This window comes from Pseudomonas sp. UBA6699 (assembly GCF_002454615.1).
GTDB classification, from domain to species: Bacteria; Pseudomonadota; Gammaproteobacteria; order Pseudomonadales; family Pseudomonadaceae; genus Aquipseudomonas; species Aquipseudomonas juntendi.
Genome location: NZ_DKJF01000127.1, coordinates 1 through 42756, shown reverse-complemented (window position 1 = coordinate 42756; position 42756 = coordinate 1). Strand labels below are relative to the sequence as shown.

46 protein-coding genes and 3 pseudogenes are annotated in these 42756 nt (G+C 63.6%); 19 read left to right on the top strand and 30 right to left on the bottom strand.

What is annotated here, in order from left to right; translation table 11 throughout:
• Both B3361_RS23375 and fadD2 read right to left on the bottom strand, forming a co-directional pair.
• Window positions 1-1377: AMP-binding protein (locus B3361_RS23375; protein ID WP_286920388.1), on the bottom strand; the 1377-nt coding region annotated here is incomplete at its 3' end.
• A 348-nt stretch (window positions 1378-1725) separates the two neighbouring features.
• Window positions 1726-3414 (bottom strand): long-chain-fatty-acid--CoA ligase FadD2, encoded by a 1689-nt coding sequence (fadD2, locus tag B3361_RS23370; RefSeq protein ID WP_009686765.1) that lies wholly within the window; start codon window positions 3412-3414, stop codon window positions 1726-1728.
• A 219-nt stretch (window positions 3415-3633) separates the two neighbouring features.
• Between fadD2 and B3361_RS23365 the strand changes: the two genes are divergently transcribed.
• Together B3361_RS23365 and B3361_RS23360 are read left to right on the top strand one after the other, a co-directional pair.
• Window positions 3634-4578 carry an alpha/beta hydrolase gene (locus B3361_RS23365; RefSeq protein ID WP_054905140.1) on the top strand — a complete coding sequence of 315 codons (945 nt, stop codon included), beginning with the start codon at window positions 3634-3636 and terminating at the stop codon, window positions 4576-4578.
• Between the two features lie 34 nt (window positions 4579-4612).
• On the top strand, window positions 4613-5083 hold the full coding sequence (locus tag B3361_RS23360) for a MaoC family dehydratase (protein WP_009686767.1): 471 nt from the start codon (window positions 4613-4615) through the stop codon (window positions 5081-5083).
• A gap of 57 nt (window positions 5084-5140) precedes the next feature.
• Here B3361_RS23360 and B3361_RS23355 read toward each other — a convergent pair whose 3' ends face one another.
• On the bottom strand, window positions 5141-5626 hold the full coding sequence (locus B3361_RS23355) for an SRPBCC family protein (RefSeq protein WP_009686768.1): 486 nt from the start codon (window positions 5624-5626) through the stop codon (window positions 5141-5143).
• A 187-nt stretch (window positions 5627-5813) separates the two neighbouring features.
• On the bottom strand, window positions 5814-6071 hold the full coding sequence (locus B3361_RS23350; protein ID WP_009686769.1) for a DUF2790 domain-containing protein: 258 nt from the start codon (window positions 6069-6071) through the stop codon (window positions 5814-5816).
• Window positions 6072-6387: 316 nt separating this feature from the next.
• Between B3361_RS23350 and B3361_RS23345 the strand changes: the two genes are divergently transcribed.
• Entirely contained in the window at window positions 6388-6792 is a 405-nt protein-coding gene (locus B3361_RS23345) for a GNAT family N-acetyltransferase (protein ID WP_166524975.1), read from the top strand.
• On the opposite strand, the gene def is transcribed toward B3361_RS23345, so the two are convergent.
• From def to B3361_RS23330, 3 genes are all read right to left on the bottom strand, one after another.
• On the bottom strand, window positions 6747-7283 hold the full coding sequence (gene def / locus B3361_RS23340) for a peptide deformylase (protein WP_009686771.1): 537 nt from the start codon (window positions 7281-7283) through the stop codon (window positions 6747-6749). The two genes, B3361_RS23345 and def, sit on opposite strands and share 46 nt — an antisense overlap.
• A complete protein-coding gene (locus B3361_RS23335) occupies window positions 7280-8239 on the bottom strand; it encodes a YihY/virulence factor BrkB family protein (RefSeq protein WP_009686772.1) in 960 nt (319 codons plus the stop codon). The genes def and B3361_RS23335 overlap by 4 nt, the downstream gene beginning before the upstream one ends.
• 152 nt (window positions 8240-8391) lie before the next feature.
• Window positions 8392-8571, bottom strand: a complete 180-nt coding sequence (locus B3361_RS23330) for a CsbD family protein (RefSeq protein WP_029885390.1) — start codon at window positions 8569-8571, stop codon at window positions 8392-8394.
• Between the two features lie 140 nt (window positions 8572-8711).
• On the opposite strand from B3361_RS23330, the pseudogene B3361_RS23940 reads away from it, so the two are divergent.
• Both B3361_RS23940 and B3361_RS23315 read left to right on the top strand, forming a co-directional pair.
• Window positions 8712-9652 (top strand): annotated as a pseudogene (locus tag B3361_RS23940) (hypothetical protein).
• 164 nt (window positions 9653-9816) lie between these two features.
• Window positions 9817-10197, top strand: a complete 381-nt coding sequence (locus B3361_RS23315) for a hypothetical protein (RefSeq protein ID WP_054905138.1) — start codon at window positions 9817-9819, stop codon at window positions 10195-10197.
• Here the strand turns inward: B3361_RS23315 and B3361_RS23310 are convergent, their stop codons facing one another.
• Complete coding sequence (locus tag B3361_RS23310; RefSeq protein WP_009686776.1) at window positions 10198-11034, bottom strand: CvfB family protein; 837 nt, start codon at window positions 11032-11034, stop codon at window positions 10198-10200.
• Between the two features lie 130 nt (window positions 11035-11164).
• On the opposite strand from B3361_RS23310, the gene B3361_RS23305 reads away from it, so the two are divergent.
• Entirely contained in the window at window positions 11165-12025 is an 861-nt protein-coding gene (locus tag B3361_RS23305) for a DUF6279 family lipoprotein (RefSeq protein ID WP_009686777.1), read from the top strand.
• A gap of 24 nt (window positions 12026-12049) precedes the next feature.
• On the opposite strand, the gene aceK is transcribed toward B3361_RS23305, so the two are convergent.
• On the bottom strand, window positions 12050-13765 hold the full coding sequence (aceK, locus tag B3361_RS23300) for a bifunctional isocitrate dehydrogenase kinase/phosphatase (RefSeq protein ID WP_009686778.1): 1716 nt from the start codon (window positions 13763-13765) through the stop codon (window positions 12050-12052).
• 144 nt (window positions 13766-13909) lie between these two features.
• Between aceK and B3361_RS23295 the strand changes: the two genes are divergently transcribed.
• Window positions 13910-14785 (top strand): DMT family transporter, encoded by an 876-nt coding sequence (locus B3361_RS23295; protein ID WP_009686779.1) that lies wholly within the window; start codon window positions 13910-13912, stop codon window positions 14783-14785.
• Window positions 14786-14798: 13 nt separating this feature from the next.
• Window positions 14799-15257, top strand: a complete 459-nt coding sequence (locus tag B3361_RS23290; RefSeq protein WP_054905137.1) for a DUF4265 domain-containing protein — start codon at window positions 14799-14801, stop codon at window positions 15255-15257.
• 3 nt (window positions 15258-15260) lie between these two features.
• Here B3361_RS23290 and B3361_RS23285 read toward each other — a convergent pair whose 3' ends face one another.
• The 4 genes from B3361_RS23285 to cysK all read right to left on the bottom strand — a co-directional run bounded on the left by B3361_RS23285 (window position 15261) and on the right by cysK (window position 18629).
• Window positions 15261-16142 carry a DMT family transporter gene (locus B3361_RS23285; RefSeq protein WP_009686781.1) on the bottom strand — a complete coding sequence of 294 codons (882 nt, stop codon included), beginning with the start codon at window positions 16140-16142 and terminating at the stop codon, window positions 15261-15263.
• A 115-nt stretch (window positions 16143-16257) separates the two neighbouring features.
• The gene (locus B3361_RS23280) at window positions 16258-16419 is read right to left on the bottom strand and encodes a hypothetical protein (RefSeq protein WP_009686782.1); all 162 of its coding nucleotides are present in this window, start codon (window positions 16417-16419) and stop codon (window positions 16258-16260) included.
• Between the two features lie 127 nt (window positions 16420-16546).
• Complete coding sequence (locus B3361_RS23275; protein ID WP_009686783.1) at window positions 16547-17482, bottom strand: aspartyl/asparaginyl beta-hydroxylase domain-containing protein; 936 nt, start codon at window positions 17480-17482, stop codon at window positions 16547-16549.
• Window positions 17483-17654: 172 nt separating this feature from the next.
• Window positions 17655-18629 (bottom strand): cysteine synthase A, encoded by a 975-nt coding sequence (gene cysK / locus B3361_RS23270; protein WP_009686784.1) that lies wholly within the window; start codon window positions 18627-18629, stop codon window positions 17655-17657.
• A gap of 133 nt (window positions 18630-18762) precedes the next feature.
• Here cysK and B3361_RS23265 point away from each other — a divergent pair, with 133 nt between their 5' ends.
• From B3361_RS23265 to B3361_RS23255, 3 genes are all read left to right on the top strand, one after another.
• Window positions 18763-19836 carry a DUF748 domain-containing protein gene (locus B3361_RS23265; RefSeq protein ID WP_009686785.1) on the top strand — a complete coding sequence of 358 codons (1074 nt, stop codon included), beginning with the start codon at window positions 18763-18765 and terminating at the stop codon, window positions 19834-19836.
• A gap of 221 nt (window positions 19837-20057) precedes the next feature.
• Complete coding sequence (locus tag B3361_RS23260) at window positions 20058-20903, top strand: AAA family ATPase (RefSeq protein WP_009686786.1); 846 nt, start codon at window positions 20058-20060, stop codon at window positions 20901-20903.
• Window positions 20904-20916: 13 nt separating this feature from the next.
• Entirely contained in the window at window positions 20917-22095 is a 1179-nt protein-coding gene (locus B3361_RS23255; protein ID WP_009686787.1) for a vWA domain-containing protein, read from the top strand.
• 115 nt (window positions 22096-22210) lie between these two features.
• On the opposite strand, the gene B3361_RS23250 is transcribed toward B3361_RS23255, so the two are convergent.
• From B3361_RS23250 to B3361_RS23235, 4 genes are read right to left on the bottom strand one after another with little or no spacing between them, the layout of a single operon-like run.
• Window positions 22211-23128, bottom strand: coding sequence for a biotin-dependent carboxyltransferase family protein (locus tag B3361_RS23250; protein WP_054905136.1), 918 nt, complete (start codon window positions 23126-23128; stop codon window positions 22211-22213).
• A complete protein-coding gene (pxpB, locus tag B3361_RS23245) occupies window positions 23125-23811 on the bottom strand; it encodes a 5-oxoprolinase subunit PxpB (RefSeq protein ID WP_009686789.1) in 687 nt (228 codons plus the stop codon). The genes B3361_RS23250 and pxpB overlap by 4 nt, the downstream gene beginning before the upstream one ends.
• Complete coding sequence (locus B3361_RS23240) at window positions 23811-24587, bottom strand: 5-oxoprolinase subunit PxpA (protein WP_009686790.1); 777 nt, start codon at window positions 24585-24587, stop codon at window positions 23811-23813. Before B3361_RS23240 ends, pxpB begins: the two co-directional genes overlap by 1 nt.
• A 9-nt stretch (window positions 24588-24596) precedes the next feature.
• Window positions 24597-25883, bottom strand: a complete 1287-nt coding sequence (locus B3361_RS23235) for an MFS transporter (protein WP_286920387.1) — start codon at window positions 25881-25883, stop codon at window positions 24597-24599.
• Between the two features lie 128 nt (window positions 25884-26011).
• Here B3361_RS23235 and B3361_RS23230 point away from each other — a divergent pair, with 128 nt between their 5' ends.
• Window positions 26012-26926: a LysR family transcriptional regulator gene (locus B3361_RS23230; protein ID WP_054905134.1), complete on the top strand. Its 915-nt coding sequence runs from the start codon at window positions 26012-26014 to the stop codon at window positions 26924-26926.
• Between the two features lie 43 nt (window positions 26927-26969).
• Here B3361_RS23230 and B3361_RS23225 read toward each other — a convergent pair whose 3' ends face one another.
• The 3 genes from B3361_RS23225 to B3361_RS23215 are packed head-to-tail and all read right to left on the bottom strand — an operon-like array spanning window position 26970 to window position 28786.
• Window positions 26970-27491, bottom strand: a complete 522-nt coding sequence (locus B3361_RS23225; RefSeq protein ID WP_009686793.1) for a DUF2937 family protein — start codon at window positions 27489-27491, stop codon at window positions 26970-26972.
• 9 nt (window positions 27492-27500) lie between these two features.
• A complete protein-coding gene (locus B3361_RS23220) occupies window positions 27501-28274 on the bottom strand; it encodes a class II glutamine amidotransferase (protein WP_009686794.1) in 774 nt (257 codons plus the stop codon).
• Window positions 28275-28288: 14 nt separating this feature from the next.
• Window positions 28289-28786 (bottom strand): hypothetical protein, encoded by a 498-nt coding sequence (locus B3361_RS23215; RefSeq protein WP_009686795.1) that lies wholly within the window; start codon window positions 28784-28786, stop codon window positions 28289-28291.
• Window positions 28787-28908: 122 nt separating this feature from the next.
• On the opposite strand from B3361_RS23215, the gene B3361_RS23210 reads away from it, so the two are divergent.
• Window positions 28909-30951: a S9 family peptidase gene (locus B3361_RS23210; protein ID WP_054905133.1), complete on the top strand. Its 2043-nt coding sequence runs from the start codon at window positions 28909-28911 to the stop codon at window positions 30949-30951.
• 290 nt (window positions 30952-31241) lie between these two features.
• On the opposite strand, the gene B3361_RS23205 is transcribed toward B3361_RS23210, so the two are convergent.
• On the bottom strand, window positions 31242-31520 hold the full coding sequence (locus B3361_RS23205) for a hypothetical protein (RefSeq protein WP_009686797.1): 279 nt from the start codon (window positions 31518-31520) through the stop codon (window positions 31242-31244).
• Between the two features lie 132 nt (window positions 31521-31652).
• Between B3361_RS23205 and B3361_RS23200 the strand changes: the two genes are divergently transcribed.
• Both B3361_RS23200 and B3361_RS23195 read left to right on the top strand, forming a co-directional pair.
• The gene (locus tag B3361_RS23200; protein WP_009686798.1) at window positions 31653-32024 is read left to right on the top strand and encodes a YajD family HNH nuclease; all 372 of its coding nucleotides are present in this window, start codon (window positions 31653-31655) and stop codon (window positions 32022-32024) included.
• 71 nt (window positions 32025-32095) lie between these two features.
• Window positions 32096-32566 carry an RNA methyltransferase gene (locus B3361_RS23195; RefSeq protein ID WP_054905132.1) on the top strand — a complete coding sequence of 157 codons (471 nt, stop codon included), beginning with the start codon at window positions 32096-32098 and terminating at the stop codon, window positions 32564-32566.
• A 19-nt stretch (window positions 32567-32585) separates the two neighbouring features.
• On the opposite strand, the pseudogene B3361_RS23190 reads toward B3361_RS23195, so the two are convergent.
• Both B3361_RS23190 and B3361_RS23185 read right to left on the bottom strand, forming a co-directional pair.
• A pseudogene (locus tag B3361_RS23190) lies at window positions 32586-32780 on the bottom strand (aldehyde dehydrogenase family protein); the annotation flags it as partial.
• Window positions 32765-32992 (bottom strand): annotated as a pseudogene (locus B3361_RS23185) (GntR family transcriptional regulator); the annotation flags it as partial. The pseudogenes B3361_RS23190 and B3361_RS23185, both read right to left, overlap by 16 nt.
• A gap of 200 nt (window positions 32993-33192) precedes the next feature.
• Between B3361_RS23185 and B3361_RS23180 the strand changes: the two are divergent.
• Window positions 33193-33531 (top strand): YgaP-like transmembrane domain, encoded by a 339-nt coding sequence (locus B3361_RS23180; protein ID WP_009686802.1) that lies wholly within the window; start codon window positions 33193-33195, stop codon window positions 33529-33531.
• Window positions 33532-33651: 120 nt separating this feature from the next.
• Here B3361_RS23180 and B3361_RS23175 read toward each other — a convergent pair whose 3' ends face one another.
• Both B3361_RS23175 and B3361_RS23170 read right to left on the bottom strand, forming a co-directional pair.
• On the bottom strand, window positions 33652-34860 hold the full coding sequence (locus B3361_RS23175) for a hypothetical protein (RefSeq protein WP_029886174.1): 1209 nt from the start codon (window positions 34858-34860) through the stop codon (window positions 33652-33654).
• Window positions 34861-34900: 40 nt separating this feature from the next.
• On the bottom strand, window positions 34901-35350 hold the full coding sequence (locus B3361_RS23170) for a YcgN family cysteine cluster protein (protein WP_009686804.1): 450 nt from the start codon (window positions 35348-35350) through the stop codon (window positions 34901-34903).
• A 143-nt stretch (window positions 35351-35493) separates the two neighbouring features.
• Between B3361_RS23170 and B3361_RS23165 the strand changes: the two genes are divergently transcribed.
• The gene (locus B3361_RS23165) at window positions 35494-36087 is read left to right on the top strand and encodes a nitroreductase family protein (protein WP_009686805.1); all 594 of its coding nucleotides are present in this window, start codon (window positions 35494-35496) and stop codon (window positions 36085-36087) included.
• Window positions 36088-36191: 104 nt separating this feature from the next.
• Here the strand turns inward: B3361_RS23165 and B3361_RS23160 are convergent, their stop codons facing one another.
• The 4 genes from B3361_RS23160 to B3361_RS23145 all read right to left on the bottom strand — a co-directional run bounded on the left by B3361_RS23160 (window position 36192) and on the right by B3361_RS23145 (window position 40300).
• Entirely contained in the window at window positions 36192-37124 is a 933-nt protein-coding gene (locus B3361_RS23160) for a D-2-hydroxyacid dehydrogenase (protein WP_054905131.1), read from the bottom strand.
• A gap of 2 nt (window positions 37125-37126) precedes the next feature.
• A complete protein-coding gene (locus B3361_RS23155) occupies window positions 37127-37420 on the bottom strand; it encodes a YcgL domain-containing protein (RefSeq protein WP_009686808.1) in 294 nt (97 codons plus the stop codon).
• Window positions 37417-38550 (bottom strand): ribonuclease D, encoded by a 1134-nt coding sequence (gene rnd / locus B3361_RS23150; protein ID WP_009686809.1) that lies wholly within the window; start codon window positions 38548-38550, stop codon window positions 37417-37419. The genes B3361_RS23155 and rnd overlap by 4 nt, the downstream gene beginning before the upstream one ends.
• 112 nt (window positions 38551-38662) lie before the next feature.
• Window positions 38663-40300, bottom strand: coding sequence for a phosphoethanolamine transferase (locus B3361_RS23145; protein WP_009686810.1), 1638 nt, complete (start codon window positions 40298-40300; stop codon window positions 38663-38665).
• A gap of 252 nt (window positions 40301-40552) precedes the next feature.
• Here B3361_RS23145 and B3361_RS23140 point away from each other — a divergent pair, with 252 nt between their 5' ends.
• On the top strand, window positions 40553-40789 hold the full coding sequence (locus B3361_RS23140; RefSeq protein WP_054905130.1) for a YdcH family protein: 237 nt from the start codon (window positions 40553-40555) through the stop codon (window positions 40787-40789).
• A gap of 126 nt (window positions 40790-40915) precedes the next feature.
• On the opposite strand, the gene B3361_RS23135 is transcribed toward B3361_RS23140, so the two are convergent.
• The gene (locus B3361_RS23135; RefSeq protein WP_029886179.1) at window positions 40916-42097 is read right to left on the bottom strand and encodes a trans-sulfuration enzyme family protein; all 1182 of its coding nucleotides are present in this window, start codon (window positions 42095-42097) and stop codon (window positions 40916-40918) included.
• Between the two features lie 92 nt (window positions 42098-42189).
• Between B3361_RS23135 and B3361_RS23130 the strand changes: the two genes are divergently transcribed.
• Window positions 42190-42651: an Lrp/AsnC family transcriptional regulator gene (locus tag B3361_RS23130; RefSeq protein ID WP_009686813.1), complete on the top strand. Its 462-nt coding sequence runs from the start codon at window positions 42190-42192 to the stop codon at window positions 42649-42651.
• Window positions 42652-42756 lie beyond the last annotated feature (105 nt).

Genomic DNA, 42756 nt, shown 5'->3' with positions numbered 1-42756 from the left:
GATCATGTCCTTCTTGCGGTCGACGATACGCATGTAGCCGTCTGGCTGGATCAAGGCGATGTCGCCGGTCTTGAGCCAACCCTGGTTGTCGAGGATCTCGGCAGTGGCCTCTTCACGCTGCCAATAGCCCTTCATGACCTGCGGGCCCTTGATGCACAGTTCGCCAACTTCGCCCAACGGCAACTCGTTACCAGCCTCGTCGATTACCTTGCACAGGGTCGACGGCACCGGAATACCAATGGTGCCGACCTGGTTCGCTTCGGCAGGGTTGACCGTGGCCACCGGGCTGGTTTCCGTCATGCCGTAGCCCTCGCAGATGGCGCAACCGGTCACCGCCTTCCAGCGCTCGGCCACGCTCAACTGCAGGGCCATGCCGCCCGACAAGGTGATTTTCAGCGCCGAGAAGTCCAGGGCACGGAACCCATCGTTGTTGCACAGGGCAACGAACAGGGTGTTCAGGCCGACAAAGCCGGTGAACTTCCACTTGCCCAGTTCCTTGACCATCGCCGGCAGGTCACGCGGGTTGCTGATCAACACGTTGTGGTTGCCGATCAGCATCATCGCCATGCAATGGAAGGTGAACGCGTAGATGTGGTACAGCGGCAGCGGGGTGATGAGAATTTCACAGCCTTCGTGCAGGTTCGAGCCCATCAGCGCCCGGCACTGCAGCATGTTGGCCACCAGGTTGCGGTGGGTCAGCATGGCACCCTTGGCCACGCCGGTGGTGCCGCCGGTGTACTGCAGCACCGCCACATCGTTGGCCTGCGGGTTGGCCTCGGTTACCGGCTGGCCCTTGCCCAGTGCCAGCGCAGCGTTGAAACGCACGGCCTGCGGCAGGTGGTAGGCCGGCACCATCTTCTTCACGTACTTGATCACGCTGTTGATCAGCAAGCGCTTGACCGGCGGCAACAGGTCGGCCACCTCGGTGACGATGACGTGCCGGACCTGGGTCTTGGGCACCACTTTCTCAGCCAGGTGGGCCATGTTGGCCAGGCACACCAAGGCCTTGGCGCCAGAGTCGTTGAACTGGTGTTCCATTTCCCGCGCGGTGTACAGCGGGTTGGTGTTGACCACGATCAGCCCGGCGCGTATGGCACCGAACACCGCGACCGGGTATTGCAGGACATTGGGCAGTTGCACGGCAATGCGATCACCCGGCTTGAGGTCGGTATGCTGCTGCAACCAGGCGGCAAATGCCCCCGACAGCGCATACAACTCGCCATAAGTGATAGTCTTGCCCAGGTTGCTAAAGGCCGGTTTGTCGGCAAAGCGTTGGCAGGATTGCTTGAGTACTGCCTGGATATTGGGGAATTCGTCAGGATTGATTTCCGCCGTAATCCCGGCTGGGTACTTATCCTTCCAAAAATGTTCGATCATGGAAGCCCACTCCTTCAGCAACAGCGAAGTTCGATTCACGCGTCGATGCGCTTATTATTGATATGAGATGACGGTTCGTTGCAAACCGGATCATCTGAAAGCGGGCCGAGAGTAACAGCTTTGCCTGGGGTCGCCTAGAGGCCAAAACGGGCCTTACGGTCACAAAAATGACTCAATGAACGTTTTAGGTCATTTTTAGAGTATTTAGCTTAAAGTGGCAAGCTACAAGCTTCAAGCAGCAAGATAGAGCATGCCAAAGGCTCTGATTCAACGCTTACAGCTTGTAGCTTGTAGCTTGTAGCTTGTAGCTTGTAGCTTGTAGCTTGCAGCTTGCAGCTTGCAGCTGACTCAAGCGATATCCCGCAGCTCCCGGCGCAGAATCTTGCCCACCGGCGTCATCGGCAGGGACTCGCGCAGCACGATGTGCTTGGGCACCTTGTAACCGGTGAAGTTGGCCTTGCAGTAGGCCTTGAGCTCATCCACGCTCAGCCCCCCCTCGCGCGGCACCACGAACAGCTTCACCGCCTCGCCGGAACGCTCGTCGGGCACACCGATGGCCGCACAGTTGGCGACCTGCGGGTGGCCCATCACCACGTCTTCGATCTCATTGGGGTACACGTTGAAACCCGAGACGATGATCATGTCCTTCTTGCGGTCGACGATCCGCGTGAAGCCGTCCACGTCGATCACGGCGATATCACCGGTTTTGAACCAACCGTCCGCATCCAGGGCCTGGGCGGTGGCCTCAGGTTGCTGCCAGTAGCCCTTCATCACCTGCGGCCCCTTGATGCACAACTCGCCACGCTCGCCCAACGGCAGCTCGTTGCCGTCATCATCGATGACCTTGAAGGCGGTACCGGCCACCGGGATGCCCACCGTACCCAGCCGGGCCAACTGGCCGTAGGGGTTGGTGCTGGCCACCGGCGAGGTTTCGGTCAGGCCATAGCCTTCGACAATGCGGCAGCCGGTAAGCGCCTCCCAGCGTTCGGCAGTGGCCTTGACCAGCGCCGTGCCACCGGAGTTGGTGACTTTCAGTGCCGAGAAATCCAGCCGGCGAAAACCCGGGTGATCCATCAGCGCCACGAACAGGGTGTTGAGCCCGAGCAATGCAGAGAAACGCCACTTGCCCAGCTCCTTGATGAAGCCGGGAATATCCCGCGGGTTGGTGATCAGCACGTTGTGGTTGCCGGTGACCATCATGCACATGCAGTTCGCGGTGAACGCGTAGATGTGGTACAGCGGCAGCGGCGCGATCATGACCTCCTGGCCATCCTTGAGCAGCTTCTGCCCGTCCGGGCCGTGCTGCGAAAAGCACGCCAGCACCTGCAGCATGTTGGCCACCAGGTTGCCGTGAGTAAGCATGGCGCCTTTGGCCAGCCCGGTGGTGCCGCCGGTGTACTGCAGCACGGCGATGTCGTCCAGGCTCTGCGGCACCGGTTGCGGCGACAGGCCGCGCCCCTGGCGCAGCACCTGCTTGAACGGGAGTGCCTGGGGCAAGTGGTAGGCCGGCACCATCTTTTTCAGCTTGTCGACCACCGTGTTGATCAACCAGCCCTTGGCAGTGGGCAGCAGGTCGCCCATTTTCGCTTCGATCAGGTACTCGATGCCGGTGTCGGGCAACACGGCCTGCACCCGCTTGCCGAACATGTTCAGGTAGACCAACGCCCGCGCCCCGCTGTCATTGAACTGGTGGCGCATCTCGCGCTCGGTGTACAGCGGGTTGGTATTGACCACGATCAGCCCGGCACGCATGGCCCCGAACACGGCGATCGGGTACTGCAGCACGTTGGGCATCTGCACCGCGATACGGTCGCCCGGCTGCAGGTCGGTGTGCTGCTGCAACCAGGCGGCAAACGCGGCTGAATGTCGCTCCAGTTGCGCATAGGTCAGGGTCACGCCCAGGTTGCTGAATGCCGGGCGGTCGGCAAAGCGCTTGCAAGAGCGCTCGAACACCTCGACCACCGAGGCATAGGCATTGATGTCGATGGTGGAAGGCACGCCCGCCGGGCGCTTGTCATTCCAGAAGTCGGCTTGCATTTATTATTGTTCCTCTGCCTGGACCTGCACTGCGTCCTTGGATCCTTGACCTGGTCGCCAACCGGCAAACAGGCGTTGCTTCGACGTTAGCAGGTAAGCCCGGGGTGGCCTATACGCCAAGTGCCGCCATTAACATTGTGAATCTTATTTGTGCCCTTCCTGCAATCGGGCCGGTTGTGCATACACTGTTCCGGTACCCCATGCGCACAAGGAGCCGCCATGCCCCACGACGCCTTCTGGCTGCCCGTCAGCGAGCACTGCCGCCTGTACGTGCACCAATGGCTGCCAGCCTCGCCAGTGAAAGCCGTAGTCCTGCTGGCCCATGGCATGGCCGAGCATGCCGGGCGCTACCAGCGCCTGGGCCTGGCCCTGGCCGCGGCTGGCTTTGCCGTGTTCGCCGCTGACCAGCGTGGCCACGGACGTAGCGCCGAGCACGGCAGCCTGGGCCTGTTCAGCCGCCATCATGGCTGGAATGCCGTGGTCGACGACCTCGGCCGGCTGGCCCAGTACATTGGCCAACACTACCCGGGCACCCCGCTGTTCCTGTTCGGCCACAGCATGGGCAGCTACATCGCCCAGGCTTACCTGCTGCACCACAGTGCCAGCCTGCACGGGGCGATCCTGAGCGGTTCCAACTACCAGCCTGCCGCGCTGTACCGCATGGCCCGGCTGGTGGCGCGGCTGGAGGCCTGGCGCCAGGGGCCGCTGGGCAAGAGTGCGGTGATCGAATGGCTCTCCTTCGGCGCGTTCAACAAGGCCTTCAAGCCCAACCGCACGGCATTTGACTGGCTCAGCCGCGACCCGGCCGAGGTCGACCGCTACGTCAACGACCCGCTGTGCGGCTTTCGGTGCAGCAACCAGCTGTGGCTGGACCTGCTGCAAGGCTTGGCGCAGATCAGCCAGCCGGGTAACCTCGCACAGATCGATCCGAACCTGCCGATACTGATAATGGGTGGGGAATGTGATCCGGTCAGTGCCGGCAAGCGTCTCACCCATCTGGCCGACGCCCTGCGCGCCACCGGCAATCGACATGTACAGCTACGCGTCTATCCTGAAGCGCGGCATGAAGTACTCAACGAAACCAACCGTAACGAGGTCACTGCCGACATTGTCGGCTGGCTTGAACAGGCACTGGCCATTGATCGGCCTGTGCGCAGTGAATGACAGCCACCCTCGCCTACCGCTCAAGGAAACCCCGATGTCCCAGGTCACCAACACGCCTTACGAAGCCCTCGAAGTAGGCCAGAAGGCGCAATACCAGAAGTCCGTCGAAGAGCGCGACATCCAGCTGTTCGCGGCGATGTCCGGTGACCACAACCCGGTGCACCTGGACGCCGAGTTTGCGGCCAAGAGCATGTTCCGCGAACGCATTGCCCACGGCATGTTCAGCGGCGCGTTGATCAGTGCGGCAGTGGCCTGCACCCTGCCAGGCCCTGGCACCATCTACCTGGGCCAGCAGATGAGCTTCCAGAAGCCGGTGAAGATTGGCGACACGCTCACCGTACGCCTGGAAATTCTGGAAAAACTGCCCAAGTTCAAAGTGCGCATCGCGACCAATGTGTACAACCAGAACGATGAGCTGGTGGTGCAGGGCGAAGCGGAAATCCTGGCGCCACGCAAGCAGCAGACCGTGGAACTGGTATCGCCACCGAATTTCGTTGCCAGCTGAGCATAGCGCTGGCACTACCGGCCCTGCGGCGGGCGAATGCCCGCCCCCAGGCAACCATCAGTCTGGCATCCGCTGGGTGACCAACTCCACCAGGCGGTCCAGGCTTTCACCCCAGCCCTGGTAGAACCCCATGTCCTCGTGGGCCTTGCAATCGGCAGCATTCCAGTGCCAGGCCCGGGCGGTATAACGGGTTTTGCCCCGTTCCTCGTCCAGGCTGATCACGGCGGTCATGAACGCCTTGTTCGACGGTACCCAGCCGGGGCCAAACGCATCGGTGAACACCAGGCGCCGCGGCGCCGCGATCTCCAGGAACACGCCCTGGGTGGGGTACTCGCTGCCATCCGGCGCCCGCATCAAGGTGCGGAACAGGCCGCCGGGCCACAATTGCATCTCGCATTCCGGGGTGCTCATGCCATGCGGCCCCCACCATTGCCTTAGCCACTCGGGCTCGGTCCAGGCGCGGAACACTTTGGCCGGTGGGGCGTCGATCAGGCGACTGATCAACAACTCATGTTGCGCTTGCGCAGCAGGGGCAAGGCTCATCGGGTGTTGTCTCCGTGGCAGTCAGGGTGGCAGTTCACACAGCAAGGCTGTGCGAATTCCCCACGTCCACGATAGACCAGGCCCGCCCCACGAGGGTGGCCCGCCGAGCAGCGGCTCAGTGCGTTTGGCGATAACGGCCCACGGCGTTCGAGCGCCGCGCGGGGGCGCTCGAACCTCCTGTAGCCGGTCAACCCTGCTGGCAGCCCTCGCCCATGGCACGGTACTGGATGGTATGCACCTGGCCGTGATGGTCTTCATAGGTCATGGTGGCAGGCACCACTTCGCAAACATTGGGAATGGTCGACAGGTCGATTACCCGCTTGATATCCAGGTTCATCGAGTAGTCGTACTGCTGGGCCACTGGCTGGGTGGAGACGGGCTTGGCCTCATCGGCGAGGGCGAACGAGGACATACCGACCAATGCAAGAATCAGTAATGGTTTCATGGTGTTTTGCCTTTTGAGCATTCAAGCTGATCGATTGACTTCTAATGCCGTTTCCGGCGCGGAGAAGTTGCCATCTACGGTGGAGATGGCACGAAGTACCGATCCCGCTTCGTACTGCAGGGGGGATGCCTGAAATTCTACGCCTGGCCGTTAATAGTTGAACCCCGAACTCGGATATTCAGTCTTGCCGAATTTGCAACAATCTGCGACAAAATACCCGCAAAGCATTACGCCAGAGCCTCTGCTCTGTACTCAGGGGAAATTCGCCATTTCTGAACAATTAACCTGCTCGACACTTGCAGATACAGAACGCCGGCTGCTGGACCACTTTTACCGGCAACAAGGCTCGCGCATGCGCGCGGCAAGCGATGCGCAGTTGTGGGTAGCCAGGGGGCCGGGGATCATTGCCGGGCTGAGCCTGGCCAGGGTAACCGGGGGCTTCTGGCTGACCGGCCTGTTCGTCGACCCGCAACGGCGCCAGCAAGGGATAGCCGGCAAACTGGTGAAGGCGGCGCTGGCCCAGGCTGACGGGCCAACCTGGCTGTTTTGCCACCCCGACCTGCTGCCGTTCTATCAACGCCTGGGTTTCGAACTGGCGCAGTGCCTGCCAGACACCCTGCATGGCCGCTTGCAACGCTACCAGCGCAGCAAACGCCTGGTGGCCCTGCAGCAGGGTCAGTCGTCGCCTGCTTCCAGCCCTGGGAACAGCACGTCGGTGTAGCCGAACTTGGTAAAGTCCTGGATCCGCGATGGATACAAACGCCCGATCAGGTGGTCGCACTCATGCTGCACCACCCGCGCGTGGAAGCCTTCGGCAAAGCGGCGGATCGCATTGCCCTGTGGGTCGATGCCCTCATAGCAAATGTGCTTGAAGCGTGGTACCACGCCGCGCAAGCCGGGCACCGAAAGGCAGCCTTCCCAACCGTCTTCCAGTTCAGTGGAGGTCGGGGTGATGACCGGGTTCAGCAGGATGGTCTGCGGCACCGCTTCGGCGTCCGGGTAACGCTCGCTGCGTTCGAAGCCGAAAATCACCAGTTGCAGTTCGATGCCCACCTGCGGCGCGGCCAGGCCCACGCCGCCGACATGGCGCATGGTTTCAAACATGTCGTCGATCAGTTGCTGCAGCTCGCCGCTGCCCAGCAGCTGCGCGGGCACTGGCGCGGCGACGCGCAGCAGGCGCTCGTCGCCCATCTTGAGAATGTCACGGATCATCGGGGGTTAGGCTCGGAAGTCTGCGCCTGGCCCGAAGTGGGGTGCTCATGGCCCAGAACACTGATGGTCTGCGCGGGCGCGTGCTCGTCGAAATCCTTTTCACCGGGGTTTTTGCCCTCGGCCGACATGTGCTCGATCACCGCATTCATTTCGGCGCCCAGCAACAGCACGGCAGCCGAGATGTAGAAATACAGCAACAGCACGATGATTGCACCAATGCTGCCGTACATGGCGTTGTAGTCAGCGAAGGTTTTCACGTAGTAGGCAAAGCCCAGCGACGCGATGATCCACACCACCACCGCCAGCACCGAGCCCGGCGTGATGAAGCGGAACTTCTGTTTCACATCAGGCATTACGTAGTAGATCAACGCGACCGCCACCATCAGCAGAAAGACGATCACCGGCCAGCGCAACACCGTCCACAAGGTGACGATGAACTCCTGCATGCCGATCTGGGCGGCGATCCACTCCATGACTTGCGGGCCCAGCACCATCAGCGCGGCGGCTGCCAGCAGCATGCCGGCCAAGCCCACGGTGTAGAAAATGGATAACGGGATGCGCTTCCAAACCGGCCGGCCCTCGGGCACATCATAGGCGGCGTTCATGGCGCTCATCATCAGGCGCACACCGGCCGATGCGGTCCACAAGGCGATCACGATACCAACCGACAACAGCCCGCCCTTGGATTGCTGTAACTGGTCGATTACCGGGTTCACCTGCTCCAGGGCCTGGGGTGGCAATACCAGCTCCGATTGCAGGCGCAACCAGGAGAAAAAGTCGGGCAGGTGCAAAAAGCCGATCAGGGCAATCAGGAACAGCAAGAATGGGAATAGCGAGAACAGCGCCTGGTAGGCCAGCGCCGACGCATAGGTGGACATCTCGTCATCGAGAAATTCCTTGACGGTGCGCGCCAGCACGCGGTGCAAAGGCAGGCCCTGCAGGGCGGAAAAAATCATAGCGTCTCCTTTCGCCGCTTGATCGAATCAACACACAAGTCTAATAGACCGTGCCGATGCTGTGCTGCTCCCAGTCGCGATTGAAGAAATTGGCGGCAAAAGTAACGGCCTCTTCGCACGCGTGCGAAGAGGCCGACACAGGCTTGCTCAGATCACGGTTTTTTTACCGCGTCTTTCACATCGCCCTTCACTTGCTGCGCCTCGCCTTTGAGCTCTTGCGCCTTGCCCTCGGCACGCAGCTTGTCGTTGTCGGTCACCTTGCCGACACCTTGTTTCACGTTGCCCATCGCCTCATTGGCCAGGCCTTTGACTTTGTCTTTAGTACCGCTCATGGCAAAACTCCTGCAAATGGAGACACGTGTACAGTGTCGACAAAAGGTGGACCCAGCACCCAGCGCAAGAGTTTCAACGAATTTTCACCCCGCAAGCCAAGCGGTCAATCTACGGGCGAATACCGCACCATACCCGGCCCATGCGTCTGATGCCCGCACTGCTGGCCTTGCTGCCACTGCTGCCCCTGTCCACCCTGGCCACCGCTGCCGCCAGCCCTGAAACCCTGCGCTGGGCCATTGAAACCAGTAACCGGAACCCCGGCCATTACCGTATCGACATCGCCGCCGTGGGCAAGCCACCTTATGTGATCCGCCCCAGCCACGCGCTGCCGGAAATCAAAGGCCCGGTCAGCATCACCGGGCTGGCCTGGGCACGCGAGGGTCATTACATTGCCATCGACGGCTCCGCCTACATCAAGGACCAGGGTGTTCGCACCTGCCCCGGCGCCCTGCCCGGATCGGGGTCAGCGTCACCGGTGAGGGCAACATCCTCGACGGCAACCTGATCCACGGCAACCGCATCGGCGTCGCCCTGCGCCCGGAGCCTGAGGTGACTACCACGCGCCTCAGCGGGAACCGTATCTGGGCCAACAGCCAGGATATCCGCCGCTGCCAGGCGGGCGGCTCATGCGTACCCGGGCAGCGCACCGGGGCCATCGTGTTTGGCGTGCCAGCCCAGGCACACGCCTTGTATGTGGGCTCACGCGGGATTGGCGCCGACCTGCCGAAGCAGGACCAGGCACTTATCTGCAACGCCAAGGGCGAGCCCAAGCCGTGCCAGCCGCTGCCCAACCACAATCAGCCGGCACCACGGCTGCTGGCGCTGGAAGGCAATGTGCTGCGCGGTGAAGTACAGGGGCCGGCATCGAGCCTGCTGCGCGTTGAGTTCTTCGGCAATGCCCAGGCCGACGCCACCGAGGCCGAGCACTACCTTGGCGAAGTGCAGGTGAACAGTGACGTACAAGGGCAGGCACGGTTTGCCCAGGCGCTGGACGACATCGCCGGGTTGCGCAGCTTCACCGCGACCGTGACCACCGCTGACGGGGCAACCTCCGAGCTGAGCCTGCCGCTTCGTCGCTGACGCACCGCCAGGGCCGGCTGATGGCGGGTGTGGGGCGCAACCCAAGGCAGCGCCCGCGCCCCCCACCTGGCGCGCCCGCAGCAGGCACAACCATCAAACCTTGCCCCGCCCCGTGGCACCCCTCACAATGCAGGCCTTCATAGCGTCAACCCGCAGGAACCTGCATGAAACTCGACAAACCCGCCGCCATCGCCCGGCGCAACCAAGCACTGGCCCGCCCGGTGCTGAACAGCAGCAACACGCTGTTCGCCATTCTGGACAACAAACGCAACCTGTGGTGGTTCGAAGTGCCGGTGGCGCTGCTGGGCAAGGGCCAGGCCGACTGGGTCAACCTGCTGCTGCATACCCCGCAAACCGACAAGCTGCAGCACCTGAAAGTGCCGACCAACTTCCTCAAGGCCCACCTGGAGCAGATGGAAGTGCGCAAGCCTGGCAAGCGCCGCTCGACCATCAGCCTGGCGCTGAGCGCCGACCGCGACTCGCTGCTGCGCGACACCCGCCCAGGTGGCGAGCAGCTGGACTTCCGCAACTTCGTTCAGGCCTGATCAGGCCTTTTCGATCCGGTCGTCATGGATGACGATCAAGCCCTGCTTGAACAAGCCGCCAATGGCTTTCTTGAAGTTGCCCTTGCTGACATTGAACAGCTTGCTGATCAACGCCGGGTCGCTCTTGTCACACACCCCCAGCACCCCGCCTTCGGCCTCCAGGCGCGCCATGATCTGCTCCTGCAGGCTGTCGGCCAGGGCGGCGCCCACCGGCTGCAGGCTGAGGGCGATCTTGCCGTCGTGGCGCAGTTCCTTGATGAAACCCTTCTCGTGCATGCCCGAGCGCAGGAACTTGAACACTTCGTTCTTGTGGATCAAGCCCCAGTGGCGGTTGTTGATGATGGCCTTGAAGCCCATCGGCGTTTCGCCAGCCACCAACAGCTCGACCGGCTGCCCGACCTTGTAATCGGCCGGGGCCACGTCGAGGTAGCGGTCCAGGCGGGAAGTGGCGGTGATGCGGCGGGTGCGCTTGTCGAGGTACACGTGCACCACGCAGTAGTCGCCGATCTTCAACGGCCGCGCCTCTTCCGAGTACGGCATCAACAGGTCCTTGGACAAGCCCCAGTCGAGGAAGATGCCGGCACCGTTGATGTCCTTGACCTTGAGGCTGGCAAACTCACCGACCTGCACCTTGGGCTTCTCGGTGGTCGCAATCAGCTGGTCTTCGCTGTCCAGGTAGATGAACACGTTCAACCAGTCATCGACTTCGGTTTCGGCGTTTTTCGGGATATAGCGCCCAGGCAGCAGGATCTCGCCATCGGCGCCGCCGTCCAGGTACAGACCGAAGTCCACGTGTTTCACGATTTGCAAACTGTTGTAACGCCCAAGCAGAGCCATTTCCGATGATCCTCATAACAAGGCGGCTATTCTACACCTGAAGCCAGCGCGCCGCCCGACCGCTGATGCAGTGGAACCGCCGTGCCCCCCTCGCGTCTACCGTCTGGCCAGCCACTGCAAGGAACAGCCCATGCCTTCACGCCTGTCCAAAGCCCTGCTCATTGCCCTTGGATTCGCCCTGGCCCTTGGCGCCTGCAGCCGCATGGACCTGGCCTACCGCAACCTCGATCGCCTGGTGCCGTGGTCGCTGGGCGACTACCTGGACATGAACGGCACGCAAAAGGCCTTGCTCGACGACCGCCTCAAGCAACACCTGGCCTGGCACTGCAAGACCCAGTTACCGGGCTACCTCGACTGGCTGGAGCGGGTCCGCGCCATGGTCGCCGACAACCAGGTGACCGACCAGGCGCTGCAGCAACGCACCCGCGAAGCGCGCCAGGCGATTGGCCGTGTGGCCGAGGAAATCACCCCTTCGGCGACCGAGTTGTTGCGCGGCATGAGCGACCGCCAGGTGGCCGAAATGCGTGAAGCGTTCCGCGACGACATCGCCGAGCGGCAAAAAGAGTACGTCGATACCCCGCTGGCCGAGCAGGTCAGCGAGCGCAGGGCACGTATGGAAAAACGCCTGACCGCCTGGTTTGGCCCACTGTCCGCGGTGCAGAAGCAACGCGTACAAGCCTGGTCAGCAGCGCTGGGCGACCAGAACCGCGAATGGATCGCCAACCGCGCCCACTGGCAGCAACAGCTGCTGCTGGCGATGAACCAACGCAACGACGCCAGCTTCGAGCCGCGCCTGGCGACCTTGTTGCAACACAAGGAAAGCCTGTGGACGCCGGAATACCGCGCGGCCTTCCAGAACACCGAGCAACAGGCGCGCAGCCTGTTGGTAGACCTGGTGCAGCAAAGTAGCGTGCAGCAGCGGCAGTTGCTGCAAGCGCGGTTGGCCAAGGTGCGCGGCCACTTCAGTGAGCTGAAGTGCCTGAAGGAGTGAGGGGCCTGGCCTGCAACACCGCCCTCAGCGCCCCTTGCGCCGATACGGGAACACGTCGATCACCTTCCCCTCGCCAATGGCCGCCTGCAGGCCCTTCCAGTAATCCGCGTCATACAGCTCGCCGTGCAAGCGGCTGAACAAGCGCCGCTGGCCCATGTCGGCAAACAGAAACGGCGGAAACTCTTCGGGGAACACATCGTGCGGCCCGATCGAATACCACGGCTCGCCCGACAGCTCGTCTTCCGGATACCGCGGTGGCGGTATGTGGCGGAAATTCACCTCGGTCAGAAAGCAGATTTCGTCATAGTCATAGAACACCACCCGCCCATGCCGGGTGACACCAAAGTTCTTCAACAGCATGTCACCAGGAAAAATGTTCGCTGCCGCCAGTTGCTTGATGGCCAGGCCGTAGTCTTCCAGCGCCGCCAGCACCTGGCCTTCGCCCGCGCGCTCCAGGTACAGGTTCAGCGGGGTCATGCGCCGCTCGGTCCAGCAGTGGCGCACCAGCACCGTGTCGCCCTCCAGGGCCACGGTCGAGGGCGCCACTTCGAGCAACTCGGCCAGGCAATCGGGCTCGAACTTGCTGCGTGGGAAACGAAAATCGGCGAACTCCTGGGTATCGGCCATGCGCCCTACCCGGTCCACGCTTTTCACCAACCGGTACTTGTCGATCACCGTAGCGCGGTCAACGGTTTTCGACGGTGAAAAGCGGTCTTTGATGACCTTGAACACGGTGTTGAAACCGGGCAGGGTGAACACGCTCATGACCATGCCGCGCACCCCCGGCGCCATGACGAAGCGGTCGTCGCTGTTGGCCAGGTGGTTGATCAGGGCCCGGTAGAACTCCGACTTGCCTTGCTTGTAGAAACCGATCGACGTGTACAGCTCGGCAATGTGCTTGCCCGGCAGAATGCGCTTGAGAAAATGCACGAACTCGGCCGGCACCGGCACATCGGCCATGAAGTAGGAGCGGGTGAACGAGAAGATGATCGACACCTCGGCTTCGTCGGTGATCACCCCGTCCACCTCGATGCCATGGCCCTCGCGGTGCAGCAAGGGAATCACCAAGGGCCATTGCTCATCGCGGTTGTACAGGCGGCCGACCAGGTAGGCACCTTTGTTGCGGTACAGCACGGGCACGAACAGCTCCACCGCAAGCTCCGGGTCCTTGCAAACCCAGTCGGGCAGGCATTCGCGCACCTGCGCTTCCAGCCGTGCCAGGTCACCCTCCAGGTCACCGTAGGCGACATCGAACGGGTAGTCGGCGAAGATCGCCTGCAGCATTCCCTTAAGGCTACCGCCCAGCGCATAGGTACGGGTTTGCGCGGCGCGCTCGCGCCCGCGCAGCGACGGCCGGGTGGTGTGGATGAACATGCAACCATCGCTGATCTGGTCGTGGCTGAACAGGCTGCAGAACAGCGAGTTGTACCAGGTCTCGGCCAACTCATCGTCCAGCCGGGGGTCGATCTGCTGAATGTAGGCGTGTTTGGCCAGCGGCCACTGCGCCACGTCCAGCAACACCGGCGCGGGGAAGGCCTGGCGCAGCCAGCCGTTGACCTCGGCGACTTTTTCTTCATACAGGCTGATGCGCGCAGCCGCGGCCTGCTGGATTTCCTGCCAGCGCGCCTGTTCGAAGCGCTGGCGGGCGCCGAGGGTAATGCGCTGGAAGTGGTCACGGTAATCGTCGAAGCCCGCCAGGATGGTGCGGGCGATTTCGACAGCGGGCCAGGGTTGGGGCATGCCGGGCACCTCATGGGTGAATGAGTTACACAGCTTAGTCGGCCTGACGCAAATGCGGGCCAGGTTCACTGCGCAAGAAAGCACAAGTATCGCCCCGCCCCCTCGCGTACACTCGCGCCCCTGCCCTGCCCTCCGGAGACCGTTGTGAGCCCGATTGCCCTAACCCGCCTGCTGACCCTTGCTGCCGTCTGGGGGGCGAGTTTCCTGTTCATGCGCATCATCGCCCCCGAGCTGGGCACTGTGCCGACCGCGTTCTTTCGCGTCTCGATCGCCTGCCTGGGCCTGGTCGCCATCGTCGCCGCCAGCCGCGTGCGCTGGGACTTCCAGGGCAAGCTCGGGGCCTGCCTGGTACTGGGCATGATCAACTCCGGCATCCCGGCAACCTTCTATTCCGTAGCTGCCCAGGTGCTGCCAGCCGGTTACTCGGCGATCTTCAACGCCACCACGCCACTGATGGGCGTGCTGATCGGCGTGCTGTGCTTCCGTGAACCCATGACGTTGGCCAAGCTCTGCGGCATCTTCCTTGGCCTGCTCGGTGTCGGCATCCTCAGCGGGGCCGGGCCGGTGGCCCTGGACATGGCCCTGCTGCAAGGCGCCCTGGCGTGCCTGGCAGCTACCACCTGCTACGGCTTTGCCGGGTTCCTCGCGCGGCGTTGGATCAGTGGCCTGGACAGCCGCCTGTCGGCGCTGGGCAGCATGCTCGGCGCTACGCTGATGCTGAGCCCGCTGTTCGCCTGGAGCGCCCTCAGCCAGCCGCCCGCCAGCTGGGGCGGCTGGCAGGTCTGGCTGTCGCTGCTCGGCCTGGGCCTGCTGTGCACGGCATTCGCCTATATCCTGTACTTCCGTCTGCTGGCAGAAATAGGCCCGGTCAAGGCCAGCACCGTGACCTTCCTGATCCCGGTGTTCGGCGTGCTGTGGGGCGCATGGCTGCTGGACGAGCCGCTGTCGATGGCGCACCTGTATGGCGGCCTGCTGATTGCTGTGGCCTTGTGGCTGGTACTGCGCCCGGCGCGCAATTGACCGGGAGAACGGCATGAACCCGACCTGCAAGAAGGTGCTGTTCCGCCTGGAACAGGACGCCAACGGCTACCCACCGGCCTCGGTCGAAGGCCTTTGGGCCAAGGCTGTGGAAGGCGGCCATGCCGTGGACAACATCCCCTTTCATGTGTACGGCATCGCGCCGGGTGACCTTATCGGCACCTATGAAGAAGACGGCCAGACCTGGTTCGCCGAACTGCGCCAAAGCAGCGGCACCTCGGTGTTCCGGGTGCTGGTCAAGCCCCCGGAAACCCTCGATCAGGTTCGCGCTGCCTTGCAGGATTTCGGCTGCGCCTGTGAAACCGAGCATTCGGTAAGACTGCTGGCCGTGGCACTACCGCAACAGCGCTCGATCGACACCCTGCTCTACTACCTGCTCACCCAGCGCGAAGCCGGGCTGCTGGACTTCGAGGAAGGCGTACTCCGGCACGCCATCCCCGCCGAGTTCCGCTAGGGCTCAGGCCTCGGCCAGGCGCTTGGCAGGCTTGCGGAACACGAACAGCAGGCCGACCACGATCAACCCCATGCCCAGCAGGCTGAGCGGCGCCAGGCGGTTGCCGAAGATCAGCAAGTCCATCACCGCGGTCACCGCCGGCACCAGGTAGAACAGGCTGGTGACGTTGACCAGGTTACCCTTGGCGATCAGCCGATACAGCAGCAAGGTGGCCAGCAGCGAAACCACCAGGCCCATCCACAGCAAGGCAGCCACGAAACCCCCGGTCCACTGCACCTGCAAGGGTTGCAAGGGTGCGAACAGCGCGCACAGGGCAAAGCCGGCCAGGTACTGCAGCGGCAGCGTGCCCATGGGGTTTTCGGTGATGCGTTTTTGCAGGATCGAACCGCAAGTCATGCTGGCCAGCGCCAGCAGGGCGAACAGCATGCCCGCCAGCGACACCCCACCCAGGTTGAGCCCCTGGTACACCACCATGATCAAGCCGCTCAAGCCCAGCCCCAGGCCGAACAGGCGGCTGATCGAACGCTGGCGCTCCATCAGCACGACGGTGAGGATCGGTTGCACGCCCATGACCGTGGCCATGATGCCTGGCGTGACGTGGGTGTCGAGGGCCAGCAGATAGAATATCTGGTAAGCCCCGAGCAACACGCAGCCAGTGCCCAGGGCACGCAGCATGGCGCCCTTACGGCGTGGCCAGCGCAGCCCCAGCAACGGCCCGATCAGCAACAGGCCCGCCAGGGCCAAGGCAGAGCGCAGCAGCAGGAACGCGAACGGGCTGGCATGCGCCAGGCCAAGTTTGGAAACGATCGCCCCGCTGCTCCACAGCAGGACGAACAGGCTGGTAGTGGCCGCCGAGGCCACGGATGCTTTGTTGAAAAAGGACATGTATTGCCACCTGATGATAGGCAGATAAGCCAAGCGGACGGCCTGCGCTAAAGCGCACTAAGTAGCCGGCCGGGTTCAGTGGGTTGCGTGTGCGAAGGGACTCGGCCGAAGCCGATCAGCCCAACACGACCACGCAGCATGGCGGAGCTACGCCGCCTACGGCGCCACTGACAGGTGGTGGGTAATGACTGACCATGGCCGGCTGCTGGCTGCCACGCACGACCATGCCCGCGACTGGCGCGATGGCAAAGCTGGTGGTGGAGGGCTTGGCGGGCATGATTCAGGCTTCAGGGAAGGAAGTGTTGTGGAGAATAGCGGTGAACCCACGATCGGGCAATAGCGGGCGCCAGTGTGAGGTGAGCTGGCCTGTGCGCGGGTGAACCCGCGCACAGGCCAGCCTGCGCTCAGAACAACCAGCGGTAAAGCAGATAAGCCACGACCACCGCCAGCACCGGGCGCAAGACCCGGTAGGCCTTGGGGTTGGCCCGTTTGAACTGCTTCACGTGGGTGCTGAGCTTGTTGGAGAAGCGCTTGCTCCAGGCATACGCCTGGTTGATGCCGCCCACCCGCTCGTCGTCGGTGTTCTGCGGCGCGGTGGCGCGGCCCAGGAAGGCACTGACCTTGCGGTTGATGCGGGTCATCAGCGGGCTGCTCAACGGCCGCTCGATGTCGCAGAACAGGATCACCCGGGTCACATCGGTCTCGTTTTTCACCCAGTGCACGTAGGTTTCATCGAACATCACGTCTTCGCCGTCCCGCCAGGCGTACTCCTGCCCATCGACGTAGATGCGGCAGGCGTCGGAGTTCGGCGTGGACAGGCCCAGGTGGTAACGCAACGAACCGGCGAATGGGTCGCGGTGCGGGTTCAGGTGGCTACCGCCAGGCAGCAGGGCGAACATCGCGCCCTTGACGTTGGGAATGCTGCTGACCAGTTCTACGGTTTTCGGGCACAGCGCCTCGGCCGATGGCAGCGGCTTGTCATACCACTTCAGGTAAAACCGCTTCCAGCCCTTCTTGAAGAACGAACCGAAGCCGGCGTCGTTGTCCTTTTCGGCGGCGCGGATATAGCCCTCGTCGAACAGGCGCATGGCCTCTTCGCGGATTTCCTGCCAGTTGTCTTTGAGCACATCCAGTTCCGGGAAGCGCTGGCGGTCCAGGTAGGGTTTGGACGGCACCCCGGAAAACAGGTACATCAAGGCGTTGTAGGGGGCGAACAGCGCCGAATGGTTGACGAACTGGCGCAACACCGGCAGGCGGGCTTTGCCGCGCAGGTGCACGAACAGCACACTGCCGAAGAACACCAGCAAGACACCCGCCTTGGCTGCAAAGGATAAGGTCATGCATCACTCCTAGGTGAAGAAACAGGGCTGCGCGGCCTGCTCTCCTGAAAATCATCCTGCCATCATAAACCGATCCCGCCGCGGTACAAACCACCCGGGCGGGATCGTGTCGATGAAGATTGTGCAGTCAACCAGGCTGCCGAACATTGAGCCCGGTCAGCGGCATGGCCGGTTACTGCTGGTTTTCCTGGTCGCTGAACATGTCGCTGAACAGCATGCTCGACAAATAACGCTCGCCGGAATCGGGCAGCACCACGACGATGGTCTTGCCCTGCATTTCCGGTTTTTCCGCCAGGCGCACGGCCGCCGCCATGGCTGCGCCGCAAGAAATGCCGCAGAGAATGCCCTCTTCCTGCATCAGGCGAATGGCCATGGCCTTGGCCTCTTCGTCGGCCACCGTCAGCACCTGGTCGACAATCGACAGGTCGAGGTTTTTCGGTACGAAGCCAGCCCCGATGCCCTGGATCTTGTGTGGGCTGGGCTTGAGCTCTTCGCCGGCCAGGGTCTGGGTGATCAGTGGCGAAGCCTCGGGCTCCACGGCCACCGACAGGATCGCCTTGCCCTGGGTATGCTTGATGTAGCGCGACACACCGGTGATGGTGCCGCCCGTGCCCACCCCCGCCACCAGCACGTCCACCGCACCGTCGGTGTCGTTCCAGATTTCCGGGCCTGTGGTTTTTTCGTGAATGGCGGGGTTGGCCGGGTTCTCGAACTGGCCTGGCAGGAAGTACTGCGCCGGGTCTGAGGCCACGATTTCGTTGGCCTTGTCGATGGCGCCCTTCATGCCTTTGGCCGGCTCGGTCAGCACCAGTTCGGCGCCCAGCGCCTTCAGTACCTTGCGCCGTTCGAGGCTCATCGAAGCGGGCATGGTCAGCATCAGCTTGTAGCCACGCGCGGCGGCAACGAAGGCCAGGCCGATACCGGTGTTGCCCGAGGTGGGCTCGACTATGGTCATGCCCGGCTTGAGCCGGCCGCTGCTTTCGGCATCCCAGACCATGTTCGCGCCAATGCGGCACTTGACCGAGTAGCCCGGGTTGCGCCCCTCGATCTTGGCCAGGATGGTCACGCCACGCGGGGCGATCCGGTTGATCTGCACCAGCGGCGTGTTGCCGATGGAATGGGCGTTGTCTGCAAAGATACGGCTCATGGCAGGGGTCCTTGGCATGAAAGCGAGCAGGAAAAGACCTCAAGGGTAAGCCCCGGCCGTAGGCCCGTAAAGCCTGTTCGAACTCAACCGGGCGCATTGCGGTCCACCGCACATCCTCCTGGGAGACACCCCGATGAAAGCCCGTTATCGCTGGCCGCTGATCGGCCTGGCCAGCCTGGTGGCGCTGCTGGTGGCGTTGCACCTGGCCCTGCCCTACCTGGTACGCGACTACCTCAACGACAAGCTGGCCGACATGGGCGACTACCGTGGCCACGTGGCCGACGTGGACCTGGCCTGGTGGCGCGGGGCCTACCGGATCAACGGCCTGCGGATCGTCAAGACCAGCGGCAAGGTGCCAGTGCCGCTGCTGGATGCACCGGTTATCGACCTGTCGGTCAGCTGGCACTCGCTGATCTACGACAAGGCCGTGGTGGCGAAAGTGATCTTCGAGCAGCCCGAACTGAACTTCGTCGACGGCGGCAACAAGCAGGCCTCGCAGACCGGCCAGGGCACCGATTGGCGGCAACAACTGGAAAAGCTGCTGCCGATTACCCTCGATGAAGTGCATATCGACAATGGCACCCTGACCTTTCGCAATTTCAACTCCAACCCCCCGGTCAACCTCAAGGCAACCCGGCTGGACGCCACCATCAGCAACCTGACCAACGTGCGCGACAAGCAAGGCCGGCGCGACGCCAGCTTCGAGGGCACGGCGCTGATCGCCGGCAATGCCAAGGTCGAAAGCCGCGCCACCTTCGACCCGTTCAGTGACTTCGATGACTTCGAGTTCCGCCTGCGTGCCACCGGCATAGAACTGCGCAACCTGAATGACTTCGCCAGTGCCTACGGCAAGTTCGACTTCAGCGCAGGGCATGGTGACGTGGTCATCGAGGCGCAGGCGGAAAACGGCCGCCTCAATGGCTACATCAAACCCCTGCTGCGTGACGTGGACGTGTTCGACTGGCAGCAAGATGTCGAAAACAAGGACAAAGGCTTCTTCCGCTCGGTGTGGGAGGCCCTGGTGGGCGCCTCCGAGACGGTGCTGAAGAACCAACCGAAAAACCAGTTCGCCACCCGGGTGGAGCTCAGTGGCAGCGTGCACAAGCAGAACATCAGCGCCTTCGAGGCCTTCCTGCAGATCCTGCGCAACGGCTTCATCCAGGCGTTCAATGCACGCTATGAGCAACCGGCGCCGAAGTCCGACTGAAACAGTGTGACGGGGCATTCAGGGACTGAATACCCGGTCCGCGTTTTCAGCTGCCCGGGCCCGCGTTATAGTCGGTAACAAATCGAAAACAGGTGTTGGGCCATTCGCGGGCACGCCCGCTCCCACAGGTACTTCCGCAGATTCAGAAGTTTGTGCAATTCCTGTGGGAGCGGGCGTGCCCGCGAAGAGGCCGGCACAGGCTTACAACAGAGGACAGCCCCATGAAGTTCGAAGGCACCCGCGACTACGTCGCCACAGACGACCTGAAACTGGCAGTAAACGCGGCCATCACCCTCGAACGCCCGCTGTTGGTCAAGGGCGAACCCGGCACCGGCAAGACCATGCTCGCCGAACAGCTGGCAGCTTCGTTCGGCGCGCGCCTGATCACCTGGCACATCAAGTCCACCACCAAGGCCCACCAGGGCCTCTACGAGTACGACGCGGTCAGCCGCCTGCGCGACTCGCAGCTGGGCGTGGACAAGGTCCATGACGTGCGCAACTACCTGAAGAAGGGCAAGCTGTGGGAGGCCTTCGAGGCCGAGGAGCGGGTCATCCTGCTGATCGACGAAATTGACAAGGCCGACATCGAGTTCCCCAACGACCTGTTGCAGGAACTGGACAAGATGGAGTTCTACGTTTACGAAATCGACGAGACCATCAAGGCCCGGCAGCGCCCGATCATCATCATTACCTCGAACAACGAAAAGGAGCTGCCCGACGCCTTCCTGCGCCGCTGCTTCTTCCACTACATCGCCTTCCCCGACCGCAGCACCCTGCAGCAGATCGTCGACGTGCACTACCCGAACATCAGCCAGGCGCTGGTCAGCGAGGCGCTGGACGTGTTCTTCGACGTACGCAAGGTACCTGGCCTGAAGAAAAAGCCTTCCACCTCCGAGCTGGTCGACTGGCTCAAGCTGCTGATGGCCGACAACATCGGTGAAGCGGTGCTGCGTGAACGCGACCCGACCAAGGCGATCCCGCCGCTGGCCGGTGCGCTGGTGAAGAACGAGCAGGACGTGCAACTGCTCGAGCGCCTGGCCTTCATGAGCCGGCGCGGCAACCGCTGACAGGAGCCGGGCCATGCTGCTCAACCTGTTCAATGAAATGCGTGCGGCCAAGGTGCCGGTGTCGGTGCGTGAACTGCTCGACCTGCACCAGGCCTTGCAAAAGCACGTGGTGTTCGCCGACATGGACGAATTCTATTACCTTGCCCGCGCCATTCTGGTGAAAGACGAACGCCACTTCGACAAGTTCGACCGCGCCTTCGCCGCTTACTTCAAAGGCCTGGAAAACCTCGACCAGCACATCGAGGCGCTGATCCCGGAAGACTGGCTGCGCAAGGAGTTCGAGCGCTCGCTCAGCGACGAAGAACGCGCGCAAATCCAGTCGCTGGGTGGCCTGGACAAGCTCATCGAGGCCTTCAAGCAGCGCCTGGAAGAGCAGAAGGAGCGCCACGCCGGCGGCAACAAGTGGATCGGCACCGGCGGCACCAGCCCGTTCGGCTCGGGCGGCTACAACCCCGAGGGCATCCGCGTGGGCGAGGCCGGCAAACGCCAGGGCAAGGCGGTGAAGGTCTGGGACCAGCGCGAGTACAAGAACCTCGACGACCAGGTGGAACTGGGCACGCGCAACATCAAGCTGGCCCTGCGCCGGCTGCGCAAGTTCGCCCGTGAAGGCGCCGCCGAAGAGCTCGACATCGACGGCACCATCGACCACACCGCGCGCGATGCCGGGTTGCTGAACATCCAGATGCGCCCGGAGCGGCGCAACACCGTGAAGCTGCTGTTGCTGTTCGACATCGGTGGTTCCATGGACGCCCACGTCAAGGTGTGCGAAGAACTGTTCTCGGCCTGCAAGACCGAGTTCAAGCACCTGGAGTACTACTACTTCCACAACTGCGTGTACGAGTCGGTTTGGAAGAACAACCTGCGCCGCACCTCGGAGCGGTTTTCCACGTTCGATCTGCTGCACAAGTATGGCGACGACTACAAAGTGATCTTCGTTGGCGATGCGGCCATGGCGCCTTACGAAATTACCCAGCCCGGTGGCAGCGTGGAGCATTGGAACGAAGAAGCCGGGTATGTGTGGCTGCAGCGTTTCATGGAGAAATTCAGGAAGATCATCTGGATCAACCCCTATCCCCGGCAGGCTTGGGACTACACCGCCTCGACCCACCTGGTGCGGGAGTTGATCGAGGACAAGATGTATCCGCTGACCTTGCAGGGGTTGGAGGAAGGGATGCGGTATCTCTCAAAGTGAGATAGAACGGGCTGCCACTTGCCAGCGGTCTGGCCTCTTCGCGGGCGCGCCCGCTCCTACAGGTATGGCGCAGGCCTGTGTGGGAGCGGGCGTGCCCGCGAAAGGGCCCGCAGCCTTACAACCACCGGCCCAAGTATTGCTGCTGCTCCCGCCACGCCTCATCCTGCACCACCGCCCTGAACTTCACCTGCGCCCCCGGCATGCACTGCGCCAGTTGCGCCAGCGCCAGCGGCGTCAACGCCCCCAGGCGCGGGTAACCGCCAATGGTCTGCCGGTCATTGAGCAACACGATCGGTTGCCCGTCCGGCGGCACCTGCACCGCCCCCAGGGGAATGCCCTCGGAAATCATCGGCGCGCCCTGGTAGACCAGCTGCGGCCCCAGCAAGCGGATGCCCATGCGGTCGGCCCGGCTGTCCAGGGTCCAGTCCGTGTTGAATGCCTGGTACAGGCTGGTACCGCTGAAATCGCCGAGCTGCGCGCCCACCACCAGGTCGAGCACAGGCTTGTGGTGATAGCGCGGGCGCAACGCATCCGGCACTTCACGAAGGCTTGCCGGCGTACCCGCAAAAGCCAGCCGCTGGCCTTTACCAAGCGCAGCGCCCTGGCCGTCTGTACCGCCCAGCGCTTCGCGCACCACGGTGGCACAGCTGCCCAGCACCGCCTCGCCGCGAAACCCGCCAGGCGCCGCCAGGTACGCCCGAACGCCCTGCTTGGGCTGCTTCAGGGCCAAGCGCTGCCCCTTGCCCAGAGCAAAGCTGCGCCAGGGCGCTACCGGCTGATCATCAACTCGCGCATCCAGGTCGGCACCGGCCAGCGCCAGCACACAATCCTGCTGCGCCACCACACAGAAGCCACCCAGCGCGACCTCCACCACAGGTGCGGCCAGCGAATTGCCCAACAGCCAGTTGGCCCAGTACATCGCCACCCAGTCCAGCGCCCCGCCCTGGGTCACGCCCAGGTGCCGTACGCCGAAGCGCCCGGCGTCCTGCAACTGGCACAAGGCGTTGCTGGCCTCGATCGTCAACTGCTTCATCCTTGCGCCTCCACATCGCCGCCCAGGGCCAGAAACTCATCACGCGTAACCGCCACGAAGCGCACCCGGTCACCGGGTTGCAACAGGCTATAGCCCTCACGTTCATGGTCGAACAAACGCACCGGTGTTCGCCCGATCAGGTTCCAGCCCCCCGGCGACACCGCCGGGTACGCTGCCGTCTGGCGCTCGGCAATACCCACGCTGCCCGCCGCCACGCGCTTGCGCGGGGTGCTCAGGCGGGGGCTGGCCAGGCGTTCATCGACCAGGCCCATGAAGCCGAACCCGGGGGCGAAGCCCAAGGCGAAAACCGGGTACTCGCGCTCGCTGTGCAAGCGGGCCACTTCACCCTCGGTCAAGCCGCTGCGGGCAGCCAGTACAGGCAGCTCCGGGCCGACGCTGGCGTGGTACCACACCGGGATCTCGTGACGCCGGCCACCACTGCCGGCGTCAGGCTGCAAACCGTCCAGGGCCTGGGCGATCAGCGCCCTCGCCTCGGCCGGCGGCAGGTCGAAGTGCACCATCAGCGTGGTGTACGACGGCACCAAGTCCAGCAGGTGCTGGCCGAACGCTGCGCGCAAGCACTGGCTGGCAGCAAGCATCCACGGCATGTTGGCCTCGTCGATACGCTCGAACAGGCGCACCATCAGGCTGTCGACCGCGACCACTTCGATACGCAGCTTCATCATCGCTCCATGGCATCGAGGGCTTGGCGAATCTGCCGCACCGCTGCTACCGAACTGTCGTTGTCGCCATGCACACACAGTGTGCTGGCCGCCAGCTTCAAGGCACTGCCATCGTTCGCCACCAGCGTATCGCCACGGGCCAGGCGCTCGGCCTGCTCCACCACACGCGCCGGGTCGTGATGCACGGCGCCGGGCAGGCGCCGCGAGACCAGGTGGCCGCTGGCGGTATAGGCCCGGTCGGCGAATGCCTCGAACCACAGCGGCACGCCGATTTCATCGCCCAGCGCCTGGGCCGTACGGTTGTCGGCGGTGGCCATCAGCATCAGCGGCAGATCGCTGCCGTAAGCCGCCACAGCTTCCAGCACGGTGCGCAGCTTGAGCGGGTCGGCCATCATGTCGTTGTACAGCGCGCCATGCGGCTTGATATAGGCCACACGGCCGCCGAGCACCTTGCAGATGCCCTCCAGTGCGCCGATCTGGTAGTGCAGCAAATCGCGAATTTCCTCGGGGCTGCAGGCCATGGACCGGCGCCCGAAGCCGACCAGGTCCGGGTAGGCCGGGTGGGCACCGATCGCCACCCCGTGCTCCAGTGCCAGGGCCACGGTGCGGCGCATGATGCCAGGGTCACCGGCATGGTAACCGCAGGCGATGTTGGCGCAGTCGATGTAGGGCATGACCTCGGCATCCAGGCCCATGCGCCAGCTGCCGAAACTTTCACCCATGTCGCAATTGAGTAGCAGGCGTTCCACCACGCGGCCTCCGTTGTTGTCGTGCATGTGCCTACCTTACCGCGCTTGCAACTGTTTGCCGCGTGTTTCCGGCAGGCTCAGCGCTGCAACGATCACCACGCCATAGGACACGGCAGAAAACACACCGATACCCAGGCCCAGCGGCACCTGCTGGCCGAGCAAGCCAATCAGCAACGGGAACAGCGCCGCAACGATTTTGCCGATGTTGTAGCAGAAGCCCTGCCCCGAACCGCGGATACGTGTTGGGAACAGCTCTGTCAGGAACGCGCCCATGCCACTGAAGATCCCCGAGGCGAAGAAGCCCAGCGGGAAGCCCAGCCACAGCATCACGCCATCGCTGACGGGCATCTGCGTGTACAGCAGCACGATGACGAACGAGCCCACGGCGAACAGGATGAAGTTCTTCTTACGCCCCAGCAGGTCGGACAGGTACGCACTGACGACGTAGCCCACATACGAACCAACGATCACCATCGCCAGATAGCCACCGGTTCCCAGCACGCTCAGGCCGCGTTCATTCTTGAGGAAGGTCGGCAACCAGGACGTGATGGCGTAGTAACCGCCCAGCGCGCCTGTGGTCAACAACGAGGCGCGCACGGTGGTCCAGAGCATGCCTGGGGCGAAAATCTCGTAGAAGTGCGACGGTGCCTCGGCCGCTGGCGTCGCCTTGGCCTGGCGGTAGACCTCCGGGTCCTTGACCAGGCGGCGCACGAAGATCACGAAGATGGCCGGCACCAGGCCCAACAGGAACAGTGCCCGCCAGGCCTGCTCAGGCGGCAGCCAGGAGAACAGCAGTGCATAGAGGATGGCGGTGAGGCCCCAGCCAATGGCCCACCCGGACTGCACCATGCCGACCGCCTTGCCACGGTCCTGGGCGCGGATCACTTCGCCGATCAGCACTGCGCCGGCGGTCCACTCGCCGCCGAAGCCGAAGCCCATCAAGGTTCGGGCGATCAGCAACTGCTGGTAGTTCTGGGCGAACCCGCAGAGAAAAGTGAAAAACGCAAACCACAGTACCGTCAGTTGCAGGGTACGTACGCGGCCGATGCGGTCGGAGAGGATACCGGCTATCCAGCCGCCCACCGCCGAGGCGATCAGCGTGCTGGTGTGGATCAGCCCGGCTTCGGTGGTGGTGATCCCCCACAGCATGATCAGCGTGGGGATGACGAAGCTGAGCATCTGGGTGTCCATGCCATCCAGGCCGTAGCCAATCTTGCAGCTCCAGAAGGTGCGCCGTTGCTGTGAGTCGATGTCGCGGTACCAGGCGAACGGCCCGGACGAAGGGGAAGAACTGACCTGCTGCTGCACGCCGGTGGGGTTCATGCTTGCCTCGGCTTGTTGGTATTGTTGTATAGGCGACCTGTACTGTCGCGGCCTGGGCCAATGTTCGGAGCCCGCGCGCGCTGCGTCCAACGAGAAAAACCGCCGGTCTGGAACAAGAAAAACTGATCATGAACCTTCGCTTTCTCGAAACCTTTGTCTGGGTCGCCCGCCTCAAGAGCTTCCGCCTGACCGCAGACAAGCTGTTCACCACCCAGGCCTCGGTCTCCAGCCGTATTGCCGCGCTGGAGGCCGACCTTGGCGTGAAGCTGCTGCTGCGCGACTCGCGCGGCGTCAGCCTGACCCCGGAAGGCGGCAAGGTGCTGGAATACGCCGAACGCATGCTGGACACCGCCAAGGCCATGAAGCAATCGCTGGACAGCGACCGGGCCAAGGTCGGGCGAATTCGCATCGGGGTGATGGACACGGTCATCCACACCTGGATGAGTGCGCTGGTGGCGGAACTGACCGAGCGCTACCCACAGGTAGAAATCGAGCTGGTGGCGGACACTGCACTGAACCTGCGCGAGCAACTGCAAAAGGGGTTTCTCGACGTGATCCTGCAGACCGACCTGCTGCGCGAGCAGTCGATCCGCAGCCTGGATCTGGCGCGCTACCCGATGGGCTGGGTGGTTGCCGCCGGCTCGCCCCAGCACCGCGCTTTCGGCTCGCTGGCCGAGCTTGGTCGGGAGCGGATCATCACCTTCTCGAAGAATTCACGGCCGCACCAGGAGGTGCTGAGCCTGCTGCAGGGTGCCGGGGCTGACGCACCGCGGCTGAACTGCGTGAACTCGGTGGCGGCCATTACCCGGCTGCTACGCGACGGCTTCGGCATCGGCGCGTTGCCACCGGCATTGGTGGATGCCGAGCTGGACCGCGGCGAGCTGGTGTTGCTGGCGGGGCTGCAACCGCCGCCGAGCCTGGAGCTGGTGGTGGCCTGGCAGACCGGCGTGGCGCTGGTGGATGAGGTAGTCGGGCTGTGCCGACAGGTGCTGGAGGGGTATGCACGGGACATGGGTGGGCAGCGGATCGTGCTGGTTTCCTAGGGGGTTGGCGTTGAGAACGCAGTGCCTGTGCTGGCGATCACCCTCAGCGCCAGCTCTCTTTCACCACCCGGCGCCGCCCCCCGAGGATCACCCAGCCAAGCCCCAGCAACAGGCTTTCGACCAAGAACGCCAGCACGAACCCTGCGCCAACACCCCAGCCGATGGCCTCGGGCACCAGCAGAATCTGGTAGCTATAGCCGTTGAGGGTTTCTTCACGCAGCTGCGGGTCGGCCTGCACCAGCACATGCCAGGTGCGTGCGGCCCAAGGCCCTTGCAGGGCCTGCCACTCGTTCTCCAGCAACTGGTTGCGGATCATCAGGCTTTCGATGCTGTTGGCGTCACTGTTGAACACCGGGTCATCACTGCTGCGGTAGTGCCGTAGCAAGGCCTGCAGGTCGCCATTGAAAAAGCGCTCGGCCGTCTGCTTGAAGCCGTCCAGCGCCTCGCGCGACTCGTACAGGTGCGCCTCCACCCGCTGGCTGTAGTCTTTCACCAGCCCCGGCACCTGAATACCGGCCAACAAGCCGAAGGTGAACAGCAGCAACCGCAGGTAACTTCTGAACATGCAGCGTCCTTAGCTCTGGCCGTGCGCCACACATTCACCGTGCCGCCACAGGGCCCATTGACCCGGCTCGTAGCGCTGCCAGGTCTCGTTCTCGGTCAGGGCCTCGGTGGCAATCACCGTGACCACGTCGTTGGGGGTGGTTTGCGTATGGAAGTCGACGATCAGGTCGACATCCTTCAAGCGTGCCGCACCAAACGGCGCACGCCGGGTAATGTGCACCAGCTTGGTCGAACAGAAGCAGAACAGCCAGTCACCGTCGCTGAGCATGCAGTTGAACACGCCCTGCCCGCGGTAACCGGCACAGGCTTCGACCAGCACCGGCAACAGCTGTTCCACCGGCACCGGCTCGGGGAAGGCGCTGCGAATGCGGTTGAGCAGGTCGCAAAAGGCCGCTTCGCTGTCGGTATCGCCTACCGGCCGATAGAAACTGCCCAAGCCCTTGAAGGCGCCCAACTGGCCGTTGTGCGCAAAGCACCAGTTACGGCCCCACATTTCGCGCATGAACGGGTGGGTGTTGGCCAGGCAGACCTTGCCGACGTTGGCCTGGCGGATATGACCAATGACCACTTCGCTCTTGATCGGGTAGCGCTGCACCAGGCTGGCTACCTCCGACTCGCTGCTGGCAGCCGGGTCCTGGAACAGGCGCAGGCCGCGCCCTTCATAGAAGCCGATGCCCCAGCCATCGCGGTGCGGGCCGGTGCGGCCACCGCGCTGCATCAGGCCGGTAAAGCTGAAGACAATGTCGGTAGGGACGTTGGCACTCATGCCCAACAGTTCGCACATGGCTGTGTCTCCGCTTACAGACGGGGCTCGACCCGGCCATTTCCCCGGGGTGCCGCAGGTGGCGGGAGGTCACGGTAACGGTCGCTGCGCTCGGCGGCTAAAGGGGCCTGGGCGCCGAGCCGGTCATCTTCGGCCTGCTCGCGCTGGGCCGCGGCCTCAGCCTGGGCCCGCCGCTCGCGGGCGCGCTTTTCCAGCGGCCAGCGCAGCAATACGAAGAGGGCATACAAGGCAAAGGCGATCATGCCGTACATGGCAAAATCGGAAACTGCGCGCCAGGCATTGTTGCCAACCTTGAACGCCACATCCAGGGTGGTGATGGCGATGGCCGGGGCGAAGCTGTCCTTGACCGGGTCAACCACGGTCGGCGTCAGCAACAGCACCGCCAGCACCACCCGCAAGGGCTCGCGCAACCAGCGCCACATCCAGCCGGTCAGTTTGAAGCCCACCAGCAGGCAGCCCAAAGCGGCAACCGCGTACAGGCCCCAGGCCAAGGTGTAGTCGTTCTCGATCATGGTGTTCGTGCAAGCCAGGCAAAGAGGTGCCTATGATAAACACTTTTCCGGGCGCACACAGTGTTTGCCTGCGCCGGCCGCTTCGCAGCCGGGCCCAGGCCACCCCAACCAAGAGATCCTCGATGCCGACCAAGCCCCAACCGCCGATTGCCCATGCCGACCAGGCCGCCGACCCGTATGCCTGGCTGCAACAGCGCGACACCCCCGAGGTGCTCGCCTACCTGCAGGCCGAAAACGCCTACCAGCAAGCCTGCCTGGCCGACCAGGCGCCCCTGCGCGAGCAATTGTTCGAAGAGATCAAGGGCCGCATCCAGGAGACCGACCTGTCGCTGCCTTCACCCTGGGGGCCGTACCTGTACTACACCCGCACCACTGCTGGCGACGAATATCCGCGCCACTACCGCTGCCCACGCCCGGCCGACGACAGCAACACCGTCGATGAAAGCCAGGAACAGCTGTTGCTCGACCCCAACGCACTGGCCAACGGCGGCTTCCTGTCGCTGGGCGCGTTCAGTGTCAGCCCCGACCACCGGCTGCTGGCCTACAGCCTGGATACCAGTGGCGACGAGGTCTACAGCCTGTACGTGAAAGACCTCGCCAGCGGCGCGATCACCGCCCTGCCCTTTGAAGACTGCGACGGCAGCATGACCTGGGCCAACGACAGCCAGACACTGTTCTTCGCCGAGCTGGACGACACCCATCGGCCATGGCGCCTGTGCCGCCATACGCTGGGCAGCCCCGGTGCCGAGCGCGTGTTCGAGGAGCCCGACGGGCGCTTCTTCCTGCATTGCTACCGCACCAGTTCCGAGCGCCAGCTGGTGCTGCTGCTGAACAGCAAGACCACCAGCGAAGCCTGGGTGCTGAACGCCGAAACCCCACAGGCACCATTCGTTTGCCTGGCGCCACGTGTCGAGGGCCATGAATACTTCCCCGACCACGGCCAGCTCGACGGCGCGTGGTGCTGGTTTATCCGCACTAACCAGGACGGCATCAACTTCGCCCTGTATTACGCCCCGGCTACCGAGGTACCGGGCCGCGAGCAATGGCAGGCACTGGTGCCGCACCGCGAGGCAGTCATGCTTGAAGGGCTGAGCCTGAATGCCGGCGCCCTGACCCTGAGCCTGCGCGAAGGCGGCCTGCCGATCATCGAAGTGCGCCCGCAAGGTCTGGCGGCCTACCGTGTCGAGCTGCCGGATGCCGCCTACAGCCTGTACGTGCAAGACAGCCTGGAGTTCGCCAGCCCCCGCCTGCGCCTGCGCTACGAAGCACTCAACCGCCCGGCCCAGGTGCGCCAGCTGGAGCTGGCCAGCGGCGCCCAGGTGGTGCTCAAGCAAACACCGGTACTGGGCGCGTTCGATGCCGACGACTATGTCAGCGAACGCTTGTGGGCGACTGCCGCCGACGGCACCCAGGTGCCGATCAGCCTGGTGCGTCGCCGCCAGGACCTGGGCCAGACCGTGCCGCTGTACCTGTACGGCTACGGCGCCTATGGCGAAAGCCTCGACCCGTGGTTCTCCCATGCACGCCTGAGCCTGCTGCAGCGCGGCGTGGCCTTCGCCATCGCCCATGTACGCGGAGGTGGCGAGCTGGGCGAAGCCTGGTACCGTGCCGGCAAGCAGGCGCACAAGCACAACACCTTCAGCGACTTCATCGCCTGTGCCGAACACCTGGTCGCCCAGGGCGTGACGGCGCCCGACCGGCTGGCCATCAGTGGTGGCAGTGCCGGTGGCCTGTTGATCGGCGCGGTGCTCAACCTGCGCCCCGAACTGTTCCGCTGTGCGGTCGCCGAGGTGCCGTTCGTCGACGTGCTCAACACCATGCTCGACCCCGACCTGCCGTTGACCGTGACCGAGTACGACGAGTGGGGCAACCCTGAGGAGCCGGAGGTGTACGCACGGATCAAGGCTTATGCGCCCTACGAGAACGTGAAGGCCCAGGCCTACCCGGCGATGCTGGTGGTGGCGGGCTACAACGACAGCCGTGTGCAATACTGGGAGGCGGCCAAGTGGGTGGCGCGGCTGCGCACGCGCAAGACCGATGACAACCTGCTGTTGTTCAAGACCGAGATGGGCGCCGGGCACGGCGGGATGAGCGGGCGGTATCAGGGGCTCAAGGATGTGGCGCTGGAGTATGCGTTCGTGTTTGGCGAATTGGGTATCGCTTGAGATTGCCTGGGGCGCTTTGCGCCCCTTTCGCGACTCAAGGCCGCTCTCATAGAACAGTACATAACTTATTGATTTAGCGGGGTCTTTGTGGGAGCGGGCGTGCCCGCGAACACCGGCGTAGCCGGTGCCAGCCACCGCGCTGGATTCTTCGCGGGCATGCCCGCTCCCACACAGGCCGCGTCGCGGTTACGAATTGAGTTCTCTGCGCGACAGCGCAGCCCATAGGGCTGTGTTATCTCCCACAGGGCACTGGCCCCCCTAGTAGTCCCACCGCCAACGCACCGCTGCAGTCAGTCATCATCCTGCGCCGGCTTCGCCGGCTCCGGCCGCAACCCCGGCAAGGGCTGATCCTTCGGCGGCCCGGGCACCGGCATCGGTGGCAGCAAAGGCGCACCCGGCTGGCTGTCATAAGCCTTGGGCGGCGTGCTCGGGGTGATCTGCGGGTAAGGCGTGGGCGTTGGCGTACCCGGCGCACCGGGCACCGGGGTCGCCAGCCGGGGCGGCGTACTGGCGGCATCGGCCATGGGCAGGCCCGCCAGCCACAGCACGGCTAGGATCGCGCGCAACATCAGTAACCTCCTGTCGGGAACCTTCCTACAGGCTACGCCTAAATCAACGCTTTCGCCTGTCCGCCCGCCCTGCAAGCGCGCTAGACTCAATGGCATAACCGTCACCTGCCTGATCAGAACAAAGGAAACACCATGAGCGCCTCCTCTTCCGCTGCCGCCACCGCGCGCCTGGACCGCATTCTCGCCGACGCCAAGCGTGACAAGGAAATGGGCTACCGCGACAAGGCCCTGAGAATGTACCCGCACGTGTGCGGCCGCTGCGCCCGCGAGTTCGCCGGCAAGCGCCTGAGCGAGCTGACCGTGCACCACCGCGACCACAACCACGACAACAACCCCCAGGACGGCTCGAACTGGGAGCTGCTGTGCCTGTACTGCCACGACAACGAGCATTCGCGCTACACCGACCAGCAGTACTTCAGCGAAGGCTCCACCAGCACCCCGAGCATCGCCAAGGCCACGCACAACCCGTTTGCCGGCCTGGCTGGCTTGCTGAAGAAAGACTGACCATCGATTCGCCCCCCGCTGCTACCGGGCAGCCCGTATAATCGCGCTTTTTTCGCGAAGGGCCCCGGTACGTGGCAAACAAACGATACAGCTGCATCGGCCTGTTCAACCCCAAGTCGCCGGAAAACGTCGGCTCGGTGATGCGCGCCGCGGGCTGCTACGGCGTCAACTCGGTGTTCTACACCGGCAAACGGTATGAGCGCGCCCGTGACTTCGTCACCGACACCAAGCGCGTGCACTACGACATCCCGCTGATCGGCATCGATGACCTGCAACGCATCATTCCGCTGGGCTGCACCCCGGTGGCGGTAGAGCTGGTGGACGGCGCCCGGCCCCTGCCGGAATACACCCACCCGGACCGCGCCATCTACATCTTCGGCCCAGAGGACGGGTCGCTGAGCGAAGAAGTGCGCGGTTGGTGTGAAGAGACCATCTACATCCCGACCGATGGCTGCATGAACCTGGCGGCGACGGTGAATGTGGTGCTGTACGACCGTATGGCCAAGGGGCTGAATACCCGGTCGGGGCCCAAATTCAAGTAAAAAGCCGCCCTTGCTCAGCTCACGAAGCGTTGATCCAGATGGTCTTCAGCTCCATGTATTGGTCATGGGCCCAGATGGACTTGTCGGGCCCACCAAAGCCAGACTCCTTGTAGCCACCGAACGGCGTGGTCACGTCACCTTCGCCGAAGCAGTTGACCGTGACCACCCCGGCGCGGATTTCACGCGACAGGCGCAGCGCAGTTCGATGTAGCCCTCGGCGGCGATCTGGCGCAGCAGTTCGCGCACGGGTGGGCGCGACAGGCCGAATTCGTCGCACAGAGCCAGTTCGTCCACTACCGCCCCCGGGGCCAGTTCCATGCTCAGGATCCGGCGGCGCAGCGCCTCGGCCAACACCGCCTTGCGGTCCGGTGGCACTTGCGCTTCGAGGGGCTGAACGGCTGAATCTGTCTGAGCCTTTGTTTTCAAGGCCTCCAGCGGTTTCGACAGCGGTGATTAAACACCCTTGAAGCTGCATTGCCAAACCGGACAGGGTATTCGCCATATACGACACAGCCAGCTGCTTTTCACCGTTTAAACCCCACCCAGGGCTCGCCGCCGGGCGATGCAACTGAACGCTGGCGTTGCCGTGCAGGTCAGCTGCTTACATTCCACAAGGAGGGTTTGCCATGCTCGATAGCCATTCCGCTGCGTCATCGCAGCACAATGTTCATGGCCTGGAACGTGCCAGCTCACTGGCCGGTGGGGCGCTGATGTTCAGCAAAGGGCTGCGCCGTGGCGGCCTGGTTGGCTTGCTGCAGATGGCGGTGGGCGGCCTGGCCGTGGCGCGTGGGGTCAGCGGGCACTGCGCCACCAAGGCCTGGTGGCAGCGGCACCGGCAGGAGTATCAGCGCTTGCGCTCGGATATCGAGCGTAGCGCGGCGGACCTGGAGGCGTTGAAGGCCAGCGCCGAGGCGGCGACGCGCGGGGTGACGGTGACCGGGAAGGATCCGTTGGCTGGCGGTTGATTGATGCATTGCCTGTGCCGGCCTCTTCGCGGGCTTGCCCGCTCCCACAGGTGTTGCGCATGCCTCAACTTGTAGGAGCAGGCAAGCCCGCGAAGAGGCCAGCACAGGCAAGAAGAATTTCTAGCGCAACGCCTTGCTCTGCAACACCTCAGACCGCCGCCCCAGCACATTCTCGCTGATCTGCACGAACTCTTCGGTACTTACGCTCGGCAAGCGCATCAACCCGCGCACCACATCATCCAGCGAACGCTTGGCCTGGGTATGGATGCGGATTTCCTTGTCCAGCGCCTGCAGCAGCATTACCCCACGGGCGACCTGCGCAGGGGTGGCCTGTTCGCCACGCAGCCGGGTCACCTTCGCGCCCTGCTTGCTCAGGCGCGCCTGCCAGGCCTGGTAGCGGTCGTCGCTCACCCCGCCAGAGCGGCGCAGCAACTCGCTGGCGTAGTAATCGGTCAGGCTTTCCACCAACCAGTCATTGCCATCACCGGCGCGGATCTGGGCAAACAACTGCACCACCTCACGCAATAACGGGCTGCTGCCGTTCTCGCTGACCATCGGCCTGCCACTGTGCAGGTACACCGACCCCTGCGCCGCCATCGCCCCACGCCACATCCCGTCACGCGCGCCCACCAGCAACAGCTTCGGCGGGTTGCGCGGGAACACTGCCTGCAGTTGCGGCCAGACGAAGGTGAGCAAGGTCAGGCTGTCCATACGCCGCATGCCCTGCCCCACCGGCGCGGCCACGGTCACGTCGGTATCGCCCAGACGGGCGCGGCGGCTGCCCAGGTCACCGGCGAGCATCCAGCCAGTGGGGCGGTCGAACAGGCGCGATACATTGTCGATGCGGAACTTGTCCTGGCCGACGCGCGGCCAGGGCGTTTCGATGCTCTTCCAGCCCGCTGGCAGGTCGAAGGCCAGGCGCGCCACCAGCTCTGTTCCATCCTGCTGGTCCAGGCGCGCTGGCGGCACCAGCTGGTCGCCCAGGAACAGCGCCCAGTGCGGGGTGATACGCGACGAAAACGCGCCACTGGCAAGCTTCTGGTCCAGCAGCACCCGGTAGCTGAGGCTGGTCTTGCCGGCCGCAGGCTGCCATACCCCCCGCTGCCCGTTCAGTTGCCATTGGCCATCGGCCTGGAAGCCGCTGTAGGCCCCGGCCTTGCCCAGGTCGAAGTCAAGGCTGCGCACCGCGCTGCCGTCCGCCAGGGTCAGGCGAACTTCTGCCTGGCCGCTGGCGGGCAACAGGCGCACTTCGTAATCGAGATTGACCTTTTTCGCCCAGGCGGGCGCACTGGCCATCAGGCCCAACAGCAACAACAGCTGGCAACGCATACAGAAACTCCTTGTTCCCCGTGGCAGCGGGCCGCGCTGCTCAGCTGGCGCGGAAAATCAGGTGGTCTTCCCAGTCGTCTTCGTGCACATCCTGCTCCCTGAGCATACGCCCCGCCTGGGAAATGCGCTGTTCATGGACCTGTTGGCGGTCGCCACAGACCAGGTGGTGCCAGGCGGGCAAGTCCTTGCCCTCGCTGACCAGGCGGTAACCACAGGTACTGGGCAGCCAGGTGAACTGGTCGGCCTTGCCCGGGGTGAGCTGGATGCAATCCGGCACCTGGGCGAAGCGGTTGGGGTAGTCGCTGCACTGGCAGGTTTGCAGGTCCAGCAGCTTGCACGCGATGCGCGTGTAATAGACGCTGTTGTCGTCCTCGTCCTCGAGCTTTTGCAGGCAGCACAGGCCGCACCCGTCGCACAGCGACTCCCACTCCTGGGCATTGAGTTGTTCGAGGGTCTTGCGCCGCCAGAACGGCGCGTTGTCAGCGATCATTACACGGTTACCTGCATTCATCTTGTGGTCGCGGCGCGCAGCGGCGCCAGTCTAGAGCCTGGCCTTGAGCAAAGCCAGGCCGCTTGTCAGTCGCTACGCGAAGCAGTAGCGTGCGCGTTTTCCGTCCGTTTGCAGGAGCCGACATGAGCGCCAACCCCCGCGTTGCCGATTACGCCATCAACGAGCAGTTCATCAACCGCTGGTCGCCCCGCGCCTTCACCGCCGAACCGATCAGCGAAGAGACCCTGCTGAGTTTCCTCGAAGCTGCCCGCTGGGCACCGTCGGCGTACAACTCGCAGCCTTGGCGCTTCCTGTATGCCCGCCGTGACACCCCGAACTGGGAGCGCTACCTGAGCCTGCTGGTACCGTTCAACCGTAGCTGGGCGCAACAGGCGTCGGCGCTGGTGCTGGTGATGTCCAAGACCACCTTCGCCGCCCCGGGTGCCACCGAAGAAAAACCGGCGCTGTGGCACACCTTCGACACCGGCTCCGCCTGGGGCCACCTGGCCCTGCAGGCCAGCATCAGTGGTTGGCATACCCATGGCATGGCCGGTTTCGACCAGGCGCTGGCGCGTCAGGAGCTGAAGATCCCTGAAGGCTACGAGCTGCATGCCATGGTGGCGATCGGCAAGCTCGGCGACAAGGCCAGCCTGGACGAAGCGCTGCAGGCGCGTGAAGTGCCCAGCCCGCGCAAGCCGCTGAGCGAGCTGGCGGCTGAGGGGGATTTCAGCCTGTAAGTTTTGGGTTGGCAGTACTGGCCCATTCGCGGGTAAACCCGCTCCTACGCCACCCATTGTAGGAGCGGGTTCACCGGCGAACAGGCCGGCACAAGCCAAAGCAGTCAATAGCCCCTGGCGAAGTCCACTTCACCGCGCAACCCCTGCCCGGCTTCATACGCCCGCATATTCTCGACAAACAACCGCACCATCGCCGCCGGCGAGGTGGGCGCCGAGCTGTGCCCGGTCAGCAGCAAGCCCCAGGCCGTCCAGAACGGGTGCTGCCTGGGCAACGGCTCCTGGCGGCACACATCGATCACCGCCCCGGCCAGATGCCCCTCCTTCAACGCCGCTACCAGGTCGGCATCGACCACCGCCGCACCCCGCCCGGCATTGATGAACAGCGCCGTGGGCTGGAAGCACTTGAACAGTGCGGCGTTGTACAGGTCGTGGGTAGCCGTGGTATCCGGCAGCAGGTTGAGCACGTAGTCGACCTGGCCAACCATGCGCGGCAGGTCGGCCAGCGCCGCCACTTCAACGAACGGTGCCTGCTCGCGGGCGCTGCTGGCAACGCCGTACAGCACCACGCCAAACGGCTGCAGGAACTCGGCCACGCGCTGGCCGATGTCGCCGGTGCCCACGATCAGCACCCTGCGCCCTTCCAGCGTGCGCCCCGGGCGGTCGTCCCAGCGCCGCTCGACCTGGCTGACCAGGCGCGACAGCACCTCGCGCTCATGGCCAAGCATGTAGGTGAGCATGTACTCGGCCATTACCTGGCCGAAAATGCCCACCGCTCGGGTCAGGCGATAGTCACGCGGCAAGCCGTCGGCCAGCAACGGTGTGATGCCGGCCCAGGTCGACTGCAGCCAGCGCGGTTGGTGGCCCTGGCGCAGCAAGCTCGCCAGCAGGTCGGGCTGCCCCAGCCACACCGGGCAACGCGGCGCCTGGCGGGCCAGTTCGGCCGAGTCGCCACTGGTCAGGATTTCCAGTTCAGGCGCGGCTGCGCGCAAAAGCGCGGCGTAGCGGGCATGGTCATGCTCGGCAATCAGTACGCGCATGTTCAGGCCGGGTCGTTGCGGCGCAGCAGCTCTTCGGGCAGGTGCTCGATGTACTCGTCATCCGGCGGTGGCATCTGCAGGTGGTAGCCCTGGTTATCGAGGTTCTCCAACACCTTGGTGATGTCTTCGCGGGCCAGCTTGCGTTCCGGGCTGAGCACCAGGTCGAAGGCATGCACGGGGGTGCCGAAGAACGGCAGCAGGCCTTCTGGCACGCGCTCAAGGCCGTCAGCCTTGAGCACGTACAGGTACATTTCGTTCTTGCGGGGGCTCTTGTAGATGGAGCAAATGCGTTTCATCGGGTCTCTCCGGCGCCTGCAAGGCTGTCCAGCAGGGCCTGGCCCATACGCTCACGGCGCCAGCCGCGCAGCGAATCGGGCAATTGATAAGGGCCATTGGGGTAACCGCTCTTGAGCAGTGCCTCCAGGGCTTTTTTACGCAGCATCAGCTCAGGGGCAATGCCCAGGCGCTCGCCTTCGGCCTGGCCGATGGCGCGCAGCTGCTTGAGGATGCCGCTGGCTTCGATCGGCAGCGGTTCGGGCAAGGGCGCTGGCCACTGCTCGGCAGGCAGGCTGGCGGCGCGCTTGATCAGCTGGATAAGAAACTCACCGTCCTGACGAATGGTGCGCGGGTGCATCTCTTCAACCTTGGCCAGTGCCGACAGGTTGCTCGGCTGGTTCTTGGCAATGGGCCACAGCGAGTGTTCCTTGAGCACGCGGTTGCGGGGTACATCGCGGCTGCGGGCAGTACGCTCGCGCCAGGCGCACAGCTCACGCAGCACGGCCAACTGCTGGGGCGCCAGCTTCCAGGCCAGCTTGACGTCGCGGTACAAGGTGGCTGGCTCGACTTCGCGACGCAAGGCGGCGACCAGCTCGGCGCCATCCTCCAGCACCCAGGCGTATTTGTCGTCGCTAAGGCGCGGGCGCAGCACGGTAAACAGCTCGGCCAGGTGCACGGCATCTTCGGCCGCGTAGCTGACCTGGGTGTCCGACAGCGGGCGCTGCAGCCAGTCGGAGCGGGTTTCGCCCTTGGGCAGGTCGATGCCCAGCACTTCCTGCACCAGGCGCGAGTAGCCCATGGAAAAGCCAAGGTTCAGGTAACCGGCGGCCAGCTGGGTGTCGAACAACGGTTGTGGCAACTTGCCGGTCAGGCGCAACAGCACCTCGAGGTCTTCGCTGCAGGCATGCAGCACCTTGACCACACCACTGTTTTCCAGCAGCTCGGCCAGGGGTTGCCAGTTGCCGATCAGCAGCGGGTCGATCAGGAAAGCCCGTTGGCCGTCGCCAATCTGGATCAGCCCGGCCTTCGGGTAAAAGGTGTCGACCCGCATGAACTCGGTATCGACGGCGACAAACGGCAGTTGCTGCCAGTCGCGGCAGTGTTCAGCCAGGCTCTGGTCGTCACATATCCAGTGAATTTCGATGGCCACAAGGCTCTCCCACTAACATTGGCGCGCAGTATATACGGCGCGGGCACTGCTGGTGAAACCCGGGCCATCCTTGATATCGATCAATGGTGCGTTTGCACACAGGGTGTAGGCGTCAGCGCTTGGCCGTCAGCCACGGGCGGCAACTGGCGAACATGTCCAGCGACCGTTGGTAGACCTCGGTGTGTACCTGCAGCAGGCCAAGCATCGAGTGGAACAGGTTGTCTTGCGACAGCGGGGCGTCGCTGAGCTTGGCCAGGCAGTCGGTATCGAGGCCGAAGTCCTCCTTGTAGCTGTCGGAGAACCAGGTCAGCAGCGGAACGTGCTTCTGCTGCTCGGGGGCGATGGCGTACGGTGTGCCGTGCAGGAACAGGTTGTACTCACCCAGCGACTCGCCATGGTCGGACAGGTAGATCATCGCCGTGTCCACCTTGTCCTGCTTGCTGCGCAGGGTGTCGATCAACGAGGCCAGGACCTTGTCGGTGTAGGCCAGGGTGTTGTCGTAGCCGTTGATGATTTGCTGTTCGCTGCACTGGTTCAGGGCGTTGCTCTGGCACACCGGGCTGAAACGCTCGCCGCCTTCGGGGTAGCGCTTGAAGTACTCGGGGCCATGGCTGCCCATCTGGTGCAGCACCAGCACGGTGTCCTTGTCGAGGTTGTCGATCAGCGCATCCAGGCCTTGCAGCAGGATCTGGTCATGGCATTCACCGCCGGCGCACAGTTGCGGGTCCTTGAGGTTGCTGACATCGATGAACTGCACGCGATCGCAAGTGCCCTTGCAACCCGACTGGTTGTCCCGCCACTGCACGGCAAGGCCGGCACGCTGGAGGATGTCCAGCAGCCCTTCGCGGTTCTTGGCGACACTGGCGTCGTAGTCCTTGCGCTGCATGCCAGAGAACATGCACGGTACCGAAACCGCCGTTTCCGTGCCGCACGAATGCACGTCGGAGAACGCCAGCAGGCCCTGCTCCTTGGCCAGGTTCGGCGTGGTATCGCGGCCATAGCCCAAGACACCGAAGTGGTCTGCCCGGGCACTTTCCCCGACCACCAGCACGGTCAGCGATTTGCGCTCATGTTTCTGCCAGGCCACATCACGCTTGGCATCTTCGCCGTAAGGCTGGAACGGCCGCGCTGCGGTACCAACCCGTTCGCCGACATAACCAATGGAGGCGCCCACGATATTGCTTGGGGTCAGCATCAGGCGCAGTTCGTGGTGGTTGCGAAACAGCGACGACAGCCCTTGGTAGTTGACCAGCGCCACCGAACCCAGCGCCACCACGCAGGCACCACTCACCAGCAGCTTGCCAAGCAGTTCGCGCTGCCAGCGGCGGTAGGCGATCTGCGCCTTGCACACCAGCACCGAAGGCAACACCCCCAGCAGCAGGATGTAAGCGGCAAACTTGAACGACATCAGGTCGCGCACTTCCGCCACATTGGTTTCGGCCATGTTGCGGAACATGCCCGCATCAATAAGTACGCCGTACTGGTTCATGAAGTAAGCCACGCCGGCGCCACTGATGAACAAGACCACAAGTAACGGCTTCAACACATAACGGAAGGCAAATAAAGTGAGTACCAGGTTGAACGCGAACAGCATCAGCACGGCGAACGCCAGAATCAGCCACAACCCCGACAGGCCGGGGGGCACGACCGCTTGCAGATGCTCCCAAAGGAACATGTTGAAGCCGATCAGCAGGTACAGGCTGGCCAGCAGCGTGACCCATTCAGTCCGCAGGGATTTGAAATTGAGCATCAGTGTTCGCAATCAAGAGTGGTTATCAACCCCACGGCCCGACGGCACTGTGGGAAAGTTGGGCGAACTCTAGAAAGCGCACCATCAATTTTTTGTGAAAAAGTCGGTAACAATTTAGTGATGGCGAGGCTTTTGCCCGTTAATGCGGTTTTCTTCAGCTGCCGTTCAGCCTGCAGCCCGTGAACGGCTTGCGCAAAGACGGCTATCCTCAGTGGTCAGGACCCAATCGACAAACCTGACAGAGGTGAAGAAATGCCAGTTCCGCATGATCTGCTCGCTGACCTGCACATTACCGCTGAGAAGTTCCAGGCACTGATGGACAACGACCAGGCGCTGCATGCACTGCACAAGGAATACAACGCCAAGGACAAGGAGGTGGTGGCCGCCGAAGGCAACGGCACCAACGACGACGCCGTCAACCGCCTGCGCAAGGAGCGGTTGCTGATCAAGGACAAGATCGAACGGATCATTCATTCGCCCAAATCCTGACCGAGCATTTTCTTTGAATTCACCGGCCCTATCGCCGGCAAGCCGGCTCCCACAGGGGTCCCACAGTACTGCGAACTTGTGATGCACCTGTGGGAGCCGGCTTGCCGGCGATAGGGCCGCAAGCCCTCACACAGCAACCAGCGCTTTCAACGCCCCATCCAGGTCCTCGATCAGGTCGCGGTAATCCTCGATCCCCACCGACAGCCGCAGCAGGTTCTCGCTGATGCCCATCACGCCCTTCTGCTCCGGGCTCAGCGAGCAGTGGGACATGCTCCACGAGTGGTTGATCATGCTCTCCACCCCGCCCAGCGAGTCGGCCAATACAAAGATCTGCAGCGCCTCGACCAGGCGGTTGAGCGCGGCGCGGTCGCCCTTGACCTTCATCGCCACCACCGCCCCGCCACTGCGCATCTGGCGCTTGCACAGTTCATGCTGCGGGTGGCTTTCCAGCCCGGGGTAATACACCTGCTCCACCTGCGCGTGGTTTTCCAGAAAGCGCGCCACCTGCAAGGCATTGGCGCACTGGCGCTCCATGCGCACATCCAGGGTCTTCAGGCCACGCAGGGCCAGGTAGCAGTCGAACGGCCCCTGCACCGCGCCGATGGCCATGCTGATGCGGCGCAGGCGCGCCAGCAGCGCGTCATTGGCCGCGACCACCACCCCGCCAGTCAGGTCGGAGTGGCCACCAATGTATTTACTGGCCGAGTGCATCACCAGGTCCACCCCCAGGTTGATCGGGCGCTGGTTCCACGGCGAGCAGAAGGTGTTGTCGATGCAGGTGAGGATGCCCTTGGCCCGCGCCAGGTCGCACACCGCCTTGATGTCGACCAGGTGCAACAACGGGTTGGTCGGCGACTCGATCCAGATCAATTGGGTTTCGGGCTTGATCGCCGCGGCCACCGCGCCCAGGTCGTTGAGGTCGACATAGGTGGTGGTCAGGCCTGAAGTACGGCTGCGGTAGTCTTCGAGGATACGGAAGGTGCCCCCGTACACGCCGTTCATCACGACCACGTGGGCATCCTTGGGCAGCAGCTCCAGGACCGTGGCGGTGGCATTCACCCCCGAGGCGCAGGCCACGGCACCCACGCCCTCTTCCAGCGCGGCTACGCAGGTTTCGTAGGCATGCCGGGTGGGGTTGCCCACGCGGCTGTAGGAGTACTCCGGCTTGTCGTCGAGGCTGCGTTTGGTGAACGAGCTGGCGGTGACGATGGCCGGGAAAATGGCATTGTCGGCAACACTGAACTGCTCGCCAGCGTGAATGGCACGGGTGGCGAAATTGCGCGGCTTGTCGGACATGGTCAGGCCCATTGGCAGAATGAAAGCTGCCACTATGGCACAAGCCAAATCGCCTGGCCTTGGGGTAACCTGTGAAATATTTTCCGGCACGGCCAGCGCGCGATATGGACAGCTTCGACCAGCACATTCTTACCCTGCTTCAGCGCGACGCCTCGATGTCGCTCAAGGACCTGGCCGAAGCCGTCAACCTGTCCACCACCCCGTGCTGGAAGCGAGTCAAGCGCCTGGAAGAAGAAGGCTACATACTCGGCCGTGTCGCCCTGCTGGCCCCCGAACGGCTAGGGCTGGGGCTGACGGTGTTCGTCCAGCTCAAGACCCAGCGCCACGACAGCGCCTGGCTGGCGCAGTTTGCCGCGACCGTCACCGGGTTCGAGGAGGTGATGGAGTGCTACCGAATGTCTGGCGACTGGGACTACATGTTGCGGGTGGTTGTGGGGGATATTGCGGCGTATGACCGGTTTTACAAAAAGCTGATTACCAGCACCGAGGGGTTGTCGAACATTACCTCCAGTTTTGCCATGGAGCAGATGAAGTACACCACGGCTTTCCCGGTGAACCGTGGCTGATGGCTGCGGGGCATATTGCCGGCAAGGCGCACAGGGATTGCATCAGGGCTGACAGGTGGTTGCCAGGCGATATGCAGCGCCTGGGAGATCGAGCGCCGCCCGCGC

Excerpts from the sequence above, each read along its gene's own strand:
- B3361_RS23240 (WP_009686790.1), bottom strand. The coding sequence starts at position 24,587 with ATGCACGACAACAACGGAGGCCGCGTGGTGGAACGCCTGCTACTCAAT.
- B3361_RS23220 (WP_009686794.1), bottom strand. The coding sequence starts at position 28,274 with ATGTGCGAACTGTTGGGCATGAGTGCCAACGTCCCTACCGACATTGTC.
- B3361_RS23330 (WP_029885390.1), bottom strand. The coding sequence starts at position 8,571 with ATGAGCGGTACTAAAGACAAAGTCAAAGGCCTGGCCAATGAGGCGATG.
- B3361_RS23350 (WP_009686769.1), bottom strand. The coding sequence starts at position 6,071 with ATGAAACCATTACTGATTCTTGCATTGGTCGGTATGTCCTCGTTCGCC.
- B3361_RS23310 (WP_009686776.1), bottom strand. The coding sequence starts at position 11,034 with ATGGCTCTGCTTGGGCGTTACAACAGTTTGCAAATCGTGAAACACGTG.
- def (WP_009686771.1), bottom strand. The coding sequence starts at position 7,283 with ATGATCCGTGACATTCTCAAGATGGGCGACGAGCGCCTGCTGCGCGTC.
- B3361_RS23170 (WP_009686804.1), bottom strand. The coding sequence starts at position 35,350 with ATGATCGCTGACAACGCGCCGTTCTGGCGGCGCAAGACCCTCGAACAA.
- B3361_RS23335 (WP_009686772.1), bottom strand. The coding sequence starts at position 8,239 with ATGATTTTTTCCGCCCTGCAGGGCCTGCCTTTGCACCGCGTGCTGGCG.
- B3361_RS23255 (WP_009686787.1), top strand. The coding sequence starts at position 20,917 with ATGCTGCTCAACCTGTTCAATGAAATGCGTGCGGCCAAGGTGCCGGTG.
- B3361_RS23205 (WP_009686797.1), bottom strand. The coding sequence starts at position 31,520 with ATGTTGCGCGCGATCCTAGCCGTGCTGTGGCTGGCGGGCCTGCCCATG.
- B3361_RS23215 (WP_009686795.1), bottom strand. The coding sequence starts at position 28,786 with ATGATCGAGAACGACTACACCTTGGCCTGGGGCCTGTACGCGGTTGCC.
- B3361_RS23275 (WP_009686783.1), bottom strand. The coding sequence starts at position 17,482 with ATGACCTTATCCTTTGCAGCCAAGGCGGGTGTCTTGCTGGTGTTCTTC.
- B3361_RS23200 (WP_009686798.1), top strand. The coding sequence starts at position 31,653 with ATGAGCGCCTCCTCTTCCGCTGCCGCCACCGCGCGCCTGGACCGCATT.
- B3361_RS23230 (WP_054905134.1), top strand. The coding sequence starts at position 26,012 with ATGAACCTTCGCTTTCTCGAAACCTTTGTCTGGGTCGCCCGCCTCAAG.
- B3361_RS23130 (WP_009686813.1), top strand. The coding sequence starts at position 42,190 with ATGGACAGCTTCGACCAGCACATTCTTACCCTGCTTCAGCGCGACGCC.
- B3361_RS23305 (WP_009686777.1), top strand. The coding sequence starts at position 11,165 with ATGCCTTCACGCCTGTCCAAAGCCCTGCTCATTGCCCTTGGATTCGCC.
- aceK (WP_009686778.1), bottom strand. The coding sequence starts at position 13,765 with ATGCCCCAACCCTGGCCCGCTGTCGAAATCGCCCGCACCATCCTGGCG.
- B3361_RS23285 (WP_009686781.1), bottom strand. The coding sequence starts at position 16,142 with ATGTCCTTTTTCAACAAAGCATCCGTGGCCTCGGCGGCCACTACCAGC.
- B3361_RS23280 (WP_009686782.1), bottom strand. The coding sequence starts at position 16,419 with ATGCCCGCCAAGCCCTCCACCACCAGCTTTGCCATCGCGCCAGTCGCG.
- B3361_RS23145 (WP_009686810.1), bottom strand. The coding sequence starts at position 40,300 with ATGCTCAATTTCAAATCCCTGCGGACTGAATGGGTCACGCTGCTGGCC.
- B3361_RS23290 (WP_054905137.1), top strand. The coding sequence starts at position 14,799 with ATGAACCCGACCTGCAAGAAGGTGCTGTTCCGCCTGGAACAGGACGCC.
- cysK (WP_009686784.1), bottom strand. The coding sequence starts at position 18,629 with ATGAGCCGTATCTTTGCAGACAACGCCCATTCCATCGGCAACACGCCG.
- B3361_RS23315 (WP_054905138.1), top strand. The coding sequence starts at position 9,817 with ATGAAACTCGACAAACCCGCCGCCATCGCCCGGCGCAACCAAGCACTG.
- B3361_RS23175 (WP_029886174.1), bottom strand. The coding sequence starts at position 34,860 with ATGCGTTGCCAGCTGTTGTTGCTGTTGGGCCTGATGGCCAGTGCGCCC.
- fadD2 (WP_009686765.1), bottom strand. The coding sequence starts at position 3,414 with ATGCAAGCCGACTTCTGGAATGACAAGCGCCCGGCGGGCGTGCCTTCC.
- B3361_RS23155 (WP_009686808.1), bottom strand. The coding sequence starts at position 37,420 with ATGAAACGCATTTGCTCCATCTACAAGAGCCCCCGCAAGAACGAAATG.
- B3361_RS23140 (WP_054905130.1), top strand. The coding sequence starts at position 40,553 with ATGCCAGTTCCGCATGATCTGCTCGCTGACCTGCACATTACCGCTGAG.
- pxpB (WP_009686789.1), bottom strand. The coding sequence starts at position 23,811 with ATGAAGCTGCGTATCGAAGTGGTCGCGGTCGACAGCCTGATGGTGCGC.
- B3361_RS23365 (WP_054905140.1), top strand. The coding sequence starts at position 3,634 with ATGCCCCACGACGCCTTCTGGCTGCCCGTCAGCGAGCACTGCCGCCTG.
- B3361_RS23180 (WP_009686802.1), top strand. The coding sequence starts at position 33,193 with ATGCTCGATAGCCATTCCGCTGCGTCATCGCAGCACAATGTTCATGGC.
- B3361_RS23355 (WP_009686768.1), bottom strand. The coding sequence starts at position 5,626 with ATGAGCCTTGCCCCTGCTGCGCAAGCGCAACATGAGTTGTTGATCAGT.
- B3361_RS23135 (WP_029886179.1), bottom strand. The coding sequence starts at position 42,097 with ATGGGCCTGACCATGTCCGACAAGCCGCGCAATTTCGCCACCCGTGCC.
- B3361_RS23160 (WP_054905131.1), bottom strand. The coding sequence starts at position 37,124 with ATGCGCGTACTGATTGCCGAGCATGACCATGCCCGCTACGCCGCGCTT.
- B3361_RS23250 (WP_054905136.1), bottom strand. The coding sequence starts at position 23,128 with ATGAAGCAGTTGACGATCGAGGCCAGCAACGCCTTGTGCCAGTTGCAG.
- B3361_RS23165 (WP_009686805.1), top strand. The coding sequence starts at position 35,494 with ATGAGCGCCAACCCCCGCGTTGCCGATTACGCCATCAACGAGCAGTTC.
- B3361_RS23260 (WP_009686786.1), top strand. The coding sequence starts at position 20,058 with ATGAAGTTCGAAGGCACCCGCGACTACGTCGCCACAGACGACCTGAAA.
- B3361_RS23360 (WP_009686767.1), top strand. The coding sequence starts at position 4,613 with ATGTCCCAGGTCACCAACACGCCTTACGAAGCCCTCGAAGTAGGCCAG.
- B3361_RS23210 (WP_054905133.1), top strand. The coding sequence starts at position 28,909 with ATGCCGACCAAGCCCCAACCGCCGATTGCCCATGCCGACCAGGCCGCC.
- B3361_RS23235 (WP_286920387.1), bottom strand. The coding sequence starts at position 25,883 with ATGAACCCCACCGGCGTGCAGCAGCAGGTCAGTTCTTCCCCTTCGTCC.
- B3361_RS23265 (WP_009686785.1), top strand. The coding sequence starts at position 18,763 with ATGAAAGCCCGTTATCGCTGGCCGCTGATCGGCCTGGCCAGCCTGGTG.
- B3361_RS23225 (WP_009686793.1), bottom strand. The coding sequence starts at position 27,491 with ATGTTCAGAAGTTACCTGCGGTTGCTGCTGTTCACCTTCGGCTTGTTG.